Genomic DNA, 57,671 nt, shown 5'->3' with positions numbered 1-57,671 from the left:
CTTCAAGCACGCCGCCCTCTACCAGGAAACTGCCGCCTTCTGCCTTGCATTGGTCAATGGCTTTAAGATAATGCTGTACAGCAGCGGTATCGATAAGCGGCCCCACATGATTGGCCGGGTCCAGCGGATCGCCGATCTTCAGCTGTGCATAGGCCTGCTTTAGTTTGCCCTTTACCGTATCATAAACCGATGCATGAATAATAAGACGGCGGGTGCTGGTACAGCGCTGTCCTGCGGTGCCCACGGCACCAAAAAGCGCGCCCAGCACGGCAATATCAAGGTCGGCATCTTTTGAAATGATAATGGCATTATTGCCGCCCAGCTCTAAAAGGGAACGGCCCAACCTGGCTGCCACAACAGCCCCCACGGCCTTGCCCATGCGAGTAGAGCCGGTAGCCGAAACAAGAGCGATCCGGGTATCTGCGGCCAGCCATTCCCCGGCATTTTTTTCTCCGGAAATTAAATTGCAGACACCATCCGGTACTTTATTGGCGGCAAATACGTTAGCGATTATATGCTGACAGGCAACGGCACAAAGGGGCGTTTTTTCCGATGGCTTCCAGATACAGGTATTGCCGCACACCCAGGCCAGCATGGCATTCCAGCTCCATACGGCCACCGGGAAGTTGAAGGCAGAAATAATGCCTACCACACCCAGCGGATGGTATTGCTCATACATCCGGTGGCCCGGCCGCTCGCTGTGCATGGTAAGTCCGTAAAGCTGGCGGCTGAGCCCAACGGCAAAATCGCAGATATCGATCATCTCCTGTACCTCGCCCCAGCCTTCCTGCAGGCTTTTTCCCATTTCATAGGATACCAGCCGGCCCAGGGCATCTTTATGGGCCCGTAAGGCTTCACCCACCTGGCGCACAACCTCACCCCGCCGTGGTGCGGGCCAGCTGCGCCATTCGGTAAAAGCAGCCTGTGCTTTTGCCACCACCTCGTTATAGGTTACTTCTGTGGTGGCCGAAACGGTGCCGATAATCCGGCCATCAACGGGGGAATAAGATGTTATGTCTTCAGCCGGTTTATCCAGCCAGCTGCAGCCGGTGCTGGTACCACTGTTTGTTTTTTCAACGCGGAGTGTTTTTAAAAAATCCATATGCATTATTTGATGCGGGAATTTACGAAAAATAAACCGGAGCGTTGTATCTGTTGCGGATGCGATTGTCTGTGCCGATCTGCAGGCAATTTTTCCCGCTGATCAGCGGATTTTTGCAGATTATCTCTGTGCCGGTTTTACCGGTTGCGCAAAGTTTTGCAAACGTTGCTTTATCCAAGGCTGTGCGCCTTCTGCAAGAAATAAAAAAGCGCTACAGCCATTCCTGATTTTCCGTTGATTTCCGTTAAGTTTGGAGTATTTACCGGTAATAAAATGAAATCAAACATATGAGTGAAAAACGTACACGGATACTGGTGGCGGGTTGCGGCAATATGGGCGCCTCCCACGCTGCGGCCTACCATCAGATGGAAGCATTTGAGATCTGCGGACTGGTATCCCGGGGCAGCAGCAACCAGGAACTGAACAAAAAGCTGGACACGGCCTATCCGCTCTATTCCGATTATTACGAGGCGCTTACTGCCACGCAACCGGATGCAGTCTGTATTGCCACCTACCAGGACAGTCATGAAGCCTATGCTATTGCTGCCCTGGAAGCGGGTTGTGATGTGTTTATTGAAAAGCCGCTGGCCGACTCGGTGGCGGGAGCGGAGCGGGTAGTGGCTGCTGCAAAAAAGAACAATAAAAAACTGGTGATCGGCTATATACTGCGGCATCATCCCTCCTGGAAAAAATTTATAGACCTGGCAGCCGGGCTGGGCCGGCCGCTGGTAATGCGGATGAACCTGAACCAGCAAAGCAGCGGACACGAATGGCAGGTACATAAAAAATTCCTTTCCAACATGAGCCCCATTGTGGATTGCGGTGTGCATTATATTGATGTGATGTGCCAGATGACCCGTTCAAAGCCGGTGCAGGTAACAGCCATCGGTGCAAGGCTTTCAGACGCGGTACCGGAGGGGAACTATAATTATGGTCAGCTGCAGATCCGCTTTGAGGACGGGTCCGTAGGCTGGTACGAGGCCGGCTGGGGGCCCATGGTTAGTGAAACCGCTTTTTTTATAAAGGATGTTATCGGACCAAAAGGTTCTGTTTCTATTGTGGCAAAGAATGCCGGTGGGGCGGGGTCTTCCTCCGATATCGATTCACATACAAAAACAGAATCCATTTTACTGCACCATGCCGATGTGGATGCCAACGACCATTTTGTAAAAAAAGATGAGTGGGTAGATATGCAGGATGAACCCGGTCACCAGGAATTGTGCAAGCGGCAGCAGCAGTATTTTTATAATGCCATTGTGAACGATGAAGATCTTACCGATCATATGAATGATGCGGTGAACAGTCTGCGCATTGCCTTTGCCTGTGATGAATCGGTAAAGACCGGACAGATAGTGCCATTATAAGAAAAGGCCCGGTGGGTCTGGCAGGCTGATGTAAGATTTGGAACTTTTATTCGTTATTGTATTTTAAGCCGGATACGATCATTTCAGCCTCTTTCAGGTTGGACGGCGGAACGCCTTTAAACAACCATAGGTTTATTTTAACCTTTTCATCAGTATCCGGCGGGATATCGTTTCCGGTATAGGTCCATTTTTGTATCGTATTGGTTGCCGCAGTGTCTGTCATAGCTCCGTAATAACTTGCAAAATCGATCCGGTCCTGCTGCCAGTTGAACCAATGTGTTGTTACATCGCTGTCCTGATCCAGATAAAACCGTTTTTTATTCCCGGTGCGGTTGGAGGGCTGTACGGCAAACTGGGCATCTATATTGCCTGTAACGCTCCATTTGGAAAATTCAATATCGATCTCCTGGGTATCATTCTTATAGGTAAAAAGCCCTCCCACAATATTTTTATCCAGCGTATCCGTGCGGCTGCCCATTTCAAAAACATAGCGGCCATAGCTGAAGGACTTTAGCAACGTGATGCCCGCGCACAGCCATTTGCCATTACGGTAGGTAATCCTTAAATGCAATCTGCCCGTACCATCCACCCATACGTTTTCTTCCGAGTCGGAAAAATAATTGGGCCCCGGCCCCAGCTTCTCTTTCGCAGAACTCTTTACTTCCCATTCATGCCCCGCAAAAGTGATCACCCTGGGGGATGAGGATGGGGTATCTTTTTCGGGGGCTTCGGTGGCGGATTTTTTACATCCGGTATTGAAGACCAGTATGATGGTTGTTAATAAGACAAGCATGTAGTTGTTCATTTATAAAACATTTGGCACACAAATAATTGTTCAAATACTGAAGGGGCACAATCGCTGCCTGCAGGGTCGGCAGGGCGGTAGCACCGTTACGATTATCGCTGACGATACAGCAGCCCTATTCATTTTTCATTAATACCTGCCAGTCGCTCATACAGCCATTGGACCGGCTGGTTCCGTATCCTGTTCTGGTAGATGATCTCAGGGTTTTTTAAAAAGCCGTTATTCAGATCCGAAAACCTCCGGTCCAGCTCTTTTGCCTGGTTCAGCAACACCTGTACCCGGGGGATAAGCGCACCGGCTGCTTTACGGGAAAAGTCCGCCGTATTGTAGAGCGCCAGGATCTCTTTAAAGGAAAGATAATAAGCCCTGAGGTCAGCCATCAGTCTGAAATGCTCAAACTCTTTTTGATGACGATGCGGCTTTAGTTCTTTTAACAGTTGAACGGCTTCGTTGTTGCGGGCAGCCAACGCAGCTATTGACTGACTTTGCGCGGGTTTTCCCTTTATGAGCAGCTCTGGCGGAACCATAAGCGCCTCCCATAATTTTTTTCCTCCGGCATCATTAAGCCCAAAACGCTCTTTGGCATACCGGATCACAAAAGCTTCCGGATCCAGGGCCTGCTTTTGCTGCAGCGACCAGGCGTAGGCCGCTATCAGGATGCGAAAACCGGAAAGGGGATAATTGTTCCGTATCGGTTCCATGCTTACTACCTCATTGCCCACATCCCGTATAAAACTGTATACACCGGAAGTAGACCAGGAGGTCATGATCATCCCTTTATAATTCCGGGTACGGGCGTAAGGGATAAAATCCCGCTGGTTGCTGAAATGCGTGGCCCAGTCTGTAACATACCAGTTATCAGGATGACTCCGTATCGAAGGTGCTCCCCATATCGTAAAACCTTTATCTTTTAGCAACCCGATATCTCCGAAAAGATTATTCCGCCAGCCATAATTCCAGTCGATGATGATCGTTTCTTTGGGAAGTGCGCCTGCAGCTTCAGGATGTTTGAGGATCATATCCGACCAGATTAGCGGGGTCTTTCCAAGCTTTAGGGCGATCTGGCACATCATTTTTACATAGTCCACAAAAAGCCGGGATACGCCTTCCTGCTCCATCTTTTTTTTGCAGGCAGCACAATGCCCCAGCAGCCGGGTTTCATCGGCACCGATGTGCAGGTACTTTGAAGGATGGAGCCGGGCCATATCCCTGAACAGATCTGAAAAAAGTAAACTGTCCGCTGTTGTCTGCAACGGACAGACCTGCGAAAGATCTTTGGCATCCTCCCTCAAACTACTGTACCGGTCGTGCCGTAAAATATATTCCACATGACCAAAGCACTGCTGGATGGGAATAACGTCAATACCTATTTTACCGCAATAATTTACAAAGGAACTGATCTCTTCGCGTGTATATGCCAGCCTGCCGGAGATCGTGGCATTGTTCTCATAAGGGTAAGTGGCATCCCATTCCATAACCAGGGTATTGATTCCCAGTTCTGCCAGCTCTTTTGCCGTATTTTTTAAGGCTTCCATGGTCATGACCTGGTTACGCAGATCAATATAGAATCCTTTCTTTTCAAAATCCGGGGCCGGTTTTTCCTGGCTGTAACTGTTCATGATGACTGCCATCAGCAAGAGAACAGATAAAAAAACGTATTTCCCGGGGACACAATAACTTTTCATTGCTGAAACAGGCTTCCTTTCAATATAGCGTTCATGATCGTTTATTCGTATCAATAAAGCGCTATGGGTTAATTACTGAATGCTGATGTTAAAATCGAAAGGTTCGATCAGACCACCGTCGGGGTCTGCAACCGAAAGGGAAAGTTGATCGGCAGCACCGCCTGAACCGGAATGTACATAGACGATATTGCTCATATCCAGATCCAGCTGCGTGAATTTACTGCCGGTGGTAAGAATGGAGGAGCCCATGATCAGCCATCCGTTTGCGGGTGCTGATTCCAGGGTGTAAATAATATCGGCCGGTGCGGCGCCTTTCATCTCAAGCATTGCTGTTTTCAGCACTGCAATACCGCCTTTTGAAACCGTCATTCCATTATTGATTCCCATTTCAAGCATGCTGTTCCCGGAGGAGAAGGTAACCACCAGGCGGGGGGGCTTGCTGAGCGGATTTTCTTTGGAGATCAGGTCATTGGTTTCATTGCCCTTTGCTTCTCCGTCGAGCATTACGGAAATCTTCCGGGGTTGTTGCAGGCGGGGGCCAATAAAGCCGGTACAGTTCCACTGAAAGGTGGCCACCTTTCCGGTAACAAGGGATGCCACGGGTGTTTGGTCCGGTGCCGGTGCATTGTTCCAGTTCATTGATTTTTCTGACCAGCTGGTATCCGCAACGTTATACAGATCCATTTTTAAGCCAAGGCCATGCGTAAAATTGACGCCCACCTCGATGCTGGCGTTTCGCAGGGTGCCTGTTTTGGTGAGCTGGTTTAAGTCGAACATCAGGTAGATCTTGCGATCGTAATCACCGCTGCCATCCACATTTTTCAGTTTGATCAGGGGATCGCTCCCGAAGTTGGACGCCTTCAGACTTCCGCCGTTGATGTAGGTATCCTGCGTGGCATAAATGGTATCGCTGACAATTGCCGGATCGGGTATATTGGTGCCGGCTGTTTTGGCAGAAAAATAAACGAGTTCCGGAACAATATGGATAACGCCGTTCACCGGCTCCAGGTTGGAGACGGATATCGTCCAGCTTTTATTGGTCTGTTCATTGATCAGCCCCTGGTAATTGGCGTTGTGAGACAGGTACATCGATTGCCCGTTTGCGGTTTCATAGGCAATGGGATTGTTATTCTGTGACAGGGCCGGATCTGAAAAAAGCACTTTCGCTTTTACAATATGGTATAAAAGCGTATTCCGGAGGATCGGGACGGGAATGGCTGCGATGCTGGTGTATTTGTTTACAGACATATAGGTCCGGAAGGCGGCGTTCGTTGGCATAATAAAGGTATGTACTTCGGCATTGGAATAATAATCCTGAAGCCCGGCAGCAGTAATGGCTTCGCTTAACAATGCCAGGGAGTCTGTCTGCTGCACAAATTGCCAGGCGGAGATGCTCATTTTTCCCCCCGGATTGTCATATTCGTAGCTGAAATTTTTTTGCTTCTCGCAAGCCGGTAAAAGAAACAGGTAACATACATTCAGGAAGAGCAGTCCCAGAAATGTTGGAAGTCCCGGATTTTTTATATTCGTTTTCATCCGCAATATTTTTATGTTTTTAATGTAGGGAGGAACGCCGGATAATAAGATTCATATGCTGTTTGATAAATAGGAATGTTTATTACAGACGGTTCGTTCCCGGAATTTTAGTATTACTGATCAGACGTACGCTGATGTCTGTTATTTATAGAACTCGCTTTGCTCCAGGTTGGGGTTTTTATTTAAAACACTTACAAAAACCGGCCATACCAGGTTGCGTTCATCGCTAAGGCCGTTAACCGGGCGCATGGTGGTGATCGCCTTTCCCGTACGTACCAGGTCAAACCACCGGTGCCCTTCAAAACAAAGCTCAATGGAACGTTCATGTAAAATGGCCGATTCCAGGTCACCATAACGGGCGGCCGCAGCGGCTTCCGTTTCAAAAGCGGGCAAGCCGGCCCGCTGCCGGATGCGGTTTAATAAGCTCAGGGACTCTGCAATATTGGTACCGCCGGTCCGGGCCAGCGCTTCAGCCCTCAGCAACAGGATGTCTGCAAGGCGTATTAACACGATGTTCTGACGGGAGGGGGAGGGATCTTCATCACTGACGCCTTTCCCCAGGAATTTCCAGATGGCTTTGGGCGTTGCTACCGTAGTATCATATACATAAGGGATCCGTTTGTCGCCCTGCTCATAGGAGGAACGGAATTTTGCAGAAGGTGTGAACATGGCGTCGGATCCTACAGCATAAAGCACCCTTAACGAGTTGGTTTGAGTTTCATTGTAGCCTATTTCAAAAATGCTTTCGGAAGAATAACTATTGGTAAATATTTTTCCCCAATCGTCCATAGAAGCGGCGAGCGTGTAGAGGCTGTTATCAAGCACCATTTTTGATGCGGTGGCTGCCTCCGCATATTTTTTCCGCCACATGTAAACCTGGGCAAGCAATGCATAGGCACCTCCTTTTGTGAATTTGATCCGGTCGTCGTTGTTGTTGAACCGGTCTGCACAATTCTGAACCGCATAGCCAAGATCCGTTTCAATCTGATCCAGTACCTGTTCCTTATTGGTTTTACTGACAAAAATATCCTGTTCTATAGAGGTATAGGGCTCAGTGACCAGAGGCACATCTCCCCAAACCCTTACCAGGTAAAAGTAGGCAAGCGCACGTAAGGCACGGGCCTGGCCCATCAGCTGTTTACCTCCGTCCGGATCACCGGGATAGGCGTTGGGTATATAAGCTATGGCATAATTGGCGCGGCTGATCATGGTATATAAACCCGTCCAGTTTGCCGATACTGCTGATTCGGTAAGGTTATTCTGTGTGAGCGTCAGGCTTTCTCCGGATTGGGCGGTTTGCACATTATCGGCCCTTGCTTCGCCCCAGTAAGCAAAATTGATCCGGAACACACCCTGTGCGGCATTGTAAATGCCATTGACACCTGCCTGCGCATCGTCGGGCGTTTTATAGAAATCCTCTCCCGGAAAACTGCTGACCGGCTTTTTATCCAGCACCTGTTTTACACAGGAACCGAACAGTAAAATAATTAAAAGAAGTGAGACTGTTTTATTGATTAACGCTTTCATATTACGGAGTATTATAGTTCAACATTTAGTCCAAAAATAAACGTACGGCTCTGCGGATAGGAGCCCCCGTCGATGCCAATTCTTAAACCACTGTACGAGCTTACATCCGGATCGTAACCGGTATACTTTGTCCAGGTCAGCAGGTTCTCCCCGGAAGCATATACTTTTACACTTCTCAGGCTCAGCTTATCCATCAGCCCCTGCGGCAGGTTGTAGGAAAGGCGTACATTTTTTAATCTCAGGTAAGAACCATCGCTGATCCAGCGGTCGGAAACACGGCTGTCCGTAGCCAGGGGATCATTAAAGATCGTTCTGGGATAATCGGTAATGTCGCCCTGCGCTTTCCATCGGTTCAATGCATCCCGCGACACATTGTTGTAGGCCACCACCGAATGCCTCAGCTGGTTCAGCTGGCTGTAAATGTCGTTGCCGTTTGAAAACTGGAAGAAGATATTCAGTGAAAAATTCTTGTAGGTGAAGTCATTGATAAAGCCTCCTGTAAAACCAGGCTGCGCATTACCGATGATCTGCTGATCTTCCGCGTTGATCACATGATCGCCGTTGCGGTCGTCCCAGATGGGATCGCCACCCGCAAAAATTTTCCCGTTGGCGGAGCCGTTGCGTACTTCGTTTACATTATCGGCATCACTGGCATAAACACCTAAAAACTTATACCCGTAGAAAACGCCAATGGGCTGTCCTACTTTTAAAATATGAAAAGCGCCATTCTGTATGTATCCGTTGGTAAGCACCTGTTCCGGAAGGCTGACTACTTTATTGCGGTTGAGGCCGATGTTAAATGTGGTACTCCACTTCAGGTCCCTGGTCAGGTTCCTGGTGGTAAGGGCCAGTTCCAGCCCTTTATTTTGTATTTTACCGATGTTCTGTGTCATAAAAGGAAAACCCGTGGTTTCGGGTATAGGCACATCGAATAAAAGATCGCGGGTGTTTTTTATGTATACATCACCGGTAAACGAAACCCGGTGATTGAACAGGGAAAGGTCAAGTCCCAGATCATACTGGGTGGATGTTTCCCAGGTGAGGTTGGAGTTGGGCATAACCGTTGGCGCGGCGCCCGATTTGTCGAGATAATTGTATCCGATAGCAAATTCGCCCTGCGAAGTGTAATTACCAATGGCCTCATTCCCTGTCTGCCCTACACTGAGCCGCAATTTACCATCATTAAGGAACGTCGCATTTTCCAAAAACGGTTCTGCTGAAAAACGCCATGCTGCTGAAGCCGACGGGAAGAAGCCGAACCGGTTGTCCTTTCCAAATCTTGATGATCCGTCTGCTCTCAGGTTGGCCTGGAAAAGGTATTTGCTTTTGTAATTGTACCCAACCCTTCCAAAATAAGAAACCATGCCATGCTCCACGGTAACGTTTACATCCTGCCCGGAGATCGTGCCGGCTCCGTTAAGCGTGCGGATGCGGTCGCTGGCAAAATACATACCGTTGAGTCCCGTGGTTTCCAGTTTCCAGGCCTGCTGGCTGAAACCCGCCAGGGCGGTAAAATCATGGTCGGTATTAAATGTTTTGTGATAGGTGAAATAATTTTCGTTGGCCCAGGTAAGGTTATTGGTAGCCCGCACACTCCCTGAATTATAGCCTTCCCGGTAATCCACAGTAGAGGGCAGGAACTCATCCTCTTTCATGGAGGTAAAATCCAGGCTGATGCTTGTTCTGAACTTAAGGCCATCCAGGATCTGGTATTCCAGGTACTGGCTGCCGATGATCCGGTTGGTTGTATTGAGGTGGGTGGCTTCCAATGCCAGGCCCACAGGATTTCTCTTCCCGTTAAAATAATAGATCGGGGAACCATCCGGATAGGTGAGCGCGTAGGTAGGCGGCCGTACTAAAATGGATTGCACCAGGCTGTGGTTCCCATCACCACCGGCATTGATGCGGTTGTTGCGTTCATTACTGTAAATGACATTATACCCCAGTTTCAGTTTTTTGGAGATATTAAAATCGGCATTAAGTCTTGAAGTGATCCTGCGGTACTTTGAGGCAATAAAGATCCCGTCCTGGTCAAGAATAGAAGTGCTGAGCGCATAAACGCTTTTTTCGGTACCGCCGCTTACGGAAAAATCCAGCTGCTTCTGAACGGCAGTTCTGTACATAACACTTTGCCAATCCACATCGCCTGTATTCATAGGACTTAAAGAATCCAGTACCGACCAATGGGGCACTGTCGGGGTTGTAGCGTTATTGTAAATATCCAGGTTGCGGTATGCCTCCAGGATGTTGGATCGCCATTGTGCTGCGTTCAGCACGTCAAGATGCCGCGTGATGTTGCTGACACCTGCATAAAAATTGATGTTCACTTTTGCCTTCCCGGCCTTTCCGCTTTTGGTGGTGATCATTACCACACCATTGGCGGCTCTTGATCCGTAAATGGAGGTTGAGGCAGCATCCTTTAACACTTCAATCGATTCGATATCGCTGGGGTTAATATAGGAAAGCGGATTGAGTCCGTGCGATTCAAAACCATTTAACTGGGAGATGGAGCCGGCATCCACCGGAATCCCATCGATGATATAGAGTGGGGCATTACCGGCATTCAGGGAAGATTGTCCCCTTACGGTAACATTGATGCCGTCACCGGGGGCGCCGGAATTTGAAACGACCTGCACACCGGCCATCCTGCCCTGCATGGCCGAGAGCACATCCTTAACAGGGGTATTGGCGATGTCTTTGGCACTGACAGATGAAATGGCGCCGGTAAGATCTTTTTTACGCTGGACTCCATAACCTACTACCACAAAATCTTCCAGCCGGCTTTCAACAGGAAAAAGCGTGATGGCCGATAAAGAAGTACTATTTGCCGGCAACTCAACAGTCTGGTATCCTATAAAAGAGATAATAAGGATGTCGGTCGCCTTTGCATTTATCGTAAATCTCCCGTTGGCATTTGTAGTGGTGCCGGTATTGGTGCCCTTTATATTTACAGAAGCTCCGGACAAAGGGGCCCCTGTACTGTCTGTAACGCGTCCCTGAATTTCTTCGGCAGTGGGGAGGGATGGCTGCTCCTTCAGTAATGGAGGTGTCATTGTCGAAGTAGTCCGCAGTTTTACAATAATTGTTTTCTCAATGATTTCATAGGTAAGCGGCTGGCCCCTGAAGCATTGCTGTAATACCTGTTCCATCGGCTGGGCATATGCATTAACCGAAACTTTTTTGGAGTGTTGCAGCGCTTCCCTGCTATAAAGAAATTTATACCCTGTTTGTTTACGTATTTCTTTAAACACATTTTCGAGCAGAATGCCATTGCCTCTCAGGGTTACCGTTTGTGAAAACCCGGTAGCGGCTGATGTAAGGCAGGCCCAGAATAAAAAGATTGCAATCAGTTTCATCACCCTGAATATTTTTTTCCGTTCATGTAGCCCCAAGATACTGGTTTCCGGCAGGAAGCTCCCTGATAATCGTTTTCTGATGCCGTTCCCCTGCTGCGGAAAATAAAATATTTTACCGCCATAATGACAGAACTGTTTTAAATGCATAGCTTTGCTTGGTTCCGGCAACCCCGGAACAGGTTTTGGGCCTGCTTGTCGGCAGACAGGTTAAACAATCGTTTCCAAACGTGATCATTGTATGCCCAAAATATCCGCCGTTCCGGGCTCCATCCGGAACGGCTTTTTTATGAGCGTGCTTATTCTTTTACGATAACTCTATTTCCTTTTACTTCAAATGTTACTGCTCCTGTTTTTTCCAGCATGGTCAGTACTTTTGATAACGGTTTGCTCCGTTCAATGCTTCCTACAAAGTGCTGGGACCTGCTGCCGGAATAGGATACGTCTATATTATACCATCGTGCTAACTCTTTCATGACAGATTGAATATCGGCATCGTCAAATTCAAACAAACCATTTTTCCAGGCCATTACCTGGGTGAGGTTGGGGTGGCTGATCAGTTGATAGGTGGACAGGTTAACAACGGCCTGCTGACCGGGCTTAAGCTTCAATCCCGATCCGTTTTCTTTGAAGAGGGGAGCTACATGGACACTACCCTCGAGTAGGGTTACTTTAGTTGCCGGCTCATCCCCATATGCGTTTACATTGAAATGCGTACCCAATACTTCTACCGCCCCCTCCCGGCCTCCTCCGAGAGGAGAAGGGAACGTTACAATAAATGGCCGACGTTTTCCCCCTTTGGGAGAACTGGAGGGGGCTACTTCAAAATACCCTTCGCCTTTCAACTCCACTTTCCGCTCATCGCCTGTAAACACTACGGGATAGGTGATGGAGGAACCCGCATTCAGCCATACATGGCTTCCATCGGATAATTGCATGTCAATTACCTTGCTGCCGCGGGGATTCCTCAACGTGTTCAGTACAGCCGCGCCTCCTTCGGAAGGGGCGTTGGCGGCCTGATACGCGATTTTCCCGTTGGCTAATTTCACCAGTTTTACATTTCCCTGCTGTACCAGCTGACCATTTCCCAGACTATCCAGAAATACGTTGCTTCCATCTGCCAGCGTAATCATGGCGCGGTTAGAGGAAGGTGCCTGGATATCCTGCGCCTGAGCAACGATTGCAGTGGGGCTATGTCGCTTTTGAACGACATACAGGTAAACAGTAGCTCCCACAATGGCGATAACAGCGGCGGCTGCCAGCCACCGGGTCATATTCCCTGTCTTTCTTTTGCCCTCAGATCTGTGCCCGTTGATTTTCTGAAACAGTTGATTGAGTACTCTTTCTTCTGATGCCTGCCGTTCGTTCAAATGATAGGAGAGAAGCAATTTCCGGAATTCTTCTTCGTCATTGATTTTATTGTAGAAAGCCCTGTTGGCAGGTGACTGCTGCAGCCACTTATCCAGAAGGGCCTGCTCTTCTCCTGAAAGCTCTTCAGAAAACTGTTTTAACAATAAACCCGATATGACCTTAATAGCTGTCATTTAATAATAAAACAATCGGAAAGTACGAACGTACTATCGGAATTGCTAAAACTTTATATTATGCATCAAAATGCTGCTCCAGCAGGAAGAGTATAAAGAGTAATAACGGATCGTTTGCAAGTACTGTCCGGAGTATTTTGAGCCCATGTGTTTTCTGGTTTTTTACGGTTTGAACGCTTACGCCCAGTCGTGCTGCGATGGCCGCCGGCTTTAACCCGTCTTTATAGGAAAGTAAAAAGGTATCGCGCAATTTCGGAGGCAACTGATCAATTTCATCAAAAATCCTGCGCAGCAGCGATGCCTGCAAATCCTCGATGCTAAAATCGCCGGGTTCAAACGCATCCAGCTGGGCAAGCAGGGATTGCTGGCGGGCGCTCTTCATTTGCTCCCGCTTTAAATAATTTAAACACTGATTACGGACCACGATGTGCAAAAAGCCGGTGACGGCCTCCATATCCTTAAACTCCTGTCTTTTATCCCAGGCTTTTAGATAGGCTTCTGCCAGTATATCTTCCACTTCCGTCTCCTGTGGCACAAAACGCCGGCCATACCAGTATAACTTTTCATAGAGATTATGATAAATGGTGGTAAAAGCAGTTTCATCTCCTTCGCGAAAGCGTTGGATCAGCGTATCATCCTGGTATGGGACCTCCTGTAATTCCAAAAAGTTTAATTTACTCCTGATCTGTTCTGTTATGCGCTAATTTAAACAATCCGCCGGAATATTAAAATTGAAAACGTTCTGTCCCTGATAATGGACCGGGATCCATTTTATTAAAATGCATCATTGCGGTGTTAGCGTCCTCTGCATCACCATCAACGTAAGAAAATGCACCGTGCCGCTGGCACTCGGCTTGCAGACCGGTTGTTATTTCCCGGAATAAATTCCGGAGTTATTTAAATATACCAGGCCGCTGGCCTTTGTAAGCCCCAGGGTAGTGCGACAGGAGGACTGTCCCGCGCCCAAAAACAGCAATAAAAGCGGGAGCGCCACCGATTCGAACCATATCCTGGCTCCGGGCCGCGTCCTCTGCATGACCGTCAACGTAAGAAAATGCACCGTGCCGCCGGCACTCGGCTTGCAGACCGGTTGTTATTTCCCGGAATAAATTCCGGAGTTGTTTGAATTTATCAGACCACTGGCCTTTGTAAGCCCCAGGGTAGTGTGACAGGAGGGCTGTCTCGCGCCCAAAAAACGGCAATAAAATCGGGAGCGCCACCGGCTCAGACCATAAGTTGACGACTAAGGTGCTCTTGCCGCCCGAAAGAGAAATAATTTTGATGCGGGTTCATTATAACGGGAGTTTGCCTGCCAGACTCACCTGTCATACGTCCAACATCCGTTGCGCAGTGTATCTTCAATAAAAGAGGCCGTCTCAGATAGGAGACAGCCTCTTTTCCTTTTTTACTATAAACGGTATTATTTCTGTCCGAGGTCTTTGATCCTCAGATTTCTGAATTTAAGATAGGAGCCGTGTCCCAGGAACCCGATATGCCCTGATTTATTCAGCAGGCCGGGGTGCTGTTTATGATCCGGTGTTTCCGTATTGTTCTTACTGGCGGTTGCAATATCGCCATCCACAATGGTCTTGCCGTTCAGAATAACGGTGATCCGGTTACCCACTGCACGTACTTCCTCATAGTTCCATTCGCCCACGGGTTTTAAATAACCTCTCAGAGCGGGGATGATGCCATATACAGAGCCATGGTATTGATAGGGCTTCAGGTCTTTGTAGATCGGCGCTTCATTATCCAGGATCTGTAACTCCATCCCTTCATAAGCCGCATCACCGGTAAGCGGGGCGCGGATGCCCAGGCCATTGTTGGCGCCGGGTGTCAGCTGGAATTCAAAACGCATGATAAAATCACTGTATTCCTTTTGCGTATACACGTTTTTAGAAGCGCCTTCCGGTGCCGGTACAGCGGGATCGCAGATCATGGTGCCGCCCTGGGCAAAATAACCTTCGGTATTACCGGTCCATCCTTCCATATTCACCCCGTTAAAGAGCGGTACAAAGCCTTCTTTCTTTTCGGCATCGCTGAGCTCATAGGGTTTTGCCCGGGGGATCTCGCGCACATATACATCGCGGAATTCCAGGCGGGTACCATGTGCCTGTAATTCGATGGCCTCTTTATCGAAGATGGGGATCTTGCGGTCCCAGTAATTTTCCAGCGTTATATTGTTGGTCACCAGCTGCCCGTTGAGATAAACAGTTACCTTGCTGCCCACCATTTTAATGCGGAAGGTATTCCATTCATTGATGGGATTATCGGCAAACAACAGTGGTTTGCTGGGATTCTTCTGGTTGTTGTATAAGCCGCCGGAACCAACCTCTGCGCCTACATCCGTACGGGAGGGGTCCCATGTCTGCACCTGTGGTGAACCGCGCAAATAAACACCGCCATCACCTTTTGCCTCCATTCTCCAGTCAACAAACAGCTCAAAGTCTTCATACATTTTCGAGGAAACCAGGTTGTCAAAACCCTTGCCATCAAATACCAGTACACCGTTCTCTACCCTCCAGTCCTTACGCATTTGCTCGTCGGCCTTTTTCTGCGCTTCCGCCAGTTTTTCGGGCGACATTTTTGCACGGGCAATGGGGTTTTCCACCAGGCCTTTCCAACCGGTAAGGTCCTTGCCGTTGAACATCGATACATAACCCGGTTCTTTTGGCAGACCCGCCAGTTGTTTTACCCATGCGGCTTTCTGATAAGCGGCTTCTCCGTCTTTGTTGAGGGTAATTGCTTTGTTGACAATATTTTCCACCAACGGTCCGTACAGGTCTGTATGGTCGGTGACGATGTTCAGCACGGCCTGCACGGCAGCCTGCTCCAGTGCAGGATCATCCAGGTAGCTGGAAACAAATACCAGCGATAATAAAGAGCTGTTGGCTGAAATGCCCTTAAGGATATTGGTCTTTTGTGCCTTGGTGGCGGCCAGCTCCATGGCATTGCGGAACATGAGCACTTTTTGATCCAGCGGATTTTTCGAACGGTTGATACCGGCAATAAAACTATTCAGCGCATCATTCTTAAACGAAGCATTGGCGGGATCTTTCGCTATGGCATAAAGGGCATCCAGTGCCGTAAAATCGCTCCAGGTGGAAAGGGCTTTCAGTGCGGCTGCTTTTTGATCAGGGGTGCCGGTCTTAAAATCATTGAGCACCACGTCCAGGGCTTCCTTTCCCCCGATATCACCCAGTACAGAATAGTAGTGGGTCTTGCTGGCTTCCGCACCATTCATCAGTTCTTTTACGGCAGTTACCTGGTCTGCCTTTGTTTTCTTTTCTTTGATGGAGGCATACAAGGCTTGCTGTAAAGCATCCGCCTCTTCCACGCTTGATGCTTTATTTAACAGGCCGGCGATCTTTGCCTCATCACCGGCGGAAGCCACATAGGGAAGGGCTTTTATTGCAGCAAGACGTACCACCGCATCGCTGCTGGCGGCATCCGCAAAAACAACAGATGCATATTTTTCACCACCACGGCGGGCTGCAATGTCCATCAATGCCGCATGTGCGGTACCGGAGGTCTGCGGCAGCAGGGCTGCAGCCTGGCTGGCTACATCTGGTCCTTTAATTGTAAGCAGCGCATCCTTTGCAGCACCGGAAGCAGCGGCATCGCCTGATTTTATAAGATTCAGCAGCGGAGCAATTGCTTTGTCGTCGCCCGCACGGGCAATGGCTGCAATGGCCGCCAGCTGTACCGTTTTATTATCCGATCCCAGTAAATTGGTAAGTAACGGCAGGGCCGACTGGTCCTTATGTGTACCGAATACGTGCAGCAGGTCGGCTTGCTGTTCCGGATCTGTTGTTTTTTTTACGGCATCCTGCAGTTGCGCGGAAGTTTGTGCATTGTAGGATTGCTCCAGTAAGGAAACCGCCGCAGCACGGTATTGTTTGTCGGAAGAAGAAAGTGCTGAAAGCAGCTCCGGACGGGCATTTTCGCCGGCTGTTTTATACAGCAGCGCCAGTGCGGCATTGCGGAACTGACCCGGGAGTCCGCTCATAGCAAGCAATTCTCTTGCTGTTTTTTCAGCAGCAGATCTGCCGGAGCCTTCTGCAAGTTTTGACAGGTAACGTAGGTAAGAGTTTACCGCATTGGTCCCTTCGGCCTTATAATTTACTTTTTGTGCTGCGGCCTTCATGGTCGCGGCCGATTGCGGATCACCGATCACTGCCAGCGAGTACAGCACTGCTTTTCGTGTATTGGGATCCTGGACAGCGGGATAAAGCTGTTGTAGTTTTTTTGCAGCAGGCGCATACTTCAGGTCGCCCAGCGCTTTGATCAATGTGAGCTGCTGACTGCCTTTTGCCCCGGACAAGGCATACAGTATGGCATTGGCTGACGTAGTGGTATTTACCCTTACCAGTACCCGTGCAGCAGGATCGCTGAGGCGTTTATTAAGCAGGTAGCTTTTTACCACGGGCACCGCTTCATCACCGGCCACGTATTGCAGTTCCTGTAACAGGAAATCCTTTACCTCTTCGTTTTTTGCGGTTTTCAGTCCGTTGATCAATGCCAGTGCAGCAATGCGTCTGGCGTTGCGATCGCTTCCCTTTCCAAGATATTTTGTCAATCCGCTGATGGCATATCGTGCTGCTTCATCGGTGCGTTTGCCGGGAGGCTGAATGGTGGCAATGATCCTGCGATAGCCCGGATCGCCGATGCTGATCAGCTCTTTCATTGCAGCATCCAGTTCTGCTGAGCTTTGCGGCGGCATTTTCATCAGCAGGTCGGCCACCTTTGTTTCGGTGGTCCGCACATCTGTTTTTTGCTGTGCAAAGGAAACACCGGTTATAAGGAAAAATATAACGGTTAATAGCGTAAATTTTTTCATCACTTCACTTGGTTTTTTAGGATAATCAAATGGACCAGGGACCACGTATGGGTTGGTTAATGAGTGCATTGGCAGCGGCGTCATTTTTAAATTCCAGTTTCACCGGGTCAAACTCAAGGGACCGGCCCAGCCGTACGGCAATAATGGCCAGGTTCACCAATGTGGCGGAACGGAAGCCATTGTCCTCATTGAGTGCAAATTTCTGACGCGTTTTTACGGCCTGCGAAAAGTCACCCAGCTGCGGCTCAGGGTCGGGCAGTGCCGCCAGTTTTTTGTCCAGGTCCGGAATGGTGGTCCGGAAGCCGTTGAACACTTTGCCTTTTGGTCCTTCGATATAGGCGGCGCTGGTATCACGGTTCTCACCATCCAGGATGATCTTGCAGCCGTCTTCGTAGGTAAGCTCAATGCGCTTCCAGGTACCGGCCGCATCCGGGTCCTGCTCCGGTGCGTCCACATCGATCCGTACCGGGCTGGTATGATCTTTCCCCAGAAAATATTGAACCGGGTCGAGGTAATGCTGCCCCATATCCCCCAGGCCACCGCCATCATAATCCCAGTAACCGCGGAAGGTCTGGTGCACGCGGTGGGGGTTGTAAGGCTTGTAGGGCGCGGGTCCCAGCCAGAAGTCATAATCCAGCTCCTGCGGAACGGGCTGTACATCCAGTACGGATTTTCCCACCCAGAAGAATTTCCAGTTAAAACCCGTGGCGGCGTTTACGGTCACTTTCAGCGGCCATCCCAGGAGACCGCTTTCCACCAGTTTTTTTATCGGCTTTACAGTGGTGTTCATGCCGTAAAAATTATCTTTAAAACGGAACCAGGTATTAAGCCGGAACATGCGTTCATTCTGCTGGATCACTTCCCTTACACGCTTGCCTTCACCAATGGTGCGGGTCATGGGCTTTTCGCACCATACGTCCTTGCCGGCGTTGGCAGCGTCCACGCTCATGATACCGTGCCAGTGGGGTGGTGTGGCGATATGCACAATATCGATCGCCGGATCCTGCAACAACTCCCGGTAATCGTGATAGGTCCTGGTTCCCTGCGGGGATTTGCCCAATGCTGTTGCCAGATGCTTTTTGTCTACATCGCAAATGGCCACCAGGCGGGCACCCGGATAGGGGATGTGGTTCTGGCCCATCGCCCCCACACCGATAATCGCTTTTGTCAGCTGATCGCTTGGAGCAATATGTTTTGGACCTCCCAGTACATAGGAGGGCACAATTGTAAATGCCGCAAACGATGCAGCACTGCTCTTGATAAATTTTCTGCGGTTCATATTAATGTTTAATGGCTTTAAGAAGTTAGTAAACCGTTAAAGGCATGCTGGTGTTAAAGATAAGCCGGACGACTAAATAACTAAAAAAATCAGGGTTGTTTTTTTGTATCTTTTTAATAAAGAAGTTGGTTTAATAAAAATTATTTATCCAAAATAGATACTTTATTTAAAAAATATAAAAAGATAAAATGAGTTTTCGTGGCTGTTTTGTATGTTTTTTGCTTTTAGGACGGATTAACCACGAAGACGCGGGGACTCAAAGATGCACAAAGGAGCGAGTTGTTCTCACAGATTACACCGATTGCCACAGACATATGCAAGGTTTGCTGATGTTGAAATCTTCTGTGCGAATCTGTGCCTTCTGTGAGCAACCTTAGTATAGTCCTGTACGCCGGGAATGGACCAGCCAGGTCAGATACAGCTGTACAAATGTGCAATAAAAAACCTTAATGTTTCCTGGTGTCTTAGTGTCTTTGTGGCATAAGTCTTCAGGCCCAACGGAACCCAAGCAGGGGAATAGTTCTCACGGATTACACCGATTACCACAGACATATGTATTGTTTGCTGATGCTGAAATCTTCTGTGCGAATCTGTGTCCTCTGCGAGCAACCTTAGTATAGTCCTGTACGCGGGGAATGGACCATCCAGGTCAGAATGCAGCTCTACAGTGGAACTTTAAAAAATCTTAGTGTTTCTTAGTGTCTCAGTGTCTTTGTGGCATAAGTCTTCAGGCCCAACGGAACCCAAGCAGGGGAATAGTTCTCTCGGATTACACCGATTACCACAGACATATGTATTGTTTGCTGATGCTGAAATCTTCTGTGCGAATCTGTGTCCTCTGCGAGCAACCTTAGTATAGTCCTGTACGCGGGGAATGGACCATCCAGGTCAGAATGCAGCTCTACAGTGGAACTTTAAAAAATCTTAGTGTTTCTTAGTGTCTCAGTGTCTTTGTGGCATAAGTCCCCAGGCCCAACGGAACCCAAGCAGGGGAATAGTTCTCACGGATTACACCGATTTCCACAGACATATATCTTGTTTGCTGATGTTGAAATCTTCTGTGCGAATCTGTGCCTTCTGTGAGCAACCTTAGTATAGTCCTGTACGCGGGGAATGAACCAGCCAGGTCAGAATGCAGCTCTACAGTGGAACTTTAAAAAATCTTAGTGTTTCTTAGTGTCTCAGTGTCTTTGTGGCACAAGTCTCCAGGCTCAACGGAACCCAAGCAGGGGAGTACCATAAAAAACATCCGCGCTGTTGCCAGGCGGATGTCCGTTTATTTCTTGGTAAAGCTGTTAATAATGCCAGCGTACAAATGCTTCCATTGCTGCATAGTGCGTCAGACCCAGGTCGGCGTAAATATTCGCGGTATTGGCATTGCGTTCTTCCGCACGCTGCCAGAATTCACGATTGTCCGAACCCTGGAAAGGCACCATGTCTTTCTGCGACTGGTGGATGAAGATACCAAAGCGCTTTTTCAACACCTGCTCGGGGCTCATGGGTATGGCCATCTCAATGTCTTCAATATTCCATTCCTGCCAGGCACCCTTATACAGCCACAGCCAGCAGTCATTCACCCATTCGTCTCCGGCTTCGCGGATGCGCTGGAGGGCGGCTACCACCGCATTGAAGCAAACCAGGTGGGTACCATGCGGATCGGCAAAATCACCGGCGCAGAAGACCTGCTGGGGTTTTATTTTACGCAGCAGCTCCATGGTGATCTTAATGTCCTTTTCACCGAGCGGCTTTTTCTCAATGGTACCGGTCTCGTAAAAAGGCATGTTCATGAAATGAATATTGCTGTCGGGAATACCCACATACCGGCAGGTGGCGCTGGCCTCACCGCGGCGGATGAGCCCTTTGATCTCACGGATGGTAAGGGTATCGATCTGGTTGGGTTTTTTCCCCGCAACATATTTCCGGGTCTGTGCCAGGATCTTGGCCGGTTTATCAGAGTCGATCTTGGCGATGGTATTAAAACCCACCGCAAAATCGAGAAAGCGGGTCACAAATTCATCGGTCACCGCAATATTACCGGAGGTCTGATACCCTACGTGTACATCGTGGCCCTGGTCGTGCAGGCGCTGGAAAGTGCCGCCCATGCTGATGATATCATCATCCGGATGCGGAGAGAAGATCAGTACCCTTTTGGGGTATGGTGTCGACCGTTCCGGATGCGCGGGTATCACCGCATTGGGTTTTCCGCCGGGCCATCCGGTAATGCTGTCGCGCAGCATGTAATAAACCTCCAGGTTGATTTCATAGGCGTTGCCTTTTTCCACCAGCAGGTCGCTTAAGCCAAATTCATTATAATCTTCATTGGTGAGGGAAAGCACGGGTTTTTTGAGTTGCAGCGCCATATTGATCACCGCTTTCTTGATCAGCCGGGGCGTCCATTCCACATCACCGGTAAGCCAGGGTGATTTTAAACGGGTGAGCTCAGATGCCGCCGGTTCATCCACCACAAATTTAACATCAGGATGACTTTGCAGCAGCGAGGCCGGTACATGTTCGGTCTCATCCTCCTCCACAGCAGCTTTTACGGCTTTTGCCTTGGCAGCCCCCCAGGCCATCAGGATGATCTGTTTGGATCTCAATATGGTGCTGATGCCCATGGTAATGGCCATCCGCGGTACTTCAGAAATATTTGCAAACTCATAGGCATTGGCGATCCGGGTAGAATTGTCGAGGTTGATCAACCGGGTCTTTGTATAAATGCCCGAGCCGGGTTCGTTAAAACCAATATGCCCGTTGTTACCGATACCAAGGATCTGAAGATCGATACCGCCAGCTTTTTCAATGAGCTGCTCGTAGGCAGTGCAGGCAGCTTTTACATCTTCCTTGCTCACTTCACCATCCGGGATATGGATGTTTTTGGGGTTGATGTCCACATGATCAAACAGATGGTTCTTCATAAAGCGGTTATAGCTTTGAATGGCCTCTTTGCTGATGGGATAATATTCGTCGAGGTTAAATGTAACCACATTCTTAAAGCTCAGCTTCTCTTCTTTGTGCATCCGCACCAGCTCTGCATAAAGGGTCTTCGGACTGGAGCCGGTGGCTAATCCCAAAACACATTTTTGTTTTTGTTTTTGCTTTTCCCGGATAAGGGCAGCGATGTTTTTTGCAATGGCCAATGATCCTTCTTTCAGATCAGGATAGATCTGTACTTCCACTTTCTCCAGGGTATCCAAATGATTTTGCGTAGCAGTTTGCGACTTAGGCATTTTTGTTATTTTATATTTTATTAGTTGTTGTGAATGAAATGCGGCAAAGCCAGCTCCCGACGGGATCCTATTTGCCAAAATAATCAGCGCCCCAAAGCTGGTACCGCTTCTTCTGAAGTTCCATCCGCTTCTGAAAGTCCTCAAAATTACGGGAAGCCTTTGGTTTCCACAAGGCCTCGCTTAAAGCGCTCATCCTTGGAAACAGCATATACTCCACTTTTTTGGGGTTGCTTATATACTCGGTCCACAGATTGGCCTGCCCGCCCCAGATCAGTTTTTTCTCATCATCGGTCAGTCCCGGAGGAACGATATCCCAGTTATATACTTTTTCAATGGGAAGGAAATTCCGGTTATTGGTAATGGTCAGCGAATCTTCTTTAGGTGACTGCTGATAATCAAAATAGACGTAATTATTAGGGGTCATGATCACCTGGTGTTTTTGCCGTGCGGCCTCAATGCCTCCTTTTTCACCTCTCCAGCTCATGACGGTGGCATGGGGTGCCAGTCCGCCTTCGAGGATCTCATCCCAGCCAATAATGTTTTTCCCTTTGGAGTTGATGAATTTTTCCATCCGCTGGATAAAATAGCTCTGCAGGTAATGTTCTGCTGTATGAGTGGAATCGCCTTTTATACCGAGGTCCTGTATTTTTTTCTGGCACAGGGGACATCTTTTCCAGTTGTCCTTGGGGCATTCATCGCCGCCGATATGAACATAGGGAGCGGGAAACAGCGGAAGTACTTCGCTTAATACATCTTCCAGGAATTTAAACGTGGTTTCCTTTCCCGCGCAAAACACATCCGGATAAACAGCCCAGGCCTGTTGTACCTGTTTGCCTTTTAACGCCCCGTTCCAGGACACGCCTTTCAGCGGTTGCGTAGGCTCATCCGGAAAGCAGCTCAGGTAAGGATAGGAGGCGATGGCTGCGGAAGCATGCCCGGGCATTTCGATCTCGGGGATCACCGTTATGTATCTTTTAGCGGCGTAGGCAACGATCTCTTTTACCTGTGCCTGGGTATAAAACCCGCCATAACGTTTTTTATCATTACCATCGCCGGGAAAATTGCCCGTAATAGTCCCGTTTCTCCAGGCACCCACGGATGTCAGTTCCGGATATTTTTTTATTTCGATCCGCCAGCCCTGGTCTTCCGTCAGGTGCCAATGGAAATAATTCATTTTATGCAGCGCGATATAGTCGATGTATTTTTTTACAAAGGCAACCGGGAAGAAATGACGGCCTACATCCAGCATCATACCACGGTAGGCGCGGTCGGGTGCGTCGGTAATGGATACGGAAGGTATAGTAAGGGTGCTGCCTTTTTGCACCGGAAGCAACTGGATCAGTGATTGTATACCATAAAAGGTACCGGCGGCTGAATTGCCGGTTATTTTTACACCGGTATTACCGGATTCCAGGGTATAACCTTCTCCGCCGGCAGCTGTGGTGCCCAGCACAATACCCTTTGTTCCCTTGGAAACAACCGGTAAGCTAAGTCCGTAGTACGATTTCAGATAGCTGTTGAAAAGGACCGCTATATCCCTGTCTGCTTTGGAAGCAGCAACAATGGGTGTGGAGCGGCTGATGATGAAGCTGCCGCTTTTAACCGTGAGTGATTGCGGCTGGGGAATAATACTGATCTCCTGCGCCCTGATATTCGATAAAATAAAACAAGCAATAAGAGAAAAAATAACGCGCATAATAAGAGTTTGAGTTTAGTGCGCCAAGTTAAGGATTTTTTAAGTTCGAATTTAAGAAGGCGTAATGCAAACGATTGTCTTATTTTCGCGTGCCGCCCACAGTAATATAAACAATAGATTTGCGGTGTTTCCTACGAGAATGACGAATATTGATACTATTAATTTGTTTTTTACAGCCTTTGGAAATCTGGATTACAGGGCCATGAATACGCTGTACAGTACGGATATTGTATACAGCGACCCTCTTTTTGGGCTGCTGGAAGGACAGCAGGTATATGATAAATGGGAGATGATCTGTGCCGGGATTAAGGATTTTGATCTTACCGTGATCAAAACGGAAGAGATCGATCAGGAATATGCTACCTGCCAGTGGAAGGCAACCTATTTTTCATTGAATGCACAGCGTGTCATTGATTTTAAAGCAAAATCCTTTATGCGGTTTGCGGACGGTAAAATCATCGAGCACAGCGATGGATTTAGTCTTACCGCCTGGATCGCACAAACCTATGGACTAAAAGGGCAATTCTTCGGATGGCTCAATTTTATGAAACGGAAAGTGCAAAAAGAACACCAGCAGCGTCTTGAGCGGTTTTCGAAATCCAGACAACTATTCGCGTCTTCTGATAAGCGGATCCATGTTTCTGATTCTTTTGATCAGTGACCGGCACCTGATATCCGGATGGAACAGAATGCCCGGGAATGATTAATTTCGGGAAAAATATTCAGTATGATCAACAGGAAACGTTTTCTTCAGCTGGGACTGTTGTCCGGTACAGCTTCCCTCTTGCTTAAAAACGGCCATAGCCAGGTGGTAACGCAAAACGGACCAGTGGTGATCTCTACCTGGGATGCCGGTCTGGCCGCCAATAAAGGGGCCTGGGAGGTATTGTCGGCTGGAGGAAGCGCGCTGGATGCTGTGGAGAATGGCGTTAAGATAACGGAGGCCACCCAGAACTGTTGCGTGGGATTGGGCGCTAACCCCGACCGTGATGGTATTGTGACGCTCGATGCCAGTATTATGGATCACCAGTTCAATTGCGGCAGCGTGGGGTTCCTTGAACGGATCAAACACCCCATATCAGTGGCACGCCGTGTGATGGAAAAAACACCGCATGTTATACTGGTGGGCAGCGGGGCACAGCAGTTCGCCGTGGAAGAAGGATTCCCGCTGGAGCCGCAGACGCTTTCGCCCGACGCGCAGAATGCCTATAAAAAATGGCTGGAGAACTCAAAATACGAACCGGCGATCAACCGCGAAAATAAAGGACACGGCCCCTTTGCACCGGAGCAGCTGGATAATGGCGACTGGAACCATGACACCATCGGCATGCTGGCCATGGATGCGACCGGCAACCTCAGCGGCAGCTGCACCACCAGCGGTATGGGGTTTAAAATGCGCGGCAGGCTGGGTGATTCACCGATTATTGGCGCCGGTTTGTTCGTGGATAACGAAGTAGGTGCCTGTGTGGCCACCGGCCAGGGTGAGGACGTGATACGGGTTGCCGGGTCGCACAGCGTGGTGGAAATGATGCGCCAAGGCTTTGGCCCGGAAGTGGCCTGCAAAAAGATCATCGAACGGATCGTAAAGATCAAAAAGGAGAACGCACACAAGATACAGGTAGCTTTTATCGCCATTAATAAGAACGGTGTGGTAGGCGCCTATGCCATTCACAAAGGATTTAACTATGCCATCAAAACCAAAACAAAGGAAAGCCTGGTGGACGCGAATTATCACTTTACTTCCTGATTCCTGAAAATATAATGACCTTTTATTTTTCACCTGCAATCTTTCACTTAACAAACAGATCCGACGCATGTCCAATAGCTACAATGAATTTACCGTAGAGATCGCTACCACTGATTTTGAATCTACAAAAAATGCTGTTGCCGGAGGCGCAGACCGTATCGAGCTTTGTGCCAACCTGGGCGAGGGGGGAACCACACAGTCTTACGGAGTGATAAAAACCTGCCGTGAAAAATTTGATGTGGCGCTTTACCCCATCATCCGTGTACGGGGAGGCGACTTTCTTTATACGGAAGAAGAGTTTGAATGTATGCTGAGCGATGCGGTCAATTGCAAAACACTGGATTGCGATGGAGTAGTGACGGGTTTTTTAAAAGCCAATGGTGATGTTGATACGGAACGTACTTTACGGATCGTGGAGGCTGTGTACCCGCTGGGGGTTACCTTTCACCGCGCGTTCGACCGTTGCAGGGACCCCCTGAATGCCCTGGAACAGATCATTAAAGCGGGCTGTGAGCGGATACTCACCAGCGGACAGGAGGCCACGGCCATTAAAGGCAGCACATTGATCCGCCAGCTGAATGAACAGGCGGCCGGCAGGATCATCATCATGCCGGGCAGCGGTGTGCGGGCAGATAATGTAAAGGCCCTGGCTGAAAGTACCGGCTGTACACAGTTCCATAGCTCACTCCGCGAGATGATCCCCTCCCGCATGAAATATGTGGCGCCGGCTTTTGCTGCTGATACGGAAAGCATCCGGCACTCTGGTATTGATGCCGCAGCTGTGGCTGCCTTTAAGCAAGCATTGTATTAACAAAAAACAACCGGTATGTTTTACAGGACCATCCTCCTGCTGATCTGCTCCAATGTGTTCATGACACTGGCCTGGTATCATCATTTAAAAAATGAGAACTGGCCGCTCTGGAAGGCCATTCTGCTAAGCTGGCTGATCGCTTTTTTTGAATATTGCCTGGCGGTGCCTGCCAACCGCATCGGGCAGAAATCGGGGATCAACCTGTTTCAGCTGAAGATCACGCAGGAAGTGATCACGCTGGCCGTTTTTACGGTGTATGCCGTTGCATTTGCCAATAATGCATTTCACTGGAAATACCTGGTGAGCTTTTTACTGCTGATCGGTGCGGTGTACTTTGTATTTGCAGATATTAAATAAGATCGCAGGATATGGGCCGCTGAGGCACTGGATCACTGAGTTGATTTCTGACCTTTTCTTAGCCGGGTGCTTCGCAGGGAACCTCGCGTGTATTTTTTTTATGTTCAAAATGCTTCGTGCCGCTGGCACTCGGGCGGGTATCGTGATCATCGCTCCGGAATGAATTCCGGAGCTGCTTTATAGGGGTCAGGCCTAAGGCCTTAAGGTTCTTTTGTTCCGTAACGGAAATTCCGGAGCTGCTTCATAGAGCCAGACCTACAGCCTTATTTTTTTTATCCGGTGGCGGGAATTACTGAATAGCTGTGTGTAATAAAAAAGGTTGTTTCATTAGCTGAAACAACCTGTGAATATTTTTTTAGCGAAGCTGTTATTTTGATACGCTGTACTGCGCGGCGATCTTGCCGGATACAGCAGGAGTCTTTGCCATTTCCTGTTTTACAGGGACCGGCTCCTTGCTTACATTGCCTTCTACCTGTGCAAGCGTCGGAGCAATTACCAGCGATACGATCGACATCAGCTTGATGAGGATGTTCATCGAAGGACCGGAAGTATCCTTGAACGGATCACCAACGGTATCTCCGGTTACAGAAGCTTTGTGCGGATCTGATTTTTTATGGAACATTTCGCCATTGATCTCAACTCCTTTTTCAAATGATTTCTTGGCATTGTCCCAGGCACCACCGGAATTGTTCTGGAACATTCCGAGTAATACGCCGGAAACTGTTGCTCCGGCAAGGAAGCCACCCAGCGCTTCTGCACCAAAGCTGGGTAAAAAGCCGATGATGATGGGCGAAACGATCGCGATAGCACCCGGCACCACCATTTTCTTAAGAGAGGCCTCTGTGGAAATGGCCACACATTTATCATATTCGGGTGTTCCGGTTCCTTCCATGATACCGGGAATGGTACGGAACTGTCTCCTTACTTCTTCCACCATGGCCATGGCTGCTTCGCCTACGGCGCGGATGGCCAGTGCGGAGAAGATGAACGGGATCATGGCGCCCAGGAACAGGCTGGCCAGCACATTGGCCTTATAAATATCAATTCCCTTGATCCCTGCAACACCTACAAACGCGGCAAACAGGGCCAGGGCGGTCAATGCCGCAGAGGCAATGGCAAATCCTTTACCGGTAGCAGCTGTGGTATTTCCCACAGCGTCCAGCACATCTGTTTTTTCACGTACTTCCTTGGGAAGCTCGCTCATTTCTGCAATGCCCCCGGCATTGTCTGCGATAGGACCAAACGCATCAATGGCCAGCTGCATGGCGGTGGTTGCCATCATGGCTGCCGCTGCGATGGAAACACCATAAAGACCGGCACATTTATAAGAAGCAACGATGCCCGCAGCCAGCACCAGTATGGGCAGGAAAGTGGATTCCATTCCCACTGCCAGTCCGCCGATCACATTTGTGGCATGGCCCGTTGATGATTTCTTGATGATGGAGTTCACCGGACGTTTGTCCATGGCCGTATAGTATTCCGTGATGATCGTCATCAGCGCCCCAACAGCCAGTCCTACAACGATAGCACCCAGTACGCCGGTCTTTGAGAATACAAAACCGCGGAGCTCCATTTGATCCGGAAGGATCCAGTATACCAGGCCCGCGGATGCCAGTGCGGTAAGGATGATGGAGCCCCAGTTGCCCATGTTCAATGCTTTCTGAACGGTTTGGGTACTGATGCCGGCGCTTTCACTGATTTTTACAAAGAACGTTCCCATGATCGAAAATAAGATACCGATACCGGCGATCAGCATGGGCAATACCACGGGGGAATAACCTCCAAGGAAGTCGGCGCCATCGGCAATATCGATCTGTTGTCCCAGCACTATAGTGGCCAGCACGGTAGCAACATAGGACCCGAACAGGTCGGCACCCATACCGGCTACGTCACCAACATTATCACCTACATTGTCTGCAATGGTGGCCGGGTTGCGGGGATCATCTTCAGGTATGCCTTTCTCTACCTTACCCACAAGGTCAGCACCTACATCGGCCGCTTTTGTATAGATACCGCCACCCACACGTGCAAATAATGCAATGGATTCAGCACCCAGTGAGAACCCGGTAAGCACCTCGATAGTGGTCAGCATTTCAGCTGAATTGAGGTCCGCTTCCGGCGCAAAAAAATGTTTAAGGATAATATAAAGCCCACCCAGTCCCAGCACAGCCAGACCGGCAACGCCAACGCCCATAACGGCGCCGCCTCCGAAAGACACATTAAGGGCTTTGCGGAGACTTGTCCGGGCCGCATTGGCGGTACGCACATTCGCGAACGTTGCGGCACGCATACCGATATAACCCGCCACAGCACTTAATACAGCGCCAATGACAAAGGAAATGGAGATCATCCAGTGGGAGTGGGGGTTGGCATTGGCCAGCACGCCCAGCAAAATAGCAACGATAATAACAAAATATCCAAGTATTTTCCATTCGGCTTTTAAAAAGGCCATGGCGCCCTCAGCAATATGATCGCTGATTTCTTTCATCCTTGGTGTTCCTGCATCCTGTTTAACAACCCATCGAAATTTTATTAAAGTGTAAATAAGACCGATAACGGCCATAAGAGGTACTAGATAGATCAGATGTTGCATATAAATTTTTCTATATTAATATATAATGCATAAGCAAGGCTGCAAATATAAGTGTTGCATTCAAAACCATTAATGTTATTTTTAATGCGGTTTCGGGGTTCATGAAGGGGTCATAGACAGCATATTTAAATCGATTGCATTGTGCAGCTAAAATATTAAAAAATATCCGGTATTGTATGACAATTGCCGGAATTCCGTGGTGTATGACTGGTGGGTATTCATTGTTCAGTGATGTATTATTGTAATGCCTGGAATGCTTTTCCAAGATGCTCAATGATATCGGAAGCCAGCATGGCTTCCATTCCGTGAGAGGACGCAGCAAGATCTCCGGCCAGCCCGTGAAGGAACACGCCCATAAGCGCCGCATCTTTCGATGTATAGCCCTGGGCCAGCAATCCGGTAAGGATTCCTGTAAGCACATCGCCGCTGCCGCCCTTGGCCATACCGGCATTTCCCGTAATATTGAAATAACCGGTGCCATCCGGCAGTGCTACCAATGTATGATGCCCTTTTAAAATTATTACAACATTCAATTCCATGGATTTAGAGCAAGCTACCTCTATTTTTTTAAAATCATCTTCAAAATTCCCGAACAGCCGGCTGAATTCTTTGGGATGCGGTGTCAGGATGCTTTCCGATGGAATAAGATTCAGAAGATTCCCGTCTTCAGAAAGAATATTCAATGCATCGGCATCTAATACCATGGGGTGCGTGCCCTGCTCGAAAAGCTCCCGCAGCAGGGATTTTGTTTTCGGCTCCGTGCCAATGCCCGGACCAATACCGGTTGCAGAAAATTTATCCGGTTCGTAACTGATGGCCGAAACAACCGAAGGGTCGGGATCGGGGAAGACCATGGCTTCGGGCGCGGCTGTCTGCATAACCAAAACACTTTCCCCGGGTACATGCGCACTTACCAGTCCGGCTCCTGTTTTCAGGCAGGCCCGTGTACTCAGCACAGCGGCTCCGGTTTTTCCATAGCTGCCTGCTACAATCAGCGCATGTCCGAATGTTCCCTTGTGGGCAAAGGCGCTGCGCGGGCGATAGAGACGCCGGGCCACAGGTTGATTGATGATATAATAGGGCGTATCGACCAGCTCCGGAAAAGAAGGGTGCAGGTTGATATCCATCAGCTGTACTTGTCCGAAAGCGGGTTCGTTTTCTGCCAGCAGGAACGCCAGTTTGAGTACCTGGAAGGTAAGCGTGTGCCGGGCCCTGATAACCGTATTGTTGCGGGAAGACTGATCACAAAACAATCCGCTGGGAATATCAACAGCCACAATCGGTGCCGTGCGTTCATTCAAATAGGTCACCAGCCGGGCTGCCAGTCCGTTCAGCGGCCGGTTGAGCCCGGTTCCGAAAAGCGCATCAATAATAATACAGCCCTCCGGTACCAGGGGGAAATCGGTTTCCGAGCGGAGGCGGTAAACCGGTATGGCAGACAGATGCTGAAGGATATTGAAATTGGAGCGGTAGTCGTCCGATCCCTTTGCCGCCGTTTCCAATATGAATACGTTCACAGATCTTCCGGCGTTGTACAATAACCGGGCAATCGCCAGTCCGTCGCCGCCATTGTTACCTTTTCCGCAAAAGATATAATAACTGTCGGCAAGCGTATTTGTTACCAGCCAGCGCGTGCAGGCATTTGCCGCACGTTCCATCAGTTCTAATGAAACCACGGGTTCCTGCCGGATGGTATACTCATCCCATTGCCGTATCTGTGCTGCGTTCAGTAATTTCATGGATGCTTCTAAAGATAGGAATCTTTAAAGAAAAATGCAGGGCCCAGGGCCCCGCATTTTTTATAATAACTAAACAACAAGATCCTAAAAATCAAACTTCAGCCGGATGCCCACGCCTGTATAATTGAGTTTTTGATCGGATACGCTTTTCATGGGGATCTTAAGGAACGGCTCTATTGCCACATTATTCTTCGAAGATACCCGCTGTTTGTATCCCATCGACACATTATAAAACCCGAGGAACGGTGTTTTTTCCTTGCCGGAGGCTTCGGGGGCCGCATCACTGGTGGAATATTCCACCACCCGCATGTTTTTGTCTTCTTTAAGAAGACCCTGGCTGTTCTCTACCTGTACCCGCTGGTTGGTGCTGGTTACATAGGTGTACTGGGCATTGTCCTTTATAACCACCAGGCCGGATACCCCTGCACTGGCATAGAGTTTTTTTGAAATATTATAGCTGATATCCACCGGGATGTCGAAACCGCTCACGGCTCCTTTTACGGCTTCCAGCTGGGGCTGGGAGGTAGTGTTGCTGTTACTGAGCAGACCTCTTGCTGCAAACAGGCCATCTGCTACAGGGCTGTTCAGGGAAGCGGGAGGCGGTGAGGCTGCCACATCAAAGTCGCGGGAGGCGGTCAGTTTGTTGTGAGCGATCCCCGTACTGATCCGGATCTTATCGTTGATGGCATAGCCCAGTGAAGCTCCGTACCCCATGTTCACGTTGGTTTCTCCGAATGTGGGCGAAAGAAACAGACCCAGCGACCATCTTTTTGAGCGGCCGGATTCTTTCTGTTCGCTGTTCCGGGCGAGTACGGGATCACGGGTGACGGGCATTGCCTGTCGTGGTGGTTGTGTTGCCTCTTCAGTAATGATCCGGTTTTCCCAGAAATGAACCGGCGCTGACGGTTTGGGCGCGGCAGGCTTGCCGGCCACCGGAGGTGCCGGGGTAGGAATCAATGGTGCAGTACCCGGAACGGTTGCCGGGTAAAGAACCGGTGCTCCGATTGTATTACCGGCGGAAGGTGTTGTTACAGATAAATTATAATTGTCCGGATCGTTTTTTTCAGTTGAGGAATAATATTCTTTAACGGGTGCCGTTTCGGGCAGCTGTTGCTGTGGTGTTATACTGCTGTCATCTGAGGGCCGGGTGTTTTGGGGTTGTGACACAGGTGCCTGTACCACATTGCCGGCCGGCGGTGCAGCTTTAAAGTTGATAAAATAAAAAGCTGCAAAGCATACCCCCGTAAGGATGGCCGCTGCTGCGGCCCATTTCCAGATGGAAACCACGGGCGCGGTCCTCGAAGGGGAGGGTTTCAGGTGTTGCCCGGCAAAATCTTCCCAGGCGCCCTCCCGGTACCCCTCCTCGTGATGGTGCAATACCTCTTTTATATGTTTAAAAAAATCATCCTGTTCTTCCATGACTTTTTATTAAAAATGTTTTATATAAAGCGCTTTTAATTTATTCTTGGCCCGCGAAAGATATACCCGGCATACGTTCTCTGAGATCTGCAGCAACCGGGATATTTCTTCATGACTGAATCCTTCTATTTCGTATAAATTAAAAACGGTTTTCTGTACTTCCGGCAGCTGGTCCAGGAGCGACATAATATCCTTTACCTCGCTGGTATAGACTCCGGAAGGTTGTTGTTCCGGAAAATGGTTTTCGGATGGTTCCTCCTGTAAAAAATTCATTTTCTTTTTTCTCAGGAAATCAATGGCTGTTCTTGAAGCGATCTTTGCGACCCAGCCTTTGAACGATTGTCCGATATCCGGCGAATACCCTGGTGCTTTAAATGTATTCAGGTTATTGAAAATCTTCACAAAGGAATCATTTACGAGCTCTTCCATCACGTGATAATCATTTACATAACGCCGCACCACGCCTTTAATAAAGCCATAATAGCCTTTGTAAAGCGCTTCTTTGTGGGGTACTGAGTCTTGTTCACATTTTTTCAGCACCAGTTCCAGCTCGGCGTCCTGTATTCCCAAATCTCCTTTATGTTTTACTCTTTTTAAATATAGCAAAAATCAGCCAACCTGTTTTTAACTACAGCGGCTGATTTTTATGGAATGATTATGGGATATACTAATAATAATAATGCGCCATAGCTTCAACAATGAGTTTGCCGTTGGTAGTGTTCATTGATTTAAAACCTGTTGTCCAAATAGTATATTGATTTCCGCTATATAAATTTTTTACTTCAGATGTGGCCAGAACAGTGGAGGTGCCTGCTGCCCGCGCTTCAAATTTTACATCCCGCACCGATTTAAAGCTGATGAACGGGCTGGTACCCTTGTAGCGGATATTCTTTGCTACGGGGGTGGTATTGCCCTGCTGGTAAAGATCAATGGCACCGGCATCCGGACTCATATTGGCAAAACGGAGCAGTACCGAATCGCCCTGGGGTTTCATCACACTGTCGCGTACCAGTACGGCGTCCATTTTCCGGAGGGTGTCCACAATAAAGATCGAATACCGTTTTTTGGCTTCAAATGTGATGTTTTTAGAGAACAGGCTGTCTGCATCGCCTCTGTTGAACACATATAGTTTGCGCTCTCCGGAATAAACCCGGGTGTAATTGGTGCGGTAAGTATAGTAAAATTCATTAAGGAGCCAGCGCTGGGTACCCTGGAACTGGATGTCCAGTGGCATTCCCAGGGGCGCGGCATTCACAATGCTCACCGCTGCGGCGTTCTGAAATTCGGGGCTGTCATAATAGTTGTCACGGTCTTTTAAACAGGAACTCAGTGAAAGAATGACCACAAACAGAAAGCCTACTAAGGAAACCTTTTTCATTATTTAAAAAATTTAGATACGAATGTTGTTCTGTTAATGGTAACGCAGGGGCAGGCAGAAACGCAACAGCCGGTTATAAAAATTTCCGGCCGCCGCCGCAGCAGCCTGCAAAAAAGACCATTAAATTGTTTGGGATCAAGCCATTACCAGAAAACGGTGTAAAGCGCCGCCAATATGCCGCAGATCAGCACGGAGCCGATCACAAAGCCGGGAGATACCCGGAACATCCGGCGGTCTACCTGGATAGGCGCAGTTCCCGGACCCTTTCCCGCTGCCAGGCTGATACCGATCATCAGCAATGCCACCCCGAAAAAGGTGATCGTCATCCGGTCGAGGAACGGATAGTCCGGAAATCCGCCATTGGTCCAGCCGGGAAGGAATTTCAGCAACACCGAAAACGGTATGGTGAACAGCGCCCCTGCCAGTGCGGCGGTTGCGGTTGTACGTTTCCAGAACATGCCCAGCAGGAAGATGGCCAGCACACCCGGTGAGAAAAATCCCACGTATTCCTGGATGAACTGATAGGCCTGGTCCAGCGATTTTAAGGCAGGGGTTACAAGGGCTGCCATCAGCAGGGCGCCGATCACCGCCCATCGCCCCACACGTACGAGTGTGCGCTCGGAAGCTTCTTTATTGACGAATTTTTTATAAATATCAAGGGAAAAAATGGTGGAGATGCTGTTGGCCTTTCCGGCGAGCGAGGCTACAATGGCTGCTGTAAGCGCAGCAAAAGCCACCCCTTTCAACCCTGCGGGCAGCAGGTTCATCAGGGTGGGATACGCATGATCCGGTTTTACGGCGCCTGCAGCATCCGTCATCTCAGCCTGGAACATCCCGTTCTTATGCAATACAAACATCGTGATGCCCGGAAGCACGGCAATGATCGGTATAAGTAATTTGAGAAATGCGGCAAAGAGGATGCCTTTGCGCGCCGTTTTCAGGTCGGCGCCGAGGGCTCTTTGCACAATGTACTGGTTGCATCCCCAATAGGCCAGGTTATTGATCAGCATACCGCCGATGAGCACCGACATCCCCGGCAGCTCCTGGTAGTGCGGGTTATCTTTTTTAAAGATCATATGAAAATGGCCCGGTACCTCTTTTCTTAATACTCCCAGTCCTTTCCAGATATCGCCATTAAAACCAAACCGGTCCGCCAGCAGTGAAAGCGCCAGGTAGGTGGTGATGAGGCCACCGATGATCAATACGATCACCTGGATCACATCGGTGTAGCCGATCACTTTCATTCCGCCGAGGGTAACGATAACAGAAAACAGGCTGAGCCCGATGATACAGGCTTCAAAGCTCAGGTTGCTGATGGAGGAGATGGCCAGTGCTCCCAGGTAAATAATGGAGGTAAGGTTTACAAATACATAAACCAGCAGCCAGAAAATGGCCATAATGGTACTCACCTTATCGTTGTAACGCACCGAAAGAAACTGCGGCATGGTAAAGATCCTGTTCTTTAGATATACCGGTATAATAAAGACCGCAACAATGATCAGTGTGGCGGCTGCCATCCATTCATAGGAGGAAATGGCCAGTCCCAATGCAAAGCCCGACCCGCTCATGCCGATGAAATGCTCCGCCGAAATATTGGAGGCGATAAGGGAAGCACCAATGGCCCACCAGGTAAGGGAGCCTTCCGCAAGAAAGAATTCCTTTGAATTGATGGTCTCCGATTTTTTACGGCGGTAGATATAATATCCGTAGGCTGCAACAACAAGAAAATAGATAAAGAAAACAATATAATCTGCGGTCTGTAGTTTGTGCATCGGGTCAATGGTTTGATAAGGGTAGTAAGATCAGGTTTGAACCACGCAGAAGGAATTGCCCTCCGGGTCGGTCAGCACCACATAATCGGCATCGGCTTCATACTGCCAGCCGGTCATGCGCCGGGCACCCAGTTTCAGCAGGCGTTCCACTTCCTGCTCCTGATTGATGGTAAAGAGATCCAGGTGATGTCTTTTGGGTTTGTGTGATGTGGTAAGTTTCAGCGATAGCTGCACGCCGTTTCCACTTTTGGGAATGAGCATGGCCCAATCACTTTCGGGGGCTCTTTTCAGACGGTAATTTAATGCTTTGCTCCAGAAATCAACGGCGCGCGCAATATCTTTCACGCCCCATACAATCGCTCCTATTTTTATGGACATACAATCGTTTTTCCAAGAGTTGAACAAGTCTGACGGCCTAAAAAAATCCGCTGGTTTATGCAGCGGATGGTATCCCGTCGTGTCAGAATTTTAAGGTCCGGGGAAGATAGCTGTCTACAAGATTTTCATAGTAGGGGCGTAAGTTCTCCCAAACTGGCGGCTCCGGGTTTTTGGAATAAAGGTCATAAGGATTAAAGATCTTTACCCATTTCAGCATCTTTTTATCATGATCATCTGTTAAGTATTCATAAGCCCCTTCCCGGTGCCAGGCATAGAAGGAATGGTAGCGCAGCATGTACAATCCTTCTTCGGGTAAATGATCTTTCATGATCTGGTAAATATATTCATCATGTCCCCAGGACATGTTCACATTCCGGAGCCCGCAGCCGGCTTCATATACACCCAGCTTGGACTGGTATTTCGGATTGTCGTAGTCGGGATTGTCCTTAAAGAATTCGGGGTAAACGATCTTATCGGAATAGGCGCATCCCACCGGGAAGGTGTCACCTACCACGGCCCATTGGGGCTCGCCGAAAAGGCAGAGCACTTTTCCCATATCGTGCATAAGCCCTGTAAGCACCATCCAGTCGGGATGCCCGTCCCTGCGGATGGCCTCGGAGGTCTGTAACAGGTGCTGGAACTGATCAAGGTCGGTATCCGGGTCGGAATCATCCACCAGTTGGTTCAGAAAGTCAAAGGCATCCCAAACCGTCATTTCCTTCCGGTTGAACCTTAAAAAATCCGCCTGTTTCTTCATCACAAAATCATGGGTCTGAAAAGTATGGTTCAGCCGGTAGAATTCTTTTACCGTTGCCCGCTGGGGATCTTCATAATTGCGGTATTCATCGGTGCTTTTTGAGGCGGCAATGGCTTCAGGGTCGGGGTATCTTCTTAATAAATCATCTTCCCATTCGTCAAGACTGTCCAGCGGAGCATTGTTTACATTTGTTGTACTCATGATGGCGGTTTATAAATTTAAAGATCCGAATCGTTTAGTCCTTCTAAACTAGGTAATTTATTTCAAATCTGTTGTTTAAATCTGGCATTTTACCCGGGGCGGGGCATAATTTTAACAGAATTCGGCCGCGCTGCCGTCCTGCTGCCGGGCTTCCGAAATCCCCTGCCGGAATTCGCCTGAAAAGCGTACCTTTGCAGCCCCTGAAAATGAGGGTATAAGCATGAAGAATATACGGAATTTTTGTATTATAGCGCATATTGATCACGGTAAAAGTACCCTGGCAGACAGGCTGTTACAGTCTACCAATACCATCAGCGACCGGGAGATGAAGGACCAGGTGCTGGACGATATGGACCTGGAGCGGGAAAAAGGGATCACTATTAAAAGTCACGCCATCCAGATCAATTACCGGTCTAAGGCAGGGGAGGATTATGTGCTGAACCTGATCGACACCCCCGGTCACGTAGACTTTAGTTATGAGGTGAGCCGTGCACTGGCCGCCTGCGAAGGCGCACTGCTGCTGGTGGATGCCACCCAGGGGATCCAGGCGCAAACCATCAGCAACCTGTACCTGGCCATCGACAACGACCTGGAGATCATCCCGGTGATCAATAAGATCGATATGGACGGGGCTATGATCGATGAGGTGAGGGACCAGATCATCGACCTGATCGGCTGTAAACCGGAGGATATCCTGCTGGCCAGCGGAAGGACCGGACTGGGTATTGATGAAGTGCTGGAAGCGATCGTGGAGAAGATACCTGCTCCCAAAGGTGATCCTGAAGCGCCACTGCAGGCGCTGATCTTTGACAGTGTGTTCAACAGCTTCCGCGGTATTATTGTTTATTACCGGATCCTGAACGGGGCACTGAGAAAAGGCGATAAGGTAAAATTTGTAAGTACCGGGCAGGAATATGAGGCGGATGAGATCGGGATCCTGAAGCTGAAAATGACCGAGCGCAACGAAGTGCGTGCCGGCGATGTGGGTTATATCATTACCGGTATTAAGAATGCCAAAGAGGTAAAAGTAGGGGATACCATCACGCTGGCAAGCAATACCAGCCCTGTTGCGATTAAAGGGTTTGAAGAAGTAAAGCCGATGGTCTTTGCCGGTATTTATCCGGTGAATACGGATGAGTTTGAGGAGCTGCGGGATTGTATGGAGAAGCTGCAGCTGAATGATGCCTCACTGACCTTTGAGCTGGAGACCTCGCAGGCATTGGGATTTGGCTTCCGTTGCGGGTTCCTGGGAATGCTGCACATGGAGATTATCCAGGAACGGCTGGAGCGGGAGTTTAAGCAAACCGTGATTACCACGGTACCCAACGTAAGTTTTATTGCTTATACCACTAAAGGAGAAAAGATCGTTGTAAACAATCCTACCGAATTCCCGGATCCGGTAAAAACCGACCGGATCGAAGAGCCATTCATAAAGGCGCAGATCATTACCAAACCGGATTACATCGGTAATATCATGACCCTGTGCCTGGGCAAACGCGGCATCCTCATCAACCAGAGTTATCTTACCACTTCAAGGGTGGAGCTGATCTTTGAAATGCCGCTGACGGAGATCGTATTTGATTTTTATGATAAACTGAAATCCCAGACACGGGGCTATGCGTCTTTCGACTACCATCCGCTGGGATACCGGGACAGCGATATCGTAAAAATGGATATCCTGCTGAATAACGAAAAGGTGGATGCACTGAGCGCCCTGATCCACCGCGGACGGGCCCATGATTTCGGAAGAAAACTCTGTGAAAAGCTGAAGGAGTTACTGCCGCGTCAGCAATTCCAGATCGCCATACAGGCAGCGATCGGTGCCAAGATCGTGGCCCGGGAAAATATCTCCGCTATGCGGAAAGATGTTACGGCAAAATGTTACGGAGGTGATATCAGCCGTAAACGCAAACTTCTTGAAAAACAAAAGGAAGGGAAAAAGCGGATGCGCCAGATCGGTAATGTGGAAGTGCCGCAGGAAGCATTCCTGGCGGTGCTGAAACTGGATGATTAGATGAAATGCTATCAGCTTTGGTCTCCAGCAGGCATCTTTGTAGCATGATTTCAAAGGGCTAATAGCTGATTACTGACAGCTCATTGCTAATAACAGGAAACAACGAACAGGAATGAAAAAAACAGCAGTCATTGTAGCAGGAGGAACAGGTGTGCGAATGGGAACGGAACTACCCAAACAGTTTTTATTGCTGAAGAACAAACCCCTGTTGTATTATACGATCGATACATTTTTAAAAACCTACGAGGACCTGGACATCGTGCTGGTATTGCCCGAGGCCTATACGGATATGGGCCAGGAAATTATCGATGCCTATTTTGATAAGGACCGGGTACGTCTTACCATTGGTGGTGTCACCCGTTTTGAATCGGTAAAAAACGGGCTGCAACTGATAGACGAAGAAGCGATCATTTTTGTACACGACGCCGTACGCTGCCTGGTCTCATCCGGATTGATCCGGCGCTGTTATGAGCAGGCGGTTGAAACCGGCAGCGCCATACCGGTGGTACCTTCCAGCGACAGTGTGCGGTTGCTTACTGAAGACGGCAGTGATGCGCTGGAGCGCGATAAGATCGTGCTGGTACAGACCCCGCAGGTATTTCACAGCAAAATACTGATCCCCGCATTTTCTATCGGACAGAAGGAGAAATTCACCGATGAAGCTTCCGTGGTGGAGGCATTTGGTATGAAAGTATCGCTGGTAGAAGGCGAGAAGAACAATATCAAGATCACACATCCCGTGGATCTGGCAGTGGCCGCGCAATTACTTACCTGACTACTGCTGATGGATCTGGAACAGCCAGGCCATTAACAACAACCCTCCGCTCAGGGTGGCGGCAATGCTGAGAAATAACAGCAATCCCAGACTGATGATCCCCAGCCAGGTTTCTGCTGCCAGCAACCAGGCATTGATGCGGCGGTACAGGTAAATACCCGTAAATAACATCAGTGGAAATACGCAAAGTGTGATCAATAACTGGATACCGGACATGATCAGCCGATTGTTTAGTACAACATGAAGTTATTTAAAATTTACATACCGGCCAGTTTTTCCTCCCAGCCGCTCTGCTTCAGGAACTGCCGGTAGTCGCGGATGTGCAGCATGTCATAAATTGCTTTCTTTTTGTCGCCGGCCTTTTCATAAAATGATTTGCAGATCTGGTAGCCGATCCAGTAGCCCTGATCCGGCGGATTGTCCGGCGACGATGTTTTGGAGTTGGCGATCCAGTTGCTGTACCGGCTTTGGTACATGTCTTTTTCAAACCGGGACCAGATAGCTTTCTCTTTTCCTTTTGCCCAGCGGAAAACTTCAGGGTTGGCCGAATCACCACTGATCAGTTCGCCTATAAAATCAGCCATACCCTCAACGATCACCGAGCGCAGGGTGGTGGTGTCATTGTTGTTCATACCTTCCTGCTGAAAATGAATGGCTTCATGCGCAATGATGTTGGGCAGGTAGCTGATCTTGTTCATCCGGGTCTTTAAGCGGTCGCTCAGTTCCTCCGTGCGGGTGCTGTCTGTTTTGCAGATCTGGTTGATACCGATCAGGAGACCATTCCTGGTAACCGTACCTGCCGAGGTAAAAGCACCGATGACAAAATAAACATCCGGGAATTTTGCTTCGGGGTAAAGCGCTTTCAGTTTTTTAAACGAAGCCAGGAAATCCTGTTTGAAGGCATCCGATTTGAAGGTGGCGGCCCTTATGGAATGATAAAATGCCGGTGCGGAGCGGATATGCGTGATGAAGTCATCGATGCTGTTCACTTTATAGGCCATATAATCTTCCATTCCTGAACTGGCACTATCGAAATAAAGCTGCTGAAATATCCGGGTATAATTTGCAGTATCATGGCTGGCAGCGTCATACGCCCTCCAGAAACGATGGATGTCATCGGTCCTGAACATTGTTTTTTCCGGGTCGTCGTTCAATGGTCTGGCTTTTGGAATACCGGCCAACAGGTGGTTCCATTCCGGTTGTTGATGAAGTGCGAGGAGGTCTTTGTCGTTCTCTATATGGTCCTTGTCGTTGTATCCCAGACCAACCGCCTGCTTGAGTGCATTGAAGGCACTGTCTGCATTTCCGGAAAGCGCCAGCGCATTGGCCAGGTTGTAATACAGGTCGGCTTTTTTTATTTTAAAATCTGCAAGATCAATCGCGGTTGTATAACCGGCAGCGGCTTCGGCATATTTTTTAAGCCGGAAAAGACTATCCGCCGCCTCCTGCGCTGATCTTACGGAAGTCGTGGTCTGGGCGGCGGCACTGCAATAAGTGAACAACAGCAAAAAGAAGCCGGTCCTTTTTATCAATAAACTCATACGCTTTTTTGTAATTTTTCAAACGATTATTATAAAACACCATAATCCCCAATGTACACGTTACCCGGGTGCTGTGCCGCATTTTCAACACTTTCAGCTCTGCCGGTAGAAGTGGGTACAGGAAAGGTGTCAGGGGTTCAGCAACAGTTTCCCGGTGCGGTGCCCGTTTTTCATAGCAAGAAGGGCTTCCTTTGCATCGGATAGCACATATACTTTTTCTACGGTTACTTTCAGCCGGCCTTCCGCAAGCTGTTGCATCACTTTTTCCAGGCGTCCGGCATTGGGTCCCCCGAAAATCATTTTTGCCTGTACTTCATACTGAGCGGCTTTTTCTTTTGAAGGTGGTTGCACGAGGCTGATCAGCCGGCCTCCTTTTTTGAGTATGATAAATGAGTCTTCCTGGGTTTTGCCACCAACGGTGTCCAGTACCAGGTCGGCATCTTTGATCAATGTTGTAAAATCCTGCGTGGTGTAATCAATAAAAACGTCGGCCCCCAACGCTTTGATGCGCGCTTCGTTTTTTCCGGAAGCGGTAGCAGTAACATGGGCTCCTGCCGCTTTTGCCAGCTGCACTGCCATAGCACCGATACCACCGGACGCGCCGTGAATGACAATTTTTTCCCCTGCTTTTAATCCACCTTCATCAAGGATGGCCTTTGAAGCGGTTAGCGCTGCCACCGGAGCAGCGGCCGCGGTTTCAAAGGAAACAGCCGCTGGCTTTACTACCACATCGGTTTGTTTTACCACAGCATATTCGGCATAACAGCCGCCAAATGTTCCAAGGTTGCCGCATACCGCGTCACCGGGCTTAAAGCCGGTAACCCCTTCGCCGGTAGCTTCAACAATGCCCGAAAGCTCGGAGCCCAGTACCACGGGTAGCTGAACGCCCGCCTCTTTCCCAAATACTTCCACTACCTTCCGGTCATAGGGGTTTACAGCAGCGAATACCACTTTTATGAGAAGCTCGCCGGCCTGCGGCTGGGGCACCGGTAACTCTTTAAATTGCAGGTTATCGATACTTCCGAATTGTTCAAGGACGATTGCTTTCATCTTTTTATGTTTATTGATCCGTTCCGGCAATGCAGAAAGTACATCCGCACCTTCAGCAACAGCATTTCACCGTACGCTATCCTACGGAAAATTGCCGCGATCGGATCTGCGGACTAAGTTAGGATATCTCTTTCAGTTCGCTTATTTTTTTCTGGATCAGCTGCCGGTCGTTTTCCGACCGGGCCAGGTCTTTGGCCGTTTGTAAAAGTGTCCGCGCTTTGGTGGGATCAGTGTGCTCATAAAGTTTACCCAGCAATACAAAATAAAAATGATTGTCGGTGAGGTTCAGCTTTTCGGCTTCGGTGATGGCTTCTTCAACGCTGTTGGCTTTGGCCAGCGCGTAGGTACGGTTCAGCGCAGCTACAGGCGTGTATTCCAGCATCAGGAGCTTATTATACAGCTGAAGAATCGCCTCCCATTTTTCTTTGGTGTCTTCGGAATGTGTATGCCAGTAGGCTATGCCGGCCTCCAGATGGAATTTGCTGATCTGGTTTCCGCTGGCCGAATTGTTCATATAATAAAGTCCTTTTTCGATCAGCTCCTTGTTCCAGAGCCGGGTATCCTGGTCTTCATAAAGAATGATTTCCCCATTGCTGTTCGTTCTTGCGTCAAAACGGGAGGCATGAAAGCACATAAGTGCCATGATTGCATTGGTGGCCGGAGTGTTGGTGAGCGTGTTCTCAAGCAATAGTAATGTGAGGCGCATGGCTTCCATGCAACAGTCTTTCTTGAGGGGATGGTGCCCTGAAACGGAGTAATACCCTTCATTGAACAAAAGGTACAGCGTGGTCAGCACGGCTTCCTGACGGTCTTCCACCATTAGAACAGAAGGTGGCGCAATCGGGATGTTTTCTTCCCGGAGCTTTTCTTTAGCGCGTTTGAGGCGTTTGTAAATCGTTTCCTTATTGGTCAGAAAAGCATCGCCGATCTCCTGCACACCAAAACCGCAAAGGAGATTTAAGGCAAGGGCAATCTGTGCTTCTTTTGAAACAGCCGGATGACAGACCGTAAAGATCATGGCAAGCTGGCTATCGGCAATAGCGGAGTTAGACAGATCGATATCCGTTTCGAAATCCGCCGGTTGCTTTTTCAGATCTTCGGTAATCTTTTTTTCAAAAAGGTTATGACGTTTCAGATAATTGCGTGTCTTGTTTTTAGCCACCGTATAAAGCCAGGCCACGGGATTTTCAGGAACTCCCTTTATGCCCCAAAGTTCTGTAGCGGTTAGAAAGGTGTCGCTTACAATGTCTTCCGCCACTTCGATATAATCAATTCCAAAATGATTACAGAGTACAGCAATGATCTTGCTGTACTCTGTACGGAATAAATGGGGGAGGAGGTAGGCCTGTTCCATGAGTTACATTACACTGATTTCACGTACTTCCACAGAACCGCCGATCTCATAAACCGGGCATCCCTTGGCAATTTCGGCTGCTTCATCAAGGGAGGCGGTCTTTATCACGATATAACCTCCCAGACTTTCTTTTATTTCACAAAAAGGGCCGTCGGTTATTACGCTGCCGGGCCGGATCACTTTTCCTCCGCTCTCCAGGCGGTTGCCCCGGTCGGCCAGCTTGTTTTGTGCGGCAATCCCGCCGATCCAGTCCATCCATTTCTTTGTCATCGATTGCAGTTCCTGTGGGGAGCGCTTGGCATATTCAACATAATCTGCACGGAACAGAAATAAAAAATCTTTCATAAATGTGGTTTTTAATTTTTATGTATTGTTTAAGCAAACTGACCCACTTTGTAAGTACCCACAGGTGCACCAAAGGCAATGTTAAAACGATTGTAGGTATTAATCGTTGTCACGGCCAGGGTCAGGTCCACCAACTCCTTTTCGGAAAAATGTTCTTTTGCCTTATCATAAATATCGTCTGGTACCAACGTGCTGCTCAGCTTGGTCAGTGCTTCGGCCCAGGCCAGCGCCGCCCTTTCTTTGTCGCTGTAAAAAGGGGCTTCCCTCCAGGCATCCATTACATACAGACGCTGTTCGGTTTCACCCGCAGCCCGGAGATCTTTTGAGTGCATATCCAGACAAAAGGCACAGCCGTTGATCTGTGATACACGGTAGTAGATCAGGTGCAGCAACTGCTGATCGAGAGTGGTTTGTTTCAGGTACTTTCCTACGGGGTACAAGGCTGTCAATGCATCTTTTCCTGCTTCAGTGAATTTAATTCTTTGTTCCATTGTTTCATTTTTTTGTCCCGCTGCGCGGAACCGGTTATTAAATGTTTTATACCTCCATAACAACCGGGGTGTATGAAATTGGACAACCTCTCAAAATTATTTTTTAAAAATTTTGAGAGGCCATTTAAGTCGGTTCCACTTTACAAAATAATAGGGCTCAGGATGAGCGCCGAATTTTTTATAGAACGCTGCGATCCCGGGGATCGTACTCCCTTCAAAATCAAGGATAAGACCCGAGCCGGCAAATTCGCGGATGAGCTGGTCATATAAGAAATAGTTGGCATTCAGCTTTCTTCCTTCAGGTGGTGTGGCGGAACAAAGATTGTAGATCCGCTGCCGGTCGATAAAAAAAAGACTGGTGGCAACAGGTCTTCCTTCCGTTATGATTACCTGCCGGGTAAAACAATTTCCTGTTTTTTTCATGGCGGCGGCAAGCACTTCCAGTTGATGATAAGCGGCATCTTCCAGTCCCATCCGTTGCTGGTAAAGTTGCCGGTACTGGTCAATGGCAGCTGCCGTGTCTGTTTGCTGGATATATTTAAGTTGATTTTTGGAAGCCGGACGGAGGCTGTTGTCAGTAAGACTTCGTGAGTAACGGCTCCGGATCTCCGGGTAGGGGTTGTTGAGCGGCAGGATATAATTATCCTTTTCAGCGGGCGCATCTGAGCCGGTGCCGGTATTCAGGAATATCTCGGCAAATGAAAAAAGATGTGCCGCATGATAAAGGAAATCCTCCGCAACAGCAGGAGAAAGCGGCCGGGCCGAGTACAGTCCCAATTGTTGGGTGAACCGGGGCTGAGCGAGGTAGGAGATGCCATATTTTTTTTTAACAGGCAGGGGCATTACTACCGAATAGTCGGCGTTGATCAGGGCGCTCCAGCCGGGCGAAAGATGATCCAGCCAGTTGCTGAGGGCATAGATGCGGTACTGTGCACTGTTTTTTATAAAAGCGTCCCAGCGGGTCGTATCGATCTCCGCCCGTTTAAAGAACCGGATAGTGGAAAGCGTGTTCAAAATGTTTATTTTCCTTTGCCCTGAAGAATGATCCGAAAAGTATGCAATAAAATTTTAAGGTCCAACAGGAGCGAAATGTTTTCGATGTACATCAGGTCAAACTGGTTGCGTTCGATCATCTCTTCAAGGTTTTCGGCATAGCCAAACTGTACCATTCCCCAACTGGTAAGACCGGGCCGCGCCTTTAGTACATATTTATAGGTGGGAAAATGCTGAACGATCTGGTCGATAAAATAGGCCCGTTCCGGCCGGGGGCCGACAAGGCTCATATCGCCTTTCAGGATATTCCATAGCTGCGGCAGTTCATCCAGACGCCATTTGCGCATGACCTTTCCCCACCTGGTGATCCGGGGATCATTCCTGGACGACAGCAACGGTACACCGGTTTCCGCGCCGGTATACATCGACCGGAATTTATAAAGCGTAAACGGCCGGCCTTTATAGCCGATCCGTTCCTGTTTAAAAATGACAGGTCCCGGGCTGCTGAAACGTACACGCAGGGCCACAAACAGGTAGAGCGGGGATAAGAACAATAAACCGCCTGCTGCACAGCCCACATCCAGTACCCGTTTTATATTCGATTGCCAGTTGCTGAGCAGGGTATTGGGAATATTTACAAGCCCGCCACCCATTACATTGCCTGCTTTAACCGAGCCGGAAAGGATGTCAAGCGTTTTTGGGATCAGGTTGATCGCCACATCTTTTTCACTGAGCCGGGCCAGCAGGTCCTCCACAGGCAGGGAAAAGGTCTGGGCATTGTTAATGACCACCATTTTTATCGAATGCTGCCGGATGACGGTTTCGAGCTCTGTAAGCGAGCCCAGCCGGGGCAACTCCACATCCTGAACGTTGGCGGGAGGAGCAAGCTCTATATAACCTGCATAATGAAAAGCGGTGTCCGACAGCCCTTTTCCGGTGGTGGTCAGCACATCATTTACTGCGGAACCATCGCTGATAAGGAGGGTATTAAAAATAACCGTCCGGTCCTTTATCTGGCGTTTTACAACCCGGAGGATCAGCCAGCGGAAAAAAAAAGTGATGCCGCAATGCAGCACGACCAGGCGGAACAGCAGGTGGATGATACCGATATACAGGTGATACTTTAATTCGGGAAAAATAAATATAAGTGCGGCGCTTCCGATAAGGGAGCAGAGCAGGGTGACCAAGAATTCTTCGGTCCTTGATTTTTCATAGAGGTTCCGGTAGCTGCCGGCCAGGGTGAACAACATCAGCCAGAGTACAGGAACGATAAACAGGGTAACGATCCAGTCCTGCGCACCCAGGTTCTCGGGTCCCCTGCGCAGCAGACTGATGAAGATCAGCCAGGAGAGTGTCGCCCCTGTATAATCCGCCAGCAGGTACCAGGAAGAAGAAATGCGTTTAGAATCTCCCACTAATTTTTGATTGTATTATTGCCGATTTTTTCCAGTATCTGGTGTGCGACATCCATGGCTTTCAGTCCGTCTATTTCCGATACTACCGTTTGAGTATTGTTCAGGATGGCATCGCGGAATTCCTCCAGCTCTTTTTTAATGGCATTCACTTCCGGTACCGCGGGGTTGGCCATGGCGATGGTCTTTTTGCCACCGCCGGGTGTGTCGATATCAAATGCAAAAACATTGGCATCGGTTGCTTCCTTCAGTTTAATGATCTCGGTCTTTTTATTGAGGAAGTCAATGCCTATATAAGCATCTTTCTGGAACAGCCGCATTTTGCGCATCTTTTTCATGGAGATCCGGCTGGAAGTCAGGTTGGCGACACAACCGTTGTCAAATTCGATCCGCACGTTTGCAATGTCAGGCGTTTCGGTAAGTACGGCCACACCACTTGCAGAGATCCGTTTTACATCGCTTTTTACGATACTGAGGATGATGTCGATATCATGGATCATCAGGTCGAGGATCACGCTCACCTCTGTACCACGCGGGTTGAACTGTGCCAGCCGGTGTACCTCTATGAACATGGGTTTTAAGGTTACTTCCTTTAATGCAAGAAAAGCAGGATTGAACCGCTCCACATGACCCACCTGCAGTTTGATATTGGACTCCTTGGCCAGTTTCACCAGTTCCCGCGCTTCATCCATGGTATCCGCAAACGGTTTTTCTACAAATACATGGCGGCCCAGTTTAATGGCTTTTTCACACCACTGGTAATGGAAGGTGGTAGGTGTTACAATATCAATGGCATCGCAAAGCGCTAAAAAAGCGTCTGCATCAAAAAAGCGTTTGATGTTATATTTTTCAATAACCTCTCTGGCGGTATCTTCATTCGGATCGTAGAAGCCGACCACTTCAACGCCTTCGATCTCCAGCCAGTTATTCAGATGAAATTTCCCCAAATGGCCTACGCCAACAATCCCTATTTTTAGCATATGTGATTTTGAACTTTCAAAGATAATTAATGCTTTGTATATGTAGCTATATGTTATAGGCCTTCGAAATGCCGCATACGCATAAAAAAAGAAGCGCTGATCCAGCGCTTCTTTTTTGTTGACCCATAAGGATTCGAACCTTAACTGACTGAACCAAAATCAGTAGTGCTACCGTTACACCATGGGTCAATCACACCCTGTTTGATTTTGGGATTGCAAAAATAAGGAATTGGTTTTTTGTAACAATGAGTTTTGATATATTTTTTTGGATTTTTTTATTTTAAGAACGGATTTTAAACGGGCGTTGGTTTATTGAAACTTAATAGGTTAAATTTGTTTCTATTCAATTCATCTTTAAAACGATTATATGAAAGTTACTGTAGTAGGTGCCGGAGCAGTTGGAGCTACCTGTGCTGACAATATTGCCAGAAAAGAGTTAGCGTCCGAACTGGTGCTGTTGGATATCAAAGAAGGAGTGGCCGAGGGCAAATCCATCGATATGATGCAGACCGCAGCATTGCTGGGATTTGATACCAAGATCAAGGGCGTTACCAATGATTATGCGGCTACCGAACATTCCGATGTGGTGGTGATCACTTCCGGACTTCCGCGCAAGCCCGGTATGACACGCGAAGAGCTGATTGGCGTGAATGCCGGAATTGTCAAAAGTGTTACCGAAAATATTTTAAAATACTCTCCCGATACCATCATTATTGTGGTGTCCAATCCGATGGATACCATGAACTACCTGACCCTTCAAACCTCCGGGCTTCCCAAGAACCGGATCCTGGGAATGGGCGGAGCACTGGATTCGGCGCGTTTCCGGTATTACCTCAGTCAGGAGCTGGGCTGCTCACCGGCAGATCTGAATGCCGTGGTGATCGGCGGGCACGGTGATACAACCATGATCCCGCTGATCCGTCACGCCACCTGGAACAGCACACCGGTGACGAATTTTTTAACAAAGGAGCAGCAGGATAAGATCGTGGCAGATACAATGGTGGGTGGTGCCACACTTACAAAACTGATCGGAACATCCGCCTGGTATGCCCCCGGTGCAGGAACGGCCGCTATGGTGGAAAGCATCCTGCGGGATGAAAAGAAACTGATCTCCTGTGGTGTGGCCCTGGAAGGGGAATACGGACAAAAAGATATTTCGCTGGTAGTGCCGGTGATCATCGGCCGTAGCGGATGGGAGCGGATCATCGATTTCAAATTGTCGGAAGAAGAGCAGGCTGCCTTTAATAAAAGCGCGGACGCCGTGCGGAATATGAATGACGTGCTGAAAACCCTTTAGCAGGTGATTGTATAAACGATCCCGGCCTGGTGCCGGGATTTTTTTATATAACTGTGATCCGGTTGCCGATAACCCGGATCAATAATTCCGGGAAGGGCGGTGCCGGTACCCCGTTTTATTTTACGATCGGCTAATTTTGTTCTGAATCAAAAGGAATGATATGCAGTTACGTATAAGACTTTTTGTATTGGCCCTGGTAATGGTACAGGCCATTTCCGCACAGGAATTTCAGCCGGTATTTGACGGAAAAGAATATACGGCATTTCTTTCCATGATGCATTTTGAAAGCAGCATCCCGGATAAGGCCCGGCGGGAAAAAGAACAGGACCCTTATAAACTGGTTTACAAATCGCCGGAGATGGGTATGAAAAACCTCTGGTGGCTGTATACCAACGCCTACAACCAGGCCGTGATCGTGATCCGGGGAACGGTGGGAGATAAGGCCAGCTGGCTGGAGAATTATTATTGTCCGATGATTCCGGCCACCGGTTCCCTGCAGCTGGATGCCACAACAAAATTTGATTATAAGCTGGCAGAAAGCAACGAGGCCTATGTACACGCCGGCTGGACCATCGGAATGGCCTACCTGGTGCGGGATATGGTGCCCCATATAAAGGAGCTGTATCAGAAAGGAGTGCGCGATTTTTTTATTTTCGGGCACAGCCAGGGGGGCGTGCTGAGCTACCTGGTGAGCTCTTATCTTTATTACCAGCGACAGGCCGGTGCGCTGCCACAGGACATCCGCTTCAAGACCTACACCAGCGCAGCACCCAAGCCGGGCAATATGCAGTATGCCTATGATTTTGATTTTATCAACAAAGGTGGCTGGGCCTATTCTGTGGTGAACGCGGCGGACTGGGTGCCCGAAACGCCCTACAGCATTCAGCGGGTTTCGGACATGAACCGGTTGAACCCGATCATACACATTCCGGATGACCTGAAAAAGCAGAAATTCTTCCTGCGCCTGGTGGGCAATCTTTATTATGGAAAGTTGAATCGCAAAACAAGAAAGGCGCAGCGCTCTTATACCAATATCCTGGGACATAAATTGTATAAACTGGCGATAAAAAAAGTACTGCCGGGGTTAAAAGAACCGCAGTATATGCCCTCCATGAGTTATATGCGGGCAGGTACACCGGTTGTCCTGCTGCCTGACGCGGAGTATTATAAAAAGTACGGCACGGACGGAAAAGACAAATTTGCCCATCATCACCTGGAGCCCTATCTCTATCTGTTACAGAAACAATACGGGAAGTGATCCGTTTGCCGGTGAGCGATGAATGGTGAAAAGACCTGCTCAATTCTCAATTCTGAATTCTGAGATCTGATATCTGATTGCGGAGCGTTTACTTCTCTATCTTATAACACCATCGGAACAATTTTCCCTCAAAATCAAATGGAGTCGTGGTTTTGGTGATGTCCTTTATCTTGTCCGTTTGCAATTTACCGGCATCCAGAACAAATTTCCGGGCATTGGTACTGAAATACAATGTGCCTCCCGGACTTAGCAACCGCAGGCATTCATTGATCAGCAAAACATGGTCGCGCTGAATGTCTAAAACGGTATCAGTTTTTTTGCTGTTGCTGAAGGTAGGCGGATCCAGCACGATGATATCATAAGATCCGGTGGCCGCCTGCCTGATAAATTGTAGTGCATCTGCCTGCACAAAAGTGTATCCCCGCCGTGTAAAGTCATTCAACTGCATGTTCCGTTCCGCCCACCGGGTATAGGTGCCTGAAAGGTCCACAGTAGTGATCAGCGCCGCCCCACCTGCTGCTGCATAAACAGAAAACGACCCGGTATAGGCAAAAAGGTTCAATACCCGCTGCCGATCGCTCTGCTCCTGCACCAGCTTACGTGTGATGCGGTGGTCCAGGAAAAGTCCTGTATCCAGGTAGTCTTCGAGGTTTACAATAAATTTTAAACCGTTCTCCTGCACGGTGATCTCATTACGGGTTTGGTCGGTCTTTTGGTACTGACCCTGGCGGCCGGCCTTCCGCTGGCGGAGCTTGGTATGGATGTTCGTTTCGGGGATACCCGTTACTGTTGCAACAACCGTTATAGTTTGTGTCATCCATTGCTGGTGCTGGTGTTCCTCCATGCCGTGCCGCCGTTTGTATTCCGCGATATAGATATAATTTTCATACCGTTCAATGCAAACCGGAAACTCCGGCAGATCATGATCGTAGATACGGTAACAACTAACCCCCTGTTTTTGAGCCTGTTTGGAAAGATGCCGGTAAACCTTGGTCAGCCGGTTGCGGAACATGATAAATTTTTCCTCGTTCAAATTTGATTTTTTTGCGAAATTAGCCTTTTACAGGAATGCAATATGCAATTGTTGATATTGAAACAACCGGTTCTTATGCGGCAGCCAGCGGCATAACGGAGATTTCCATCCAGGTGCTGGATGCGGAAGGTACGGTTCTGGAACGCTTTGAAAGCCTGGTAAACCCGGTACACAGCATCCCCGGGTATATACAGGCGCTCACGGGTATCAGTAATGAAATGGTGGAAGATGCGCCTTTATTTGAAGGGATCGCAGCACAGGTGTATGAACTGCTGCACGACAGGATTTTTGTAGCACACAGTGTCAATTTCGATTATTCATTTGTAAAAAGCCAGCTGGCTGCATGCGGGTATGAATTGGTCAGCAACAAACTCTGTACCGTTCGGCTGAGCCGTAAATTGCTGCCGGGACACGCCTCTTATGGTCTGGGCCGTCTTTGTGAAGCACTTGGAATACGGCATTACAATAAACACCGGGCCGGCGGAGATATGGATGCCACCGTTGCGTTGTTCCAGCTCCTGCTGCAAAAAGATACCGAAGGCCATATCGTCAAAAGCCTTCGAAAAACATCCAAGGAGCAGGTATTGCCCCCCAATGTACCCAAGTCCGACTTTGACCAGCTGCCCTATACCCCCGGGGTTTATTATTTTCATGATGATAAGGGAAAGATCGTATATGTGGGCAAGGCAAAGAACATCCGTTACCGGGTAAGCAGCCATTTCAGCAATAACTCCACCAGCCGGCAAAAGCAGAATTTTATGCGCCACGTGTACCGCATCAGTTTTGAAGAATGTGGTACCGAGCTGATGGCGGCAGTAAAAGAATCGACCGAAATCAGGCGGCTCTGGCCACGGTTCAACGCTTCGCAGAAACGAAGGGAAGAATTGTATGGGATTATTTCTTATGAAGACCAGAACGGGTATCTGCGGCTTTGTGTAGACCGGATGACCCGGGGCAGGACCCTGCTCAGCTCTTACCATCAGATCGAGAACGCCAGGGCTTCGCTCCGGCAGCTGGTGCACGATTATGCTTTATGTCCGCGGCTGTGTTTTATTGAGGCCCCTTTGTATGATGAAGCATTGCACCGGCAGCAATGCAGGGGCGCCTGCGAAAAAGAAGAAAGGCCCGAAGATTATAACGGGCGGGTGCTGGAAGCCATCAGGCACCTGAACGAACAGCCCTCCTTTGCAATTGTAGACAGCGGCATTCACCAGGATGAACGGTCCTGCATCCTCGTATGGAAGGGAAGCTTTTACGGTATGGGATTTATTTCAGATACGATACCGATCGAGCAGCCGGATCAACTCCGTGAATCTATAACACCTTATAAAGAAAACAGTACCATTACGAATATGCTGTTTGCCTATGCCAAAAGATACCCTTCTAAAATTATCCGGTTCGAATCACTGAACTTGACCGAATGTCAGTAATTTTATGCCCGGTTTTTTAAACGAGGTCCCAGATGACAAAAGACGATGTGTGAAACGATGACGTGTGCAATGCCTTCTTTTACTTTTGCCGCTTGCCCTCTAACGCTGTATGCTTTTATTAATAGTATAAAATATAATGAAAATGATGGTGAAAAAAACAGCAGTGCTGCTGCCTGTGTTATTATTGTTGCTCGCGTTCCAGCCGGTTAAGAAAAAGAAGGTGATCTTTTTTGGTGATTCCATTACCCAGCAGGGTGCGGCGCCAGGCGGGTATATCACGCGGATCGATAGTATGAGCAAGGTTGAGCACCTGGCGGACCAGTTTGAATTTGTGGGAAAAGGGATCGGGGGAAACAAGGTGTATGACCTTTTCCTGCGGTTTCAGCCCGATGTGCTGGACCAAAAGCCGGATATAGTCCTGGTATATGTAGGTATCAATGATGTGTGGCACAAAACATCCTCGGGAACGGGAACCGATTTTGATAAGTTTGGTAAATTTTACGATGCTATCATTTCCACATTGAAGAAACAGGGCATTCAGCCGGTGGTATGCACGCCTTCGGTAATTGGCGAACGGAATGATTTCTCCAATCAACAGGATGGGGATCTGAACCAGTATGCTAAATGGATCCGGGAGTATGCGGCCAAAAATGAAGTGCCCCTGGTGGATCTTCGCAAAATATTCCTGGATTACCTGCAGCAGAATAACCCTGAGAATAACGAAAAAGGCATCCTCACGGTTGACCGTGTACACCTCAATGCAAAAGGCAATCAGCTTGTAGCTGATGCGATGTGGAAGGTGATCAAGACATTGAAGTAATTAAGCTGTTTTTTAACCGCAAAGATTGCGAAGGCCGCAAAGGGTAGGGGAACATAACAGACCGTACAAAAAAACCTTGCGTCCCTTTCCGTTCTTTGCGGTTTATAATTTAACCGCAAAGGCCGTAAAGGAATAGGACAAGATTGATGAGTTCGTCCTGAAAAACCTGGGGGTGCACTACTGTACTTCTACCAGGTAATAATTCTTTTTCCCTTTTTGCAGCAGGATATACCGGTCGTGTAACAGATGCAGGCCGGTAACTTTCAGTTGAAGATCGGTCACCTTCTCACGGTTGATGCTGATGCCTCCGCCCTGGACCAGTTTCCGGGCTTCACCTTTGCTGGGCGCTATTTTGGTATCCGCCAGCAGTGATACGACGTCAACGCCCTGTTCCAGTACCGCTTTAGCGATAACCGCTTTTACAACACCTTCAAGTCCTTCCAGGTCTTCAATGCTCATTTCTGCCGCTGGCCGGCTCTGGTTGGCAAATAATTTTTCGGTAGTAATGACCGCTTTTTCATATTCCTCCGCACCATGTACAAAAATGGTGATCTCCTTTGCCAGGGTTTTCTGAAGTAACCGCTCCGCCGGGTTTTGCCCGTGCAAACGGTTTAGTTCTTCGATAGTCGGCTGATCCAGGAAGGTGAATATTTTTATCCAGGAAACCGCATCCTCATCGCTGGTATTGAGCCAGAACTGGTAGAACTGGTAGGGAGATGTTTTTTCGGGATCCAGCCATACATTGCCTTTTTCGGTCTTTCCGAACTTGGTACCGTCAGCTTTACGGATAAGTGGGCAGGTAAAGGCAAAAGCCTCCTGGCCGGCCTTACGGCGGATAAATTCTGTTCCGGTAGTGATATTGCCCCACTGGTCGCTGCCGCCCATCTGCAGCTTTACGCCCTGTGTGGTATATAAATGATAAAAATCATAGCCCTGCATCAGCTGGTAGGCGAACTCGGTATAGCTGATACCTACTTCGCCTTCAAAGCGTTTCTTTACACTGTCCTTCGCCATCATATAGTTAACCGTAATGTGCTTGCCCGCATCCCGCAGAAACTCCAGGAAGCTGATGCCTTTGAACCAGTCGTAGTTGTTTACCATAATGGCGGCATTGGGATGGGAAGGAGAGAAGTCCAGGTATTTTTCCAGCTGGTTTTTTATACCCGCAATATTTGCTGCCAGGGTGGCTTCATTCAGCAGGTTCCGCTCCTCGCTTTTTCCGCTGGGATCACCGATCATGCCCGTGGCTCCCCCAACAAGGGCTACCGGCCGGTGACCGGCTTTTTGAAGATGTACCAGTAATAAAATAGGTACGAGGCTTCCGATATGCAGACTGGTGGCCGTGGGGTCGAACCCGATATACCCGGTGGTCATCTCCCGGTTCAGCTGCTCTTCGGTACCTGGTATGATATCCTGGATCATGCCCCTCCATTTCAGTTCTGATATAACGTTCATAATCTATCCCTTTATTAAAGGCTGCAAAGGTACGCCATCTGCCGGTAAGAATGAATCTTCATGCCGGGTTTTACACTGCCGGGCGAAGAAATCATCAAACTGGACTAAAAAGCGATGTTTGTAAACGCTTTATACCTATTTTCGCTGCGGATAATTACACTTACCGGAAAATTGTGGACCTAAAACTTGATCTGAGAGAATGAAGGCATTCAAGCTATGCTTTTTACTGCCGTTATTGCTGGTTGCTGTTGCTTCAGAAGCCCAGTTCCGGAAGTATTCCAATGAATTTCTGAATATTGGCGCAGGTGCCAGGGGATTGGGAATGGGAAGCGCCCAGGTGGCCAGTGTGCAGGATGGTACCGCGGGATACTGGAATCCTGCAGGACTGGTGAATGTTCAGGACGATATCCAGGTGAACCTGATGCACGCAGAATATTTTGCCGGTATCGGAAAATATGATTACCTGAACGTAACGTTGCCCACTACCAGCCCCAAACGGACACTGGGTGTTACCGCCCTTCGTTTTGCCGTAGATGATATCATGAATACCCTTTTTCTGGTGGAGCCCGACGGATCGATCAATTACAATAATATTAAGTCGTTTTCTTCAGCTGATTACGGATTTCTGTTATCCTATTCGCAGAACCTGCGGCAAACAGAAAAGAAAAATGTGAACATAGGCGTGAACGCAAAGGTCATTCACCGCAGTGTGGGAAGCTTTGCCAAGGCCTGGGGATTCGGTCTGGATGCCGGCGTGCAGATCATTCAGGATAAATGGCGGTTTGGTGTGGTAGGCCGGGATCTTACTACCACCTTCAACAGCTGGGCCTTCAATTTCACCGAAGAAGAAAAAGAGGCCCTGTACCTGGCAAAAAATGATATTCCGGTGAAGTCGACAGAGCTCACTTCCCCCCGGCTGATACTGGGAGGTGCCCGTGTTTTCCCGATCGGTAAAAAATCGGGATTGCTGGCCGAAGCAAATTTTGATGTGACGTTTGACGGCAGGAGGAACACCGTGGTAAGCGGGGATCCTGTCAGCATCGACCCGAAAGTAGGACTGGAATACAACTACAAGGATATTGTATTTATCCGGGGCGGGGTGAACAATTTCCAGAAAGGACTGGCAGACGGGGACACCCTGAATCTTAAAAAGGTATGGATCTTTCAACCGAGTGTGGGAGTGGGTTTCCGGATCCAGTCGTTTATGGTGGACTATGCCTTTACTAACCTCGCAAACCAGTCGAATCCATTGTTTACCCACGTGTTCTCGCTCAAAATGGATTTTCGCAGAAAAAGAAAAAATAACTAATAAGTGAAAGACTGATGAAAAAGCTGCTTACTATAGGATTGCTGTTCTTTTCACTTATTGCCGGCGCGCAGCAATTCAATAATGAATGGATCGATTATAGCAAAACCTATTACAAATTCAAGGTCGCAGCAAACGGGATATACCGCATCTCCGGAGCCACGCTTGCGGCTGTGAACCTCGGATCAGTGGATGCGGCACATTTCCAGTTATGGCACAATGGGGAAGAAGTGCCCCTTTACACTTCTGTTGGTACCGGAGCATTGGGCACCGGAGGGTATATTGAGTTCTGGGGACAGATGAATGACGGCAAGCCGGATAACCCGCTTTACAGGATTCCGGACCAGCAGCTTTCTGATGCCAGAAGTCTCTTTACTGATTCTGCGGCTTATTTTTTAACGGTGAATCCGGCAGGTGGTAATAAAAGGATGGTACAAACCGCCAACCCTGTGCCGCCCGGTGTTACGGCAGAGCCTTACTTTATTTATCAGGCAGATACCAGTTTCAGCGAACAGATGCACCTCGGCCGGGCCGAGGGAACCGGTATCGGAACCCTGTATACCTCTTCTTTTGAGGAAGGGGAAGGATGGGCATCAACAGAGATTGCCGAAGGAAGATCCCGGAGCTATCAGAGGAACCTGTATGCCTATACCGGCGCAGGCGGACCGGATGTTTCCGTTAAGCTGAATGTAGCCGGAAATAACGTGGCTATCCGTAAAGTACAGTTTACCATAAACGGAAATTCGGTATTTGATCAGTCCTTTTCCAACTATAATTTTTTGGCACTGACCAGAACCATGCCGGCAACGATTCTTAACGGCGGTTCGGAAAGTTTTGCGGTTACAAATGTGGCTTCGGTTCCCAGCCGGATGCGGCTGATGTCTGTAAAGCTTACCTATCCGCGTAAATTCAATTTTGGCGGGGCTTCCAATTTCAGGTTCAGTCTGCCCGCCAGAAGCTCCGGGTATTACTTAGAGATATCCGGTTTCAGTTTTTCCGGCGGAGCT

At 48.8% G+C, this 57,671-nt stretch carries 44 protein-coding genes and 1 tRNA gene (2 of these 45 running past the window's edge); 13 read left to right on the top strand and 32 right to left on the bottom strand.

The genetic code is table 11. From position 1 onward, the window contains the following. Positions 1 to 1,102, bottom strand: the 5' portion of a protein-coding gene (gene amaB, locus K7B07_RS24775; protein WP_223713234.1) for an L-piperidine-6-carboxylate dehydrogenase. 422 nt of this gene lie to the left of the window's left edge; only the first 1,102 of its 1,524 coding nucleotides appear in the window; its start codon is at positions 1,100 to 1,102; the stop codon falls past the left edge of the window. A gap of 287 nt (positions 1,103 to 1,389) precedes the next feature. Here amaB and K7B07_RS24770 point away from each other — a divergent pair, with 287 nt between their 5' ends. Beyond that, positions 1,390 to 2,466 (top strand): Gfo/Idh/MocA family oxidoreductase, encoded by a 1,077-nt coding sequence (locus K7B07_RS24770; protein ID WP_223713233.1) that lies wholly within the window; start codon positions 1,390 to 1,392, stop codon positions 2,464 to 2,466. A gap of 46 nt (positions 2,467 to 2,512) precedes the next feature. Here K7B07_RS24770 and K7B07_RS24765 read toward each other — a convergent pair whose 3' ends face one another. The 11 genes from K7B07_RS24765 to K7B07_RS24715 form a co-directional block, all read right to left on the bottom strand. After that, the gene (locus K7B07_RS24765) at positions 2,513 to 3,259 is read right to left on the bottom strand and encodes a glycoside hydrolase family 16 protein (RefSeq protein ID WP_223713232.1); all 747 of its coding nucleotides are present in this window, start codon (positions 3,257 to 3,259) and stop codon (positions 2,513 to 2,515) included. 131 nt (positions 3,260 to 3,390) lie between these two features. Next, entirely contained in the window at positions 3,391 to 4,902 is a 1,512-nt protein-coding gene (locus tag K7B07_RS24760; RefSeq protein WP_223713231.1) for a family 20 glycosylhydrolase, read from the bottom strand. 126 nt (positions 4,903 to 5,028) lie between these two features. Continuing rightward, a complete protein-coding gene (locus K7B07_RS24755) occupies positions 5,029 to 6,492 on the bottom strand; it encodes a CBM96 family carbohydrate-binding protein (RefSeq protein ID WP_223713230.1) in 1,464 nt (487 codons plus the stop codon). A gap of 141 nt (positions 6,493 to 6,633) precedes the next feature. Further along, positions 6,634 to 8,019, bottom strand: coding sequence for a RagB/SusD family nutrient uptake outer membrane protein (locus K7B07_RS24750; protein WP_223713229.1), 1,386 nt, complete (start codon positions 8,017 to 8,019; stop codon positions 6,634 to 6,636). Positions 8,020 to 8,030: 11 nt separating this feature from the next. Then, positions 8,031 to 11,375: a TonB-dependent receptor gene (locus K7B07_RS24745; RefSeq protein ID WP_223713228.1), complete on the bottom strand. Its 3,345-nt coding sequence runs from the start codon at positions 11,373 to 11,375 to the stop codon at positions 8,031 to 8,033. 296 nt (positions 11,376 to 11,671) lie between these two features. After that, on the bottom strand, positions 11,672 to 12,916 hold the full coding sequence (locus tag K7B07_RS24740; RefSeq protein ID WP_223713227.1) for a FecR family protein: 1,245 nt from the start codon (positions 12,914 to 12,916) through the stop codon (positions 11,672 to 11,674). Positions 12,917 to 12,974: 58 nt separating this feature from the next. Beyond that, positions 12,975 to 13,580 (bottom strand): RNA polymerase sigma factor, encoded by a 606-nt coding sequence (locus tag K7B07_RS24735; RefSeq protein WP_223713226.1) that lies wholly within the window; start codon positions 13,578 to 13,580, stop codon positions 12,975 to 12,977. Positions 13,581 to 14,336: 756 nt separating this feature from the next. Further along, a complete protein-coding gene (locus tag K7B07_RS24730) occupies positions 14,337 to 17,756 on the bottom strand; it encodes a DUF1080 domain-containing protein (protein WP_223713225.1) in 3,420 nt (1,139 codons plus the stop codon). Positions 17,757 to 17,781: 25 nt separating this feature from the next. Then, positions 17,782 to 19,035 (bottom strand): Gfo/Idh/MocA family oxidoreductase, encoded by a 1,254-nt coding sequence (locus tag K7B07_RS24725; protein ID WP_223713224.1) that lies wholly within the window; start codon positions 19,033 to 19,035, stop codon positions 17,782 to 17,784. 1,295 nt (positions 19,036 to 20,330) lie between these two features. Further along, entirely contained in the window at positions 20,331 to 22,262 is a 1,932-nt protein-coding gene (gene nagB, locus K7B07_RS24720) for a glucosamine-6-phosphate deaminase (protein WP_223713223.1), read from the bottom strand. A gap of 67 nt (positions 22,263 to 22,329) precedes the next feature. Further along, positions 22,330 to 23,958: a beta-N-acetylhexosaminidase gene (locus K7B07_RS24715; RefSeq protein WP_223713222.1), complete on the bottom strand. Its 1,629-nt coding sequence runs from the start codon at positions 23,956 to 23,958 to the stop codon at positions 22,330 to 22,332. Between the two features lie 124 nt (positions 23,959 to 24,082). Between K7B07_RS24715 and K7B07_RS24710 the strand changes: the two genes are divergently transcribed. The 4 genes from K7B07_RS24710 (at position 24,083) to K7B07_RS24695 (ending at position 26,873) form a co-directional block, all read left to right on the top strand. Next, on the top strand, positions 24,083 to 24,619 hold the full coding sequence (locus K7B07_RS24710) for a nuclear transport factor 2 family protein (RefSeq protein ID WP_223713221.1): 537 nt from the start codon (positions 24,083 to 24,085) through the stop codon (positions 24,617 to 24,619). Between the two features lie 66 nt (positions 24,620 to 24,685). After that, positions 24,686 to 25,705 carry a glycosylasparaginase gene (locus K7B07_RS24705; RefSeq protein WP_223713220.1) on the top strand — a complete coding sequence of 340 codons (1,020 nt, stop codon included), beginning with the start codon at positions 24,686 to 24,688 and terminating at the stop codon, positions 25,703 to 25,705. A 67-nt stretch (positions 25,706 to 25,772) separates the two neighbouring features. After that, positions 25,773 to 26,516, top strand: a complete 744-nt coding sequence (locus tag K7B07_RS24700; RefSeq protein ID WP_223713219.1) for a copper homeostasis protein CutC — start codon at positions 25,773 to 25,775, stop codon at positions 26,514 to 26,516. 15 nt (positions 26,517 to 26,531) lie between these two features. Beyond that, complete coding sequence (locus tag K7B07_RS24695) at positions 26,532 to 26,873, top strand: DMT family protein (RefSeq protein ID WP_223713218.1); 342 nt, start codon at positions 26,532 to 26,534, stop codon at positions 26,871 to 26,873. A 367-nt stretch (positions 26,874 to 27,240) separates the two neighbouring features. On the opposite strand, the gene K7B07_RS24690 is transcribed toward K7B07_RS24695, so the two are convergent. From K7B07_RS24690 to K7B07_RS24655, 8 genes are all read right to left on the bottom strand, one after another. Beyond that, positions 27,241 to 29,466 (bottom strand): sodium-translocating pyrophosphatase, encoded by a 2,226-nt coding sequence (locus K7B07_RS24690; RefSeq protein ID WP_223713217.1) that lies wholly within the window; start codon positions 29,464 to 29,466, stop codon positions 27,241 to 27,243. Between the two features lie 236 nt (positions 29,467 to 29,702). After that, positions 29,703 to 31,205, bottom strand: coding sequence for an NAD(P)H-hydrate dehydratase (locus K7B07_RS24685; protein ID WP_223713216.1), 1,503 nt, complete (start codon positions 31,203 to 31,205; stop codon positions 29,703 to 29,705). An 84-nt stretch (positions 31,206 to 31,289) separates the two neighbouring features. After that, positions 31,290 to 32,624 (bottom strand): RAD23 family protein, encoded by a 1,335-nt coding sequence (locus tag K7B07_RS24680; RefSeq protein WP_223713215.1) that lies wholly within the window; start codon positions 32,622 to 32,624, stop codon positions 31,290 to 31,292. Positions 32,625 to 32,633: 9 nt separating this feature from the next. Then, positions 32,634 to 33,194, bottom strand: a complete 561-nt coding sequence (locus K7B07_RS24675) for an RNA polymerase sigma factor (RefSeq protein WP_223713214.1) — start codon at positions 33,192 to 33,194, stop codon at positions 32,634 to 32,636. 97 nt (positions 33,195 to 33,291) lie between these two features. Further along, positions 33,292 to 34,002, bottom strand: a complete 711-nt coding sequence (locus K7B07_RS24670; protein ID WP_223713213.1) for a DUF4397 domain-containing protein — start codon at positions 34,000 to 34,002, stop codon at positions 33,292 to 33,294. Between the two features lie 143 nt (positions 34,003 to 34,145). Then, on the bottom strand, positions 34,146 to 35,774 hold the full coding sequence (locus tag K7B07_RS24665; protein ID WP_223713212.1) for a sodium/sugar symporter: 1,629 nt from the start codon (positions 35,772 to 35,774) through the stop codon (positions 34,146 to 34,148). 30 nt (positions 35,775 to 35,804) lie between these two features. Further along, positions 35,805 to 36,152 (bottom strand): VOC family protein, encoded by a 348-nt coding sequence (locus K7B07_RS24660; protein ID WP_223713211.1) that lies wholly within the window; start codon positions 36,150 to 36,152, stop codon positions 35,805 to 35,807. Positions 36,153 to 36,234: 82 nt separating this feature from the next. After that, positions 36,235 to 37,110 (bottom strand): inositol oxygenase, encoded by an 876-nt coding sequence (locus K7B07_RS24655; protein ID WP_223713210.1) that lies wholly within the window; start codon positions 37,108 to 37,110, stop codon positions 36,235 to 36,237. Between the two features lie 220 nt (positions 37,111 to 37,330). On the opposite strand from K7B07_RS24655, the gene lepA reads away from it, so the two are divergent. Both lepA and K7B07_RS24645 read left to right on the top strand, forming a co-directional pair. Beyond that, complete coding sequence (gene lepA, locus K7B07_RS24650; protein WP_223713209.1) at positions 37,331 to 39,124, top strand: translation elongation factor 4; 1,794 nt, start codon at positions 37,331 to 37,333, stop codon at positions 39,122 to 39,124. A gap of 112 nt (positions 39,125 to 39,236) precedes the next feature. Continuing rightward, positions 39,237 to 39,899, top strand: coding sequence for a 2-C-methyl-D-erythritol 4-phosphate cytidylyltransferase (locus K7B07_RS24645; RefSeq protein WP_223713208.1), 663 nt, complete (start codon positions 39,237 to 39,239; stop codon positions 39,897 to 39,899). Here K7B07_RS24645 and K7B07_RS24640 read toward each other — a convergent pair whose 3' ends face one another. From K7B07_RS24640 to K7B07_RS24595, 10 genes are all read right to left on the bottom strand, one after another. Further along, positions 39,900 to 40,115: a hypothetical protein gene (locus K7B07_RS24640; RefSeq protein ID WP_223713207.1), complete on the bottom strand. Its 216-nt coding sequence runs from the start codon at positions 40,113 to 40,115 to the stop codon at positions 39,900 to 39,902. A 41-nt stretch (positions 40,116 to 40,156) separates the two neighbouring features. Further along, a complete protein-coding gene (locus K7B07_RS24635; protein WP_223713206.1) occupies positions 40,157 to 41,440 on the bottom strand; it encodes a gliding motility protein GldB-related protein in 1,284 nt (427 codons plus the stop codon). A 129-nt stretch (positions 41,441 to 41,569) separates the two neighbouring features. Beyond that, entirely contained in the window at positions 41,570 to 42,490 is a 921-nt protein-coding gene (locus tag K7B07_RS24630) for an NADP-dependent oxidoreductase (protein WP_223713205.1), read from the bottom strand. A 118-nt stretch (positions 42,491 to 42,608) separates the two neighbouring features. After that, the gene (locus K7B07_RS24625; RefSeq protein ID WP_223713204.1) at positions 42,609 to 43,844 is read right to left on the bottom strand and encodes an RNA polymerase sigma factor; all 1,236 of its coding nucleotides are present in this window, start codon (positions 43,842 to 43,844) and stop codon (positions 42,609 to 42,611) included. Between the two features lie 3 nt (positions 43,845 to 43,847). Beyond that, positions 43,848 to 44,189: a YciI family protein gene (locus K7B07_RS24620; RefSeq protein ID WP_223713203.1), complete on the bottom strand. Its 342-nt coding sequence runs from the start codon at positions 44,187 to 44,189 to the stop codon at positions 43,848 to 43,850. A gap of 29 nt (positions 44,190 to 44,218) precedes the next feature. Next, entirely contained in the window at positions 44,219 to 44,680 is a 462-nt protein-coding gene (locus tag K7B07_RS24615; protein WP_223713202.1) for a carboxymuconolactone decarboxylase family protein, read from the bottom strand. A gap of 96 nt (positions 44,681 to 44,776) precedes the next feature. Further along, positions 44,777 to 45,694, bottom strand: a complete 918-nt coding sequence (locus tag K7B07_RS24610; protein WP_223713201.1) for a GNAT family N-acetyltransferase — start codon at positions 45,692 to 45,694, stop codon at positions 44,777 to 44,779. A 5-nt stretch (positions 45,695 to 45,699) separates the two neighbouring features. Next, complete coding sequence (locus tag K7B07_RS24605) at positions 45,700 to 47,088, bottom strand: sugar transferase (protein ID WP_223713200.1); 1,389 nt, start codon at positions 47,086 to 47,088, stop codon at positions 45,700 to 45,702. Further along, on the bottom strand, positions 47,088 to 48,065 hold the full coding sequence (locus tag K7B07_RS24600) for a Gfo/Idh/MocA family protein (RefSeq protein WP_223713199.1): 978 nt from the start codon (positions 48,063 to 48,065) through the stop codon (positions 47,088 to 47,090). Before K7B07_RS24600 ends, K7B07_RS24605 begins: the two co-directional genes overlap by 1 nt. A 118-nt stretch (positions 48,066 to 48,183) precedes the next feature. Then, a tRNA-Gln gene (locus K7B07_RS24595) sits at positions 48,184 to 48,254 on the bottom strand. Between the two features lie 178 nt (positions 48,255 to 48,432). Between K7B07_RS24595 and mdh the strand changes: the two genes are divergently transcribed. Both mdh and K7B07_RS24585 read left to right on the top strand, forming a co-directional pair. Then, positions 48,433 to 49,362, top strand: a complete 930-nt coding sequence (gene mdh / locus K7B07_RS24590) for a malate dehydrogenase (RefSeq protein ID WP_223713198.1) — start codon at positions 48,433 to 48,435, stop codon at positions 49,360 to 49,362. A 160-nt stretch (positions 49,363 to 49,522) separates the two neighbouring features. After that, positions 49,523 to 50,620, top strand: coding sequence for a lipase family protein (locus K7B07_RS24585; RefSeq protein WP_223713197.1), 1,098 nt, complete (start codon positions 49,523 to 49,525; stop codon positions 50,618 to 50,620). Positions 50,621 to 50,708: 88 nt separating this feature from the next. Here K7B07_RS24585 and K7B07_RS24580 read toward each other — a convergent pair whose 3' ends face one another. Continuing rightward, positions 50,709 to 51,653 carry a class I SAM-dependent methyltransferase gene (locus K7B07_RS24580; protein WP_223713196.1) on the bottom strand — a complete coding sequence of 315 codons (945 nt, stop codon included), beginning with the start codon at positions 51,651 to 51,653 and terminating at the stop codon, positions 50,709 to 50,711. A gap of 35 nt (positions 51,654 to 51,688) precedes the next feature. Here K7B07_RS24580 and K7B07_RS24575 point away from each other — a divergent pair, with 35 nt between their 5' ends. After that, positions 51,689 to 53,083 (top strand): exonuclease domain-containing protein, encoded by a 1,395-nt coding sequence (locus tag K7B07_RS24575; RefSeq protein WP_223713195.1) that lies wholly within the window; start codon positions 51,689 to 51,691, stop codon positions 53,081 to 53,083. A 142-nt stretch (positions 53,084 to 53,225) separates the two neighbouring features. Further along, complete coding sequence (locus K7B07_RS24570; protein WP_223713194.1) at positions 53,226 to 53,903, top strand: SGNH/GDSL hydrolase family protein; 678 nt, start codon at positions 53,226 to 53,228, stop codon at positions 53,901 to 53,903. A 177-nt stretch (positions 53,904 to 54,080) separates the two neighbouring features. On the opposite strand, the gene tyrS is transcribed toward K7B07_RS24570, so the two are convergent. Further along, positions 54,081 to 55,358, bottom strand: coding sequence for a tyrosine--tRNA ligase (gene tyrS / locus K7B07_RS24565; RefSeq protein ID WP_223713193.1), 1,278 nt, complete (start codon positions 55,356 to 55,358; stop codon positions 54,081 to 54,083). A gap of 199 nt (positions 55,359 to 55,557) precedes the next feature. Here tyrS and K7B07_RS24560 point away from each other — a divergent pair, with 199 nt between their 5' ends. Further along, complete coding sequence (locus tag K7B07_RS24560) at positions 55,558 to 56,667, top strand: putative type IX sorting system protein PorV2 (protein WP_223713192.1); 1,110 nt, start codon at positions 55,558 to 55,560, stop codon at positions 56,665 to 56,667. 14 nt (positions 56,668 to 56,681) lie between these two features. Further along, positions 56,682 to 57,671: the beginning of a putative type IX secretion system sortase PorU2 gene (porU2, locus tag K7B07_RS24555; protein ID WP_223713191.1), read on the top strand. 4,083 nt of this gene lie beyond the right edge of the window; only the first 990 of its 5,073 coding nucleotides appear in the window; it begins with the start codon at positions 56,682 to 56,684; its stop codon lies off the right edge, out of view.

This window comes from Niabella beijingensis (assembly GCF_020034665.1).
In the GTDB taxonomy this organism is placed as follows: Bacteria; Bacteroidota; Bacteroidia; order Chitinophagales; family Chitinophagaceae; genus Niabella; species Niabella beijingensis.
This window is presented reverse-complemented; position numbering and strand designations above follow the sequence as displayed.

Excerpts from the sequence above, each read along its gene's own strand:
- K7B07_RS24770 (WP_223713233.1), top strand. The coding sequence starts at position 1,390 with ATGAGTGAAAAACGTACACGGATACTGGTGGCGGGTTGCGGCAATATG.
- K7B07_RS24765 (WP_223713232.1), bottom strand. The coding sequence starts at position 3,259 with ATGCTTGTCTTATTAACAACCATCATACTGGTCTTCAATACCGGATGT.
- K7B07_RS24760 (WP_223713231.1), bottom strand. The coding sequence starts at position 4,902 with ATGGCAGTCATCATGAACAGTTACAGCCAGGAAAAACCGGCCCCGGAT.
- K7B07_RS24755 (WP_223713230.1), bottom strand. The coding sequence starts at position 6,492 with ATGAAAACGAATATAAAAAATCCGGGACTTCCAACATTTCTGGGACTG.
- K7B07_RS24750 (WP_223713229.1), bottom strand. The coding sequence starts at position 8,019 with ATGAAAGCGTTAATCAATAAAACAGTCTCACTTCTTTTAATTATTTTA.
- K7B07_RS24745 (WP_223713228.1), bottom strand. The coding sequence starts at position 11,375 with ATGAAACTGATTGCAATCTTTTTATTCTGGGCCTGCCTTACATCAGCC.
- K7B07_RS24740 (WP_223713227.1), bottom strand. The coding sequence starts at position 12,916 with ATGACAGCTATTAAGGTCATATCGGGTTTATTGTTAAAACAGTTTTCT.
- K7B07_RS24730 (WP_223713225.1), bottom strand. The coding sequence starts at position 17,756 with ATGAAAAAATTTACGCTATTAACCGTTATATTTTTCCTTATAACCGGT.
- K7B07_RS24725 (WP_223713224.1), bottom strand. The coding sequence starts at position 19,035 with ATGAACCGCAGAAAATTTATCAAGAGCAGTGCTGCATCGTTTGCGGCA.
- nagB (WP_223713223.1), bottom strand. The coding sequence starts at position 22,262 with ATGCCTAAGTCGCAAACTGCTACGCAAAATCATTTGGATACCCTGGAG.
- K7B07_RS24715 (WP_223713222.1), bottom strand. The coding sequence starts at position 23,958 with ATGCGCGTTATTTTTTCTCTTATTGCTTGTTTTATTTTATCGAATATC.
- K7B07_RS24705 (WP_223713220.1), top strand. The coding sequence starts at position 24,686 with ATGATCAACAGGAAACGTTTTCTTCAGCTGGGACTGTTGTCCGGTACA.
- K7B07_RS24700 (WP_223713219.1), top strand. The coding sequence starts at position 25,773 with ATGTCCAATAGCTACAATGAATTTACCGTAGAGATCGCTACCACTGAT.
- K7B07_RS24695 (WP_223713218.1), top strand. The coding sequence starts at position 26,532 with ATGTTTTACAGGACCATCCTCCTGCTGATCTGCTCCAATGTGTTCATG.
- K7B07_RS24690 (WP_223713217.1), bottom strand. The coding sequence starts at position 29,466 with ATGCAACATCTGATCTATCTAGTACCTCTTATGGCCGTTATCGGTCTT.
- K7B07_RS24685 (WP_223713216.1), bottom strand. The coding sequence starts at position 31,205 with ATGAAATTACTGAACGCAGCACAGATACGGCAATGGGATGAGTATACC.
- K7B07_RS24680 (WP_223713215.1), bottom strand. The coding sequence starts at position 32,624 with ATGGAAGAACAGGATGATTTTTTTAAACATATAAAAGAGGTATTGCAC.
- K7B07_RS24670 (WP_223713213.1), bottom strand. The coding sequence starts at position 34,002 with ATGAAAAAGGTTTCCTTAGTAGGCTTTCTGTTTGTGGTCATTCTTTCA.
- K7B07_RS24665 (WP_223713212.1), bottom strand. The coding sequence starts at position 35,774 with ATGCACAAACTACAGACCGCAGATTATATTGTTTTCTTTATCTATTTT.
- K7B07_RS24660 (WP_223713211.1), bottom strand. The coding sequence starts at position 36,152 with ATGTCCATAAAAATAGGAGCGATTGTATGGGGCGTGAAAGATATTGCG.
- K7B07_RS24655 (WP_223713210.1), bottom strand. The coding sequence starts at position 37,110 with ATGAGTACAACAAATGTAAACAATGCTCCGCTGGACAGTCTTGACGAA.
- lepA (WP_223713209.1), top strand. The coding sequence starts at position 37,331 with ATGAAGAATATACGGAATTTTTGTATTATAGCGCATATTGATCACGGT.
- K7B07_RS24645 (WP_223713208.1), top strand. The coding sequence starts at position 39,237 with ATGAAAAAAACAGCAGTCATTGTAGCAGGAGGAACAGGTGTGCGAATG.
- K7B07_RS24640 (WP_223713207.1), bottom strand. The coding sequence starts at position 40,115 with ATGTCCGGTATCCAGTTATTGATCACACTTTGCGTATTTCCACTGATG.
- K7B07_RS24635 (WP_223713206.1), bottom strand. The coding sequence starts at position 41,440 with ATGAGTTTATTGATAAAAAGGACCGGCTTCTTTTTGCTGTTGTTCACT.
- K7B07_RS24630 (WP_223713205.1), bottom strand. The coding sequence starts at position 42,490 with ATGAAAGCAATCGTCCTTGAACAATTCGGAAGTATCGATAACCTGCAA.
- K7B07_RS24625 (WP_223713204.1), bottom strand. The coding sequence starts at position 43,844 with ATGGAACAGGCCTACCTCCTCCCCCATTTATTCCGTACAGAGTACAGC.
- K7B07_RS24620 (WP_223713203.1), bottom strand. The coding sequence starts at position 44,189 with ATGAAAGATTTTTTATTTCTGTTCCGTGCAGATTATGTTGAATATGCC.
- K7B07_RS24615 (WP_223713202.1), bottom strand. The coding sequence starts at position 44,680 with ATGGAACAAAGAATTAAATTCACTGAAGCAGGAAAAGATGCATTGACA.
- K7B07_RS24600 (WP_223713199.1), bottom strand. The coding sequence starts at position 48,065 with ATGCTAAAAATAGGGATTGTTGGCGTAGGCCATTTGGGGAAATTTCAT.
- mdh (WP_223713198.1), top strand. The coding sequence starts at position 48,433 with ATGAAAGTTACTGTAGTAGGTGCCGGAGCAGTTGGAGCTACCTGTGCT.
- K7B07_RS24585 (WP_223713197.1), top strand. The coding sequence starts at position 49,523 with ATGCAGTTACGTATAAGACTTTTTGTATTGGCCCTGGTAATGGTACAG.
- K7B07_RS24575 (WP_223713195.1), top strand. The coding sequence starts at position 51,689 with ATGCAATATGCAATTGTTGATATTGAAACAACCGGTTCTTATGCGGCA.
- K7B07_RS24570 (WP_223713194.1), top strand. The coding sequence starts at position 53,226 with ATGATGGTGAAAAAAACAGCAGTGCTGCTGCCTGTGTTATTATTGTTG.
- tyrS (WP_223713193.1), bottom strand. The coding sequence starts at position 55,358 with ATGAACGTTATATCAGAACTGAAATGGAGGGGCATGATCCAGGATATC.
- K7B07_RS24560 (WP_223713192.1), top strand. The coding sequence starts at position 55,558 with ATGAAGGCATTCAAGCTATGCTTTTTACTGCCGTTATTGCTGGTTGCT.